Source organism: Sphingobium sp. D43FB (assembly GCF_002312805.1).
Classification (GTDB): domain Bacteria; phylum Pseudomonadota; class Alphaproteobacteria; order Sphingomonadales; family Sphingomonadaceae; genus Sphingobium.
Window position 1 is genome coordinate 55980 of sequence record NZ_NMUA01000016.1, and the last position, 51806, is coordinate 107785.

A 51806-nucleotide genomic window follows, 5' to 3' on the forward strand; every position below is an offset into this window, starting at 1 on the left:
TGGCGACACGCTAACCGTCAGCTTGCTGGGGCGGGAAATCACCGCGCGCATCGCCTCTCTGCGCAAGATCAATTGGGAGACGATGGGCTTCAACTATATCATGGTCTTCTCGCCTGGCACCGTGTCCGCCGCGCCGCATAGCTTGGCCGCGACCATCACCATGGACCCGCGCCAGGACAATCAGGTCACGCGCGCGCTGCTCGCCGCCTTCCCCGGCGTGTCGGTAATCGCGGTCGGCGAAGTGATCGAACAGGTCGGCGCGATCATGACGCAAATGTCATCCGCCATCGTCGCGGCCGCCTCTGTCGCGATCCTCGCCGGGATCGCGGTGCTGGTAGGCGCCATCGCCGCCTCGCGCCAGGCGCGCAGCTATGACAGCGTGATATTGAAGACGCTCGGCGCAACCCGCTGGCAGATATTGGGCGGCCAGGCGCTCGAATATGGCCTGCTCGCCATGATGCTGGCGCTGGTCGCGCTGGCGCTCGGGTCGGGCGCGGCCTGGTTCGTCATCGTCCAGATCTTCGATTTCACCTGGTCGCCCGACTGGCTCGTCGTCCTTGCGACACTGGGCGGCGGCGCGTTGCTGACGCTCGGCATCGGCCTCGCCGGATCGATCCCCTTGCTGTCAGTGCGCCCGGCCACCGCCCTGCGGCAGCTTTGAACGTCGGGTTGCACGCAAACGGCACCAAGCGCGGCTCAGCCCAGCGCGCTTGGTGCAACCTGCCGCGCGCGCCGGGCTAGCTTCGCTAAAATCCGATTTTGTTTGAGGGATAGCCAGCATGACGACCACCCAGAACGCGACCCGCTCCTTCGTCGATCTGCGCGCCTGGGCGGCGGACGCGCGCATCGGGGCAGGGGAGGGCGATGCCTTCCTGTCCGCCCGCGCGCTGCTCCCCCAGCCCGAAGGCCCGGTGACGATCGGCCTGATCGCCCTGACGCAGGGCAGCGGCAAAGTCGATGCCATGCCCGCCGATGAATTCATCATCGTCGAATCCGGCACGGTGCAGATCGACCAGCGCACCTTGAACGAAGGCGACAGCATCGTCCTGTGCGAAGGCGCGACGTTCGGCTGGAGCGTGGCGTCGGGCGCACGCCTGCTGTTCGTGCGCCGCACGGGCGGTTCCTTGGCCGATGGCCAGATCATCCCGATCGATACCCGCGCGCCGCTTGAACCGTCCGGCGCGCCGCTGGCCGAATTGCTGGTCGGGCCGACGCCCTCCTGCCGCAACTTCACCGATTATCGCTCGGCCGATGGGGAGTTTGTCTGCGGCACCTGGGATTCGACCCCCTATCATCGCCGTCCGATGACCTACCGCCATTATGAGCTGATGTATCTGCTCGACGGCAGCGTCACCTTCGTCGACGGCGCGGGTGCGGAAGGCACGTTCGGCAAGGGCGACATCTTCCTGGTCGAACAGGGCGCCTCGTGCAGTTGGGACAGCCAGGTCCACGTCAAGAAAATCTACGCCATCTACCGCCCGGCATAAGAACCACACCCCGTTCGCTTCGAGCGAAGTCGAGAAGCCCGCGCGCGCCTGTCTCGTCTTCGCTCGACACGAACGGCGGTTTTAGCCCATCGGATCAAGCGTTCCCAGCAGGGCCACCAGCGCCATGATCGCAATGGCAGCGCCCGTCTCGACCGCCAGCGACAGCCGCAATGCCCCGATCGCACCGTCGCCCCGCTCCAGCGCCGGCGTCAGCCGCCAGCGATTGAGCGCCGCCAGCCCCAACATCCCTGCAAACAGCAGCAGCTTTCCGCCGAGCAGCCAGCCATAGCGGCGCCCCGCCAAGGCGGGCAGGTCGGCAATCCCCACGATCATCAGGCTGTTGACCACCCCGGTCACGACCAAAGTCGCGACGAACACCGTCCCCAACAGCGCAAACTTCGCCAGCATCACCGCGACCCGATCGACATTCGGCCGCCGCACAGTCACCGCATGGAGCAACGCCGCCAGCGCCCCGATCCACCCGCAAGCCGCCCAGATATGCGCCACATCGGCGGCGCGGTGGATCGTCCCCGCCATAGCCTCGGTCGCGCCCGCATGGCCGGTCCAGGCGATCGTCGCAGCCGCCACCGCCGCCGGGATCAGGACCAGGCGGTTGCGCCCCGCAAGGGTCAGTGCCAGCGCGGCCAGCAACGCCGCCGCCCGCACCGCCAATACTGGTCCGATCGGCGTCATCGTCAGCAATATCTCCGCCGTCGCCCAATCGAGCGGCAACATCGGGGTGCCGGTCATGCTCGCTCCGCTCGCCAGCAGCCATAGCGCCGACAGCGCCATGCCGCCCAACGCCAGCGCCACCAGCACAACCCGGCTCCCCGCCATGCCCATCGCCCACCAGAAGAGGGGCAGGCCCATGAGCAAGGCGAGGTCGGCCATCAGGCCGAACCGGGCAAAGACCAGCATCCCCCCATCCATGACGGCTTACTTGACCTTGAAGCTGTAGCCGCCTTCCATCTTATGCTGGTCGGCCCCCACGATATGCCATTTCAGGTCATAGTCACCGGCGGGCAGGGCGCGGGGCAGGGTGACGACCATGGTCTTGCCATCGGGCGCGAGCGCGGTCTTGAACCCCTTGATCGGCATCGGCGGATGATCGGCCATGCCCGGCATCCCCGTCATCACCAGCTCCACGCCGCTCATCGGCGCCAGGAATTTTTCGGAAAAGGTCAGCGTCAACTTGGTCGGCTTGGCCACGGTCGCATTGGCGGCGGGGCTGGACGATACCAGCTTGCTATGCGCCAGCGCCGCACCCGGCAGGATGGCCAGCGACAAGGCAGCGGCGGCGATCAGGAAACGGGACATGGACTATACTCCTTGGATGAACGGCTCGAATGGGTCGGATCAGGATGAAAACAACGGCGGAGTGTGTTTTCCACCGCGATCGCGACAAGCTCTAGGGAACATTACGCATGGACTTGCCCCACCCCTTGCCCAAGGTGCATGATTTTTTCTCGCCTCTGCATCGTGAGGGATTGGCGCGCGCCGCGCGTATGGTGCGATGAGGATGGAGTATGTGCGATGAATAATCTCGATCAATGGCTGGGCCAAGTGCGCGCCATGCCGACCGACGCTCGGCTTGAGGGCCTGGACGATGCGGTGATGCAGGGCGTTGCCCGCCGCCGGGAGCAGGGCGCGGCACGGCGCAGCCTGATGCTGGCAGGCTTGCTCGCCATCGGCATCGGCTGGGCGGGCAGCATCGTGCCGGGCGCACCGGCACAGGCCGCGCCTGCACCGATCGGCATGTCGGATTATGCGCCCTCGCGCCTGCTCGGCCAATGAGTCTCAAACGCTATCTGCTGGTTGCGCTGGTGGCTTTTGCTGCGGCGCTAGCAGCCGTGCTGGTCGCGCGCACCTGGCTCGCCCCCCAGCCGCGCGTCGAAAGCGAAGTCCACGCCCTGATGCACCAGCGGCTGACGCTCGACGCGGCGCAGGAACAGCGCATCCATGAACTCGAAGCCGCCTTCGCCAAGCGTCGCGAAGCGCTGGAGGCGGAAATGCGCGCCGACAATGAACGGCTCGCCGCCGCAATCGCTGCGGAACAGGGCTATGGGCCAAAGGTCGCCGCGGCCGTGGATCAGACCCACCATGTCATGGGCGCGCTGCAAAAGGAAACGCTCCAGCATATCTTCGCCATGCGCGCCGTCTTGCGTCCTGATCAGGCCGCGCAGTTCGACGCCGCCGTCGTCAAGGCGCTGACCCAGCCCGCCCGGTGATATCGCCGCCCGTCGATCTGGATGACCGGGCACTAGCCGCGCGCGCGCTGGCCGGGCGGCAGGATGCCTATGCCGCGTTGATGCGGCGGCATCGCGATGCCGTCTGGCGGCTGGCGCGCAGCCATGTCGGCGACGCGGACGAAGCGCTCGACATTACGCAGGAGGTGTTCGTCGCTGCCTTCGCCGCGCTCGCCCGCTATGATGGCGCGCGCCCGTTTCGCACCTGGATCGCGCGGATCACGCTCAACAAATGCCGCGACTGGGGCCGTCGCCGCGCGGTGCGGCGCTTCTTCGCCTTTGCCCGCCCCATCGACGAAGCGGGCGAGATCGCCGACGCCGCGCCGGACCCGGAACAGGCGGCCCAGTCGCAGCGCGAACTCGCCCGCATCAACGCCGCCATCGCCGCCTTGCCCGCCTCGCTCAAGGACGTCCTGCTGCTCCGCACGATCGAAGCCATGAGCCAGGCGGACACCGCCGCGCTGCTCGGCCTCAGTGAAAAAGCCGTAGAAACCCGCCTCTACCGCGCCCGCGCAAAATTGTCGGCCGCGCTTGGGGAATAGGAGCGAAAGGAGCGCCCCAAACAATCCTCCCCCTGCGGGGGAGGGGGACCGGCGAAGCCGGTGGAGGGGTGTCACCCTCTCGATGGCGCGACACCCCTCCGTCAGCGCGTCGCGCCGATACCGCCCCTCCCAGGGGTGGATTTTAATGCATTCCAGCGCCAAATTTTTGAGGGATGATGCCGCGCCCCGCGTATGAAGGGGCATGACGCATTTGACCCTCGACCGCCGCACCCTGTTCAAGGGCGCTGCCGCCCTCAGCTTCGCCAACGCCTTCCCCGCCTGGGCGCAAAGCGGCACCCATGGCCTGGCACCAGCGCCGGGCGTGCTGTCGGGCGAGACAATCGCGCTCACCGTGGCCGACAGCCATTTTTCGACCGGCGGCCGCTCGGCCCATGCAATCACCATCAACGACACGCTGCCCGCGCCGCTGATCCGGTTGCGCGAGGGGCAGAATGTCCGCCTCTCCGTCACCAACAAGTTGAAGGAAGACACGTCGATCCACTGGCACGGCCTGATCCTCCCCTTTCAGATGGACGGCGTCCCCGGCGTCAGCTTCCCCGGCATCCGCCCCGGCGAAACCTTCCACTATGAATTTCCGATCCGGCAATCGGGCACCTACTGGTATCACAGCCATTCCGGCATGCAGGAGGCGATGGGCCATTATGGTCCCATCGTCATCGACCCCGCCGGCGTCGATCCAGTGCAGGCTAGCCGAGAACATGTCATCGTCCTGTCCGACTGGTCGCCGGTCCACCCGCATGTCCAGCTCAAGCGGCTCAAGCAGATGGGCGGCTATTATAATATGCAGAAGCAGACGCTGGCCGATCTGCTCAAGGGCAAGAACCAGCCCCTGAAGGAGCGCATCGAATGGGGCGCGATGCGGATGGACCCGACCGATATTTCGGACGTGACCGGCTCCACCTACAGCTACCTCGTCAACGGCCATGGCACGCCGGAAAACTGGACCGGGCTATTCACGCCGGGCGAGCGCGTCCGCCTGCGCATCGTCAACGCCTCGGCCATGACCAATTTCAATGTCCGCCTGCCCGGCCTGCCCATGACCGTGGTGCAGTGCGATGGCCAGCATGTCCAGCCGGTCGAAACCGACGAGTTCCAGATCGGCATCGCCGAAACCTATGACGTGATCGTCCAGCCCACCGACGCAACCGCCTACGCTCTGATCGCCGAAGCCATCGACCGCTCCGGCCTCGTGCGCGCGACGCTCGCGCCACAAATCGGCATGGTCGCCGCCATCCCGCCGCTGCGCACCCGTCCGCTGCTCACGATGAAGGATATGGGGATGGACATGTCCGGCATGGACATGGGGCAGGGGGGCGTCATCGACCTGTCCCAACCCGCCAATGAAAGCATGGCCGGGCACAGCATGAAGATGCTCGACCCCTCGGTCGCGCCGGAGGTGCCGATGGGACCGGGCGTCGCGACCCTGTCCTCCATGCCTGCCGATCGCACCGCCGATCGGCCGACGGGGCTGGAGGATGTCGATCATCGCGTCCTGACCTATGCCGACCTGCGCGCGCTGGAGCCGAATGAGGATGTCCGCGCGCCGACCCGCTCGCTCGACATTCATCTGACCGCGAACATGGAACGCTATATGTGGTCGTTCGACGGGGTGAAGCTGTCCGATGGCGCGGAGCCGATCGCTTTCCGCCATATGGAGCGGGTGCGCGTCACCCTCATCAACGACACGATGATGCCGCACCCCATCCACATTCACGGCCATTTCTTTCAGCTCATCACCGGCGAGGATGCGACCCACAACCCGCGCAAGCATACGGTGAATGTGCTGCCCGGCGGCAAGATCAGCTTTGATCTGACCGCCGATGCGCTGGGCGACTGGGCGTTCCACTGCCATATGCTGATGCACATGCATGCCGGGATGATGCGCGTCGTCACGGTCCGTCACGCGGAGGACGCGGCATGATGCGCCTGATCGTCGCCGCGCTGCTCACCAGCACCACGCCCGCCCTGGCCCAGATGGACCATAGCGCCCATCAGATGCCGTCCGCGCCGGAGGCATCCGCCGACCCGCACGCCGGACATACCATGCCTGCCGCCGACGATACGATCCCTCAGGGCGTCGCCCCGCCAGTCCCAACCGACCACGCCGCCGAAGCCTTTTACGACCCCGCCGTCATGGCCCGCGCCCGCGCCGCCATGATCAAGGAAAGCGGCGGCATGACCTTCTCGCAACTGATGGTTGATCGCCTCGAATATCGCGCCAACAAGGGCGCCAACGGCTATGCCTGGGAAGGCGAAGGCTGGATCGGCGGCGACATCAACCGCTTCGCCTTCAAGACCGAAGGCGAGGGCGAGGTTGGCGGGCCGCTCGAAAGCGCAGAGGTCCAGGCCCTCTACAGCCGCGCGATCGACCCATGGTGGAACATGGTCGCAGGCGTCCGCCATGACATCCGGCCGGAGCCGCAGCGCAGCTATGCCACGGTCGGTATAGAAGGCCTCGCCCCCTATTGGTTCGAGGTCGAGGGCCAGGCCTTCGTCTCGACCAAGGGCGACGTCCATCTGCGCATGGAGGGCAGCTATGACCAGCGCATCACCCAGCGCCTGATCCTGCAACCCGCCGCCGAAGTGAATATCGCGGCGCAGGATGTGCCCGAACTCGGCATCGGGTCGGGCATCTCCAACATCGAACTCGGCCTGCGCCTGCGCTACGAATTTGCCCGCGAATTTGCGCCCTATGTCGGCGTCCATTGGGAACGCAAGCTCGGCGACACCGCCCGCTACGCCCGCGCCGATGGGGAAGGGGCGTCGACCGCCAGCCTCGTCATGGGCATCCGTTTCTGGTTCTGACGATCGCGGCACAAGCTGCTGTGGACTGGCAATAATTTGTCATGCTGCCCGCTATCTCGCGCCGCTCTTCGCGCGATAGCACCGTGACGCCGCCCTACTCTCTCAATGATACCGAAAAACGGATCAGGGTAGATGCGGCATTTCGCCCCTTGGGGCTTCCTTTCCTTTGCGTGCGCGCTGGCTGGCGTTGCGCCTGCCGCTGCGCAGGAGGCTGCGGCGGATGCCGACCCCTGGGTGGTGAGCGGCGGCTTCGACCTCATCGAATTGCGCGCGGGCCAGGGCGACGATGTTTTCTTCTGGGATGCCGCCTTTTCCTGGGGAAACAGCCGCGATCAGGTGATGCTGGTGAGCGAGGGCGGCGGGGCGCTCGGCAACCAGATCGACGAAACCCAGATGCGCCTCTTCTATGGCCGGACGGTCGGCAATACGACCTGGCTGGTGGGCATGCGCAAGGATATCACGCCGCACCCCCGCGACATCTATGCCGCGATCGGCGTGCAGGGCATGGTCGGCACGCGGCTGAGCTGGGAGACCTATGGCTTCCTGTCGGATGACGGGCGACTGACCGGCGAAGCGCAGCTCATCTATGCCTTGCCGATCACCCAAAATCTCTATCTCGAACCGCGCGTTGCGGTCGGCTGGTCCGCCCAGGCGTCGGACAGGGATGCGGTGCGCGCAGGATTTTCCGAAGCGGAAACGACATTGCGCCTGCGCTATCGTCTGAAGCCGAAACTCAATATCTACACGGCCATCGTCCATGAACGGCTGCTGGGCGGCACCCGCGCGCTCGGCCGGTCGCAGGGGGAGGCGCTGCAATCCACCGCCGTCGTGATCGGCTTCGGCTTCAGCCTTTAGCCGTCAGTCTTTGGCGATCAAAGCGCCAGATGCCGCTCGGCCAGAGCGACATGCAGTTTGATGCCCAGCGCCAGCACATCATCATTGAAATCATAATGCGGATTATGCAGCGGCGTGCCGCCATCACCCTTCGCCTGCCCCAGCCAGATATAAGCGCCCTTGCACGCCTGCAGCATGAAGGCGAAATCCTCCGAGGTGAAGGCGGGATCGGGCGCGACCACCGCATTTCCCACCGTCGCGGCCGCATCCAGCGCTTCTTGCGCCGCCTTCGCATCGTTGATCGTCGCGGGATAATAGCGCTGATAATCGACGGTCGCGGTGACGCCATTGGCGATGCCGATGCCCGCCGAAATTTCGCGGATCGATGCTTCGATCCGGTCCTGTACGGCTGGATCGAAGGTCCGCACCGTGCCGCTGACGCGCACCTCGGCCGGAATCACATTATGCGTATGCCCGCCATGGATTTGCGTGATCGACAGCACCGCCGATGCCGTCGCCGCGATCCGGCGCGATATGATGGCGTTCAATTGCTGTACCATCGCGGCCGCCGCCTGGATCGCGTCGGGCGTATCCTGCGGGATAGCGGCATGGCCGCCGCGCCCTTCCAGCACGATCTCGAACTTGTCCGCTGCGCCCATGATCGGGCCGGGCCGGGTTGCGATCGTGCCCGCGGGCAGGTCAGGCCAGTTATGCAGGCCGAACACGCGGTCGCACGGGAAACGTTCGAACAGCCCTTCATTGACCATCTCGCGCGCGCCGCCATGCCCCTCTTCGGCGGGTTGGAAGAAGAAATTGACCGTCCCGTCGAAATGGCGGGTCCGGGTCAGATGCTGCGCCGCCCCCAGCAACATGGCGACATGGCCGTCATGGCCGCAGCCATGGAATGTGCCCGGCGTCGTGCTGGCATAGGGCAGGTTGGTCTGTTCCTGGATCGGCAGCGCATCCATGTCCGCGCGCAATCCGATGCTGCGCCCCGACGTCCCGTTACGCAACACGCCGACCACGCCCGTCCGCCCGATCCCCTCATGCACGTCCAGCCCCAGCGCGCGCAATTGCTCGGCGATCCGCCCGGCCGTGCGATGTTCGGCAAAGCCAAGCTCAGGATGCGCATGAATGTCGCGGCGAAAGGCGATCAGCGGTTCGATCAGGTCGGATATGTCGGTCATGGCAGCACCCTAAACTATAGCAGTAATCGATCCTCCCCTTGTAGGGGAGGTGGCAGGGCGTAGCCCTGACGGAGGGGTGTCGCCCCCTCGATAGGGTGACACCCCTCCACCACTCGCTTCGCGAGCGGTCCCCCTCCCCTTACAGGGGAGGATTGTGGTGTCCGGCTTGTCAAACTACATAATCGCCCGAACCATATCTTCCAGAGACGATCATGTCCCCGCGCAGGCGAGAACGCGTTTCCCCCCAATCCTACCGCTGTTCGCCGAACAGATGCTGGATCGGATAATGATGTTTGATGAAGGGCGATTTGATCACGACGTAGCTGAAATATTTCTCGATGCCATAGTCGCTTTCCAGCATGCCTTCGACGATCGACTGATAATGCGCCACGCCCCGCGTCACGAATTTCAGCAGATAATCATAGCCGCCGCTGACCAGGTGACATTCGACGATCTCGTCCAGCTTGCGGATGCGCGTTTCGAAGCGGGAAAAGTCCCCGGCGCGATGCTCGGTCAGCGTCACTTCGGTAAAGACGGTCAGATATTCGCCCAGCTTGTGCAGGTTGATATGCGCGCCATAGCCGGTGATATAGCCCGCCTTCTCCAGCCGCTTGACGCGGGTGAGGCAAGGGCTTGGCGACAGGCCAACCGCATCGGCCAATTCGACATTGGTGATCCGGCCCGACATCTGAAGCTGCGTCAGGATCTTCAGGTCGATCCTGTCCAGTCTGGGTCCGCCCAACATATGCCTTGCTCCCCTTATCTTATCCCAGCGCCGCGCGAATATCCGCCTGTTCGAGCAGTCCGTCGAGTGTTTTCCGAATGCGCGCGAATATCTCGTCCATCTCCGCGTCCGACGCGCACAGCGCCGGGGCCAGACCGATGATATTATCGGCAAAGGCACGGAAGATGACGCCATTGGCATAGCCATCGGCAAAGAGGCGATCGGCGACCTTGAGCGACGGGTCGAACCGCGCCTTCTTGCCCTTGTTCGCCACCAGTTCGATCGCACCCAGCAACCCGCGCCCGCGCGTGTCGCCGACCAGCGGATGATCGGCAAGCCCCGCCAACCCCGCGTCGAAGCGCGCCGCCACCTTCTGTCCGTTCGCCAATATCCCGCCTTCGGTATAGAGGCGCAGCACTTCCAAACCCACCGCCGCGCTGACCGGATGACCCGAATAGGTTGCGCCATGGCCAATCACGACATCGGCAGCCGCGCCATCGGCAATGCCCTGATAGATGATGTCCGACATCAGCACCGCGCCCATCGGTACATAACCGGCGGTCAGCCCCTTGGCGACGGTCATCAGGTCGGGCGTGACGCCTTCGGCTTCGCAGGCGAACATCGGCCCGGTGCGGCCAAAGGCAGTGATGACTTCGTCGGCCACCAGCAAAATGTCGAGTTCATCGCACGCCTGCCGCATGGCCTTGAGCCAGCCGACTGGCGGGACGATGACGCCGCCCGATCCCTGGATCGGCTCGCAGAAGAAGGCGGCGACATTATCTGCACCCAGTTCCGCGACCTTGTCCTTCAACTGCTGCACCGACCGCGCGATGATCGCCGCGTCATCGCCCTCCAGATCGCTGCGATAGGGGTAGGGCGATGCGATATGATGCTGCCAGCGCAGCGGCAGGTCGAACCCACGATGGAAATTGGCGAGCGCCGTCAGCCCGGCGCCGGTGGTGCTGGAGCCATGGTAGCCGCGCTCCAGTGCGATGCACTGCTTCTTGGTCGGCTTGCCGATCGCGTTGAAATAATGGGTGATGTAGCGGATCGCGCTATCCACCGCGTCCGACCCGCCCAGCGTGAAATAGACATGGTCCAGGCCTTCGGGCGAAAGCTCGACCAGCCGCTGCGCCAGTCGCACCGCCGGTTCGCTACCGAAATGGAAATAGCCCGTCGCATAGGGCAGGCGGCGCATCTGTTCGGCGGCAACCTCGGCGATGCTGTCCTGACCATAGCCGACATTGACGCACCACAGCCCGGCAAAGGCATCGAGCAATTCCTTGCCGTCCATGTCGGTCAGCCACATGCCCTTGCCGCTTTGCAGCAACGTCGCGCCGCGCGCTTCATGGCCCCGGAAGGAGGTGACGGGATGGATCAGGTGATCGCGGTCGATGTCCAGCAGGGATCGGTTGGATTGGTGCATCGTCGGTTTGCTCGCCATGGATGGTTATGGGGTCCAGCCTATCGTCCCGCCGCGGGCGCAAAGCCCGATATGGCACCAATAGCGACCATCGCCGCCCTTAATCATCAACCAACGCAGCATATTATGCCGCTGTCCTACAGGAGGCTCGCCATGCTATGATTGAATGGCTTTAGAACCGGGGCCGATGACGAAAGAAACCGACCCCGGATGCTGCCCGCCCTGCCACCTCCCCTTACAGGGGAGGATTTTGCAAAGACGTAGTGGCCTTTCCGATAGGATCAGGCGAGCGTAACAAAATGTCGCAATTTGCGGGAAATATGCGAAGATAAGCGCTTCCCGTCCATCACGCCAGCGCGTCAGCAATCGCCTTGCCGCACTGCTCGGTATTGGCCGTGCCTTTCAGATCACCAGTGCGCAGGCCGGATTCCGCCAGCACGGTTTCGACCGCGCGCATGATGGCGGCTGCGGCGTCTACCTCGCCCAGATGCTCCAGCATCATCGCTGCCGACCAGATTTGCCCGACCGGGTTGGCGATGCCTTTTCCCGCAATATCGGGCGCGGAGCCATGCACCGGCTCGAACAGGGACGGGTGGGTGCCATCCGGGTTGATATTGCCCGATGGCGCGACGCCGATCGTGCCCGTGCAGGCGGGGCCAAGGTCGGAAAGGATATCGCCGAACAGATTGGACGCCACGACCACATCGAAGCGATCGGGGTTCAGCACGAATTGCGCCGTCAAAATATCGATATGATATTTGTCATGGGTGACGGTCGGATAGTTTGTGGCCATCTCCTCCACCCGTTCGTCCCACCAGGGCATGGTGATCGCAATGCCATTGGACTTGGTGGCGGACGTGACATGCTTGCGCTCCCGCGTTGCAGCCAGATCGAACGCATAGCGCAGCACCCGGTCGGTGCCATGGCGCGTCATCACCGTTTCCTGGATCACGATCTCGCGATCGGTGCCGGGGAACATCTTGCCGCCGACCGAACTATATTCTCCTTCCGTATTTTCGCGCACGACCCAGAAATCAATGTCGCCCGGCTCGCGTCCGACGAGCGGGCAGGGGACGCCGGGCATCAGCCGCACCGGGCGCAGATTGACATATTGGTCATATTCGCGCCGGAACTGGAGCAGCGAGCCCCAGAGCGACACATGATCCGGTACCGTATCGGGCCAGCCGACCGCGCCGAAGAAGATCGCGTCGGGCTTGCCGATCCGCTCCTTCCAGTCGTCCGGCATCATCTGGCCATGCTTGGCATAATAGTCGCAGCAGGCGAAATCCTGCCACGCCTGCGCGATCGAAAAGCCATAAAGGCTCGCCGCCCGCTCCAGCACGCGAATGCCCTCTGGCATCACTTCCTTGCCGATGCCGTCGCCCGGAATGACGGAGATGGAATAGCTGCGATTGTTCGCCATAAAAACTCCCGTTCGGGCTGAGCCTGTCGAAGCCCTGTTCTGTCTTGAAATGAAGTGCGGCCCTTCGACAGGCTCAGGGCGAACGGAATTTTTAGGTATGGTTACAGTTTCAACCCGCCGATATGGAATGCCTTGGTCTCGAGATATTCCTCGATTCCCACACGCCCGCCTTCACGGCCCAGGCCCGACATCTTGACCCCGCCAAAGGGCGCAACCTCCATCGCGATCGACCCGCTGTTGAGCGCGACCATGCCCGCTTCCAGCCGCTCCGCCACGCGAAAGGCACGGTGCAGATTTTCGGTGTAGAAATAGCTCGCCAGGCCATAGCTGGTCGCATTGGCCAATTCGATGCCTTCCTCTTCATGGGTGAAGCGGAAAAGCGGCGCGACCGGGCCGAACGTCTCTTCCTCCGCCAGTCGCATGTCCCGCGTCGCGCCGGTCAGCACCACCGGGCGGGCAAAGCGCTCACCCGTCGCGCCTTCGGGCGCCTGCGCAAACAAGGTCGCGCCCTGCGCCAGTGCATCTTCGACATGCGCCTTCACCTTGGCGGCGGCGGCGGCGTTGATCAACGGCCCGATCGTGCTGCCCGGATGGTCGCCCGGCGCAACGGTCAGCGCGGACACGGCCTTGGCCAGCTTCTCGGCAAACTGGTCATATACCGCGTCCTGCACCAATATCCGGTTGGCGCAGACACAGGTCTGCCCGGCATTACGGAACTTGCTGACCATGGTGCTGGCGACGGCCAGGTCGATGTCGGCATCGTCGAACACGATCAGCGGCGCATTGCCGCCCAGCTCGAAGCTCACCCGCTTGATCGTATCCGCGCATTGCCGCATCAGCAACGCACCCACGCGGGTCGATCCGGTGAAGGATAATTTGCGCACCACGGGACTGGCGGTCAGCGCACCGCCGATCGCCGTCGGCATCCCGGTGACGATGTTGAACACGCCCGCCGGAAAGCCCGCTTCCTCCGCCAGCTTCGCCATGGCCAGCGCGCTATAGGGGGTCAGTTCGGAAGGCTTGACCACCACCGGACACCCCGCCGCCAGCGCAGGCGCGCATTTGCGCGTGATCATCGCGGACGGGAAATTCCACGGCGTGATCGCGGCCGACACCCCGACCGGCTCCTTCATCACCAAGATGCGGCGATTGGCTTCGGGGGCGGGGATCATGCCGCCTTCGACCCGACGCGCTTCCTCTGCAAACCATTTGATGAAGCTCGCCGCATAGCGAATTTCGCCCTCGGCCTCCGCCACTGGCTTACCCTGTTCGGCGGTCATGATCCGGCCAAGATCCGCGACATTCTCCAGCACCAACGCATGCCAGCGCTCCAGCACGGCAGCGCGATCGCCCGCCGTCCGCGCCTTCCACGCCGGGAAAGTCGCTTCTGCTGCGTCGATCGCCGCCTGCGTATCCGCCTCGCCGCAATCCGGCACAGTGCCGATGATCGCGCCGGTCGCGGGATTGTCGACAGGTACGGTAGCGCCGGAGGCAGCCCCGACCCACGCGCCGCCAATATAGGCGCGTTCGACGAAAAGAGCGGGGTTGTTGAGCGAGAGGGTCATCCGAGCGCCTGTGTCGTGAGGGAAAAGACTTGGACGGCTGCGTCCGTCTGCGGCAACGGCCCGCGCACCATGCGCATGACCCGGCCGACGCAGGGCAGGCCCAACTCGTCCAGCCATCCGCCCAGCCCGCTTTCTTCCGGTATGTCGAGCCGACAGAAAGTGCCGCTGTTCGACCCCAGCCAATGCGAGATCAACGCCTTCGCCCCGCCGACATCGGGCGCGATGGTCGGGCCCACCACATAGCCACGCCCGAACCGGCGAAACAGTGCGAAGCCGACCGGCTCGTTGCTGCGCGTCAGCACCACGCCCTGCGCGCCCGGCACCAGTGCGTCGAGCAGCGCATCGCGGTTCATGCCCGTGGCCCGGCGCGCCAGGTCATGCAGCGACGGCATATCCTTTGCGCCCAACGGCCGCACCCGCTCGTCGGGGATCAGTTCAGCAACGGGCACAGAAAAAGCCGCGCCCTGATGCTGAAACACCGGGCCGATGCTCTCAAAACCCAGCTTGCGATAAAGCGGCGCGCCTTCGTCGGTAGCGTTCAGCAATATGGTGCGATCGCCCAGATCGGCCATCACCGCTTCCATCAACCGGCGGCCCAGCCCCATGCCCTGCGCAGCGGGCGAGACGATGACCATGCCCAGCGTCGCGGCATCCAGGCCATAGAGCCACGCCATGGCCGTGCCGATCACGTGGCCGTCGCGCTCCGCGACATAGCCGAGGCCAAGGCTCAGCAGCATCTCCCAATCTTCGATCCGGTGCGGCCATTTCTGTTCGCTGGACAAGGCATGGCCAGCGGCCAGATCATCCACGGTCATGCGCCGCAGGTCCACCATCGCCTCTATGCCTGTCGCCATGCGTCTTGCTCCATTGGCGGGAAAGGGGTGCCCGCCTGTCTTGGTCGGAATCATCGGATTCCCATTGTCGGCGCGACCATAAATGCCGCGTTCAAGCATTGGCTGCTGCCTTCGCCCCGATTTTGGAAGATTATCGCGCAGATTTTCCTGCGCAACTGCAACACATGCCGCGCGCGATCCATATTCTGTTCGCCAGCCCGCCGAGAGGAAAGCCGCGCCATGGACATTTTCAACCCCGACCTAATTGCCTTGCCGCAGGGGAGCAATTTCATCGGCGGGCGGCGTGTCATCGGGCGCGGGCCGGCCATTCCGGTGCGGCGCCCCTCCGACGCGCGGATCTATGCCGATCTCGACAGCGTGGACGAGGCGCAACTGGGCCAGGCGGTCGAGGATGCCCAGCGCGCTTACAAGAGCAGCGGCTGGGCGCAGACCGACCCGCGCGGGCGGATGCGCGTGCTGCGTCGCTGGGCCGACTTGATCGAGGCCGACATGGAGACGCTCGCCCCACTCGAAGCGCTCGGCTCGACCCGGATGATCCACGAAATCCGCGCCTGGGATGTGACCTATACGGCTGAAACGGTGCGCTTCTTTGCCGAATGGGCCGACAAGGTCGGCGGCGAGGTGGCGGGGACCACGCCCGACAAGCTCGGCCTCACCATATACGAACCCTATGGCGTCGTCGCGGCGATCGCGCCGTGGAATCTGCCGCTAGTCATGGCTGCCTGGAAAATCGCGCCTGCCATCGCGGCGGGGAACAGCATCGTCCTCAAACCTTCGGAAATGACACCGTTCAGCATCGTGCGCCTCGCCGAGCTGGCAATCGAAGCGGGCTTGCCTGCGGGCATCTTCAACATCGTGCAGGGTGACGGCCGCTCGGTCGGCGATCCGCTGGTGCGCCGCCCTGAAGTCGCCAAGGTCACCTTCACCGGATCGACCGCGACCGGCGCGGCGATCATGACCGCCTGTGCCCAGACCGGGCCAAAGCCGGTCACGTTGGAGCTGGGCGGCAAAAGCCCGCAGATCATCTTCGCCGACGCCGCGCTCGACAAGGCGGCGGCGATCGTCGCGCGGGCGATCACGCTCAATGCGGGCCAGGTCTGTGTCGCCGGTTCCCGCCTGCTGGTGCAGGCGAGTGTCGCCGATCAAGTCATCGACCGGATCGTCACGGCTTTTGCTGCGCACAAAATGGGGCCGACCTGGGCCAGCGACAGCACGCTTGGTCCCATCATTTCGGAAGGCCAGCTCGACCGGATCGATGGCATCGTCCAGCGCGCCGTGGCCGCGGGCGCGCAAGTCCTGACCGGCGGCGGTCGCGCCGCAGCGCCGCAGGATGGCAGCTATTTCCAACCCACTTTGCTGCAAAATGCTGCGCAGCATAGCGAGGCGGTGCAGGGCGAGATTTTCGGCCCCGTGCTGACCGTCCAGACCTTTGCCGACGATGCTGAGGCCTATGCGCTGGCCAATGACAGCGCCTATGGCCTGGCCGCTGGCGTGCATACCACCGATGTCGCGCGCGCGCTGCGCGCCACCCGTGCGCTGGAAGCCGGAACCATCTGGGTCAACCGCTATGGCCGCAGCAACGACTTCATCCTGCCCACCGGCGGCTATAAGCAATCGGGCATCGGCAAGGATCTGGGGCGAGAGGCCTATCTCGCCAATCTCAAGACCAAGGTGGCGTTGATCGAGTTCTGACGCCGGGGCGTGCCCGAAAGACCATGTCGCGCCAAGGGCTTGGGCGTGGGAAGCGCGCCATATGAACACAGTCCTCCCCCACGATGATCGTGCCGCCGCTGGTGACGCTCGCGTGACGGTGTGGTATGATGGCGCATGTCCCTTATGCCGCCGCGAAATTGACCTGATGCGCCGATTGGACCGGCGCGGCCGGTTGCATTTCATCGATGTGGCCCGTGCCGACGCCACCTGCCCGATCGACCGTGCCGCCCTGCTGGCGCGCTTCCACGCCTGCGAAGATGGCCGCATGCTGGAGGGCGCAGCCGCCTTTGCCGCCATGTGGCGCGCCATTCCGCTGCTCCGTCCCTTCGGCCTGCTCGCGCGCTATCGCCCCGTCCTGGCGCTGCTCGACGGGCTTTACACCTGTTTCCTGCGCTGGCGACCGGCGCTGCAAAGGCGGCTACGATGAGCGATCGCTATCGCAAAGTGCCCTCCGCCCGGCTGTCGCGCTTCGCCGCCTTCGGTCAGATGGCGGGCGGCGTCGCATCGGGCATGGTGGCGGAGGGCGCACGGCGGCTGGCGCGCGGGGAACGGCCGCAAATGCGCGACCTGTTGCTCACGCCCGGCAATGCGCAGCGCGTGACCGAACAATTGTCGCGCCTGCGCGGCGCGGCGATGAAGCTGGGGCAGATGATCTCGCTGGACGCGGGCGACATGCTGCCACCCGAACTGACGGCCATCCTCGCCAAGTTGCGCGACAATGCCCACCATATGCCGCCAGCCCAATTGCAAAAGGTACTGGCCACGCAATGGGGCCAGGACTGGCGGCGGCGTTTTGCCCATTTCGAAGCCAGCCCGATCGCGGCCGCCTCGATCGGCCAGGTCCATCGCGCCCGCCTGCCCGACGGCCGTGTGGTCGCGGTGAAGGTGCAATATCCCGGCATCGCCGACAGTATCGACGCCGATGTCGACAATGTCGCTACCCTGCTGCGCCTGTCCGGTCTGCTGCCCGCGGCACTCGACATCGCGCCGCTGCTGGGTGAGGCGAAGATCCAGCTACATGAAGAGGCCGACTATCTGCGCGAAGCGCGGCAGATGCAGCTCTATGCCGATCGGCTGGCCGACGACCCCCGCTTCCTGGTGCCCCGTCCGCTGGACGATTGGACCACGGACCAGGTGTTGGTGATGGATTATATCGCAGCGGATTCGATCGACACGCTCGCTGACGCATCGCAGGAAGTGCGCGACCGGTCGATGGCTGCGCTGCTTGATCTGGTGCTGCACGAACTCTTCGTCTTCGGCCATATGCAGACCGACCCCAATTTCGCCAATTATCGCTGGCGGCCCGAAAGCGGGGAGATCGTGCTGCTGGATTTCGGGGCCGCGCGCCCGGTGCCGCCCGAAACGAGCAACGCCTATCGCACGCTGTTGCGGGCTGGCCTGACGGGCGACAGGGATGGCCTGCGCGCGGCGCTCATCGATGTGGGATTCGTGTCGTCCGCCCTTGTCATCCGGCATGGCGCGGCGCTCGACGCCATGATCGACACCATCATTGCCCATGTGCTGCGCCCCGGCCTATTCGATTTCGCCGATCGCAGCTTCGTCGCGCGCCTGCGCGAGCAGGCGACGCCCGTCGTGGCGGATACGGCCAGCTGGCACCTGCCGCCGGTCGAAACCATGTTCGTCCAGCGCAAGGTCAGCGGCACCGCGCTGCTCGCCGTCCGCATGCAGGCGCGCCTGCCGCTGGTCGATATGGTCGCTGGCATGGTGGCGAAGGACTAGCGGCCGATTTTGGGACATGGCGGCCCACGGTTCGGCGCAAATTCCGTGACATGAGTTGACACATTCCCGTCATCGCGGCAGCGCCGGACGATGACCATCCGCGAGACTCGCAGCATCGCCCTGACGCCCGAATGGGACGGCTTCATCGGTCAGCAGATCGACAAGGGCGTCTATGCCGATGCGGACGCCATGCTGATCGCCGGGTTGCAGGCATTGCGCGATGGCACGCAGGCGGCCCATCCGGTTCTGCCGGGCTGGCCCTTTGGCGGTGGCGAATGTGGCGCCATCGTCCGCCGCTTCAACTGGTCTTCGACCGCGCTGGGGGCGATTGCCACATGGTCGGTCGAATTGCGCGCGACGGTCGGCAATATCGTCAATTCGCCGGTGGCCAAGGTGCTGATGTGGGGCCCCAACCATGTCATGATCTATAATGACGCCTATGCCCAGATCGCAGGCGCAAACCACCCCGCCGCGCTTGGCGGGACGGTGCGCGGCGTCTGGCCAGAAATCTGGGACTTCAACCAGCGGGTGCTGGAAGCCGGGCTTAAAGGCGAAAACCTATCTTATCTGGAACAACCCTTGGTTCTCAACCGGGGTGGCGTGTCGCAAACCGTCATTTTCGACTTGTTCTACACGCCTGTCTTTAACGGCGACGGCACGGTCGGCGGGGTGATGTGTACCTGTATCGACAATAGCGTCCGCGCCAAGTTCGAAGCCGACCTGTCGCTCAGTAACAGCCGCTTCCGCATGGCGATGCAGGCGGTGCATGGCGTATTATGGAGCAACAGCGCCGATGGGCGGATGGTCGGCGAACAACCCGGCTGGGCCGCACTGACCGGCCAATCCTATGACGAGTATCAGGATTTCGGCTGGGCCAATGCCGTCCATCCCGAAGACCAGGCCGACAGCATCCGCAGCTGGAACGAAGCCGTCGCTGCCAAGCGCATGTATGTCCATGAACACCGCGTGCGCCGCCATGACGGCATGTGGCGCGTCTGCGCCATCCGCGCCCTGCCGATCCTCAGCGACGCGGGCGAGATCATGGAATGGGTCGGCGTCCACACTGACATCACCCACCAGCGCGCAGCCGAAGCCGCCTTGCGCGAACAGGCCGACATGCTGGCGCGGCAGGTGCGCCATCGCGAACGCGCCGAAGACCAGCTGCGCCAACTCAACGAAACGCTCGAAGCGCGCGTGATCGCGGAAATCGATGAACGGCGGCGGACGGAAGCCAAGCTCGCCCAGGCGCAGAAGATGGAGACGATCGGCAAGCTGACCGGTGGCGTCGCCCATGACTTCAACAATCTGCTGCAGATCATATCGGGCAATCTGCAATTGCTGGCCAAGGATGTGGCGGACAATCCGCGCGTCGAAAAGCGGGTCAACAATGCGATGGCCGGCGTCTCGCGCGGCGCCAAACTCGCCAGCCAATTGCTCGCCTTCGGGCGGCGGCAGGCGCTCGAACCGCGCGTCGTCAATGCGACCCGTTTCGTGCGCGGGATGGACGATATGCTGCGCCGGGCGATCGGCGAGGGCGTGGAAATCGAAACCGTCGTGGGCGGCGGCTTGTGGAACACCTTTATCGATCCGGCCCAGTTCGAAAATGCGCTGCTGAACCTCGCCATCAACGCGCGCGACGCGATGGACGGGCAGGGGCGCTTGACCATTGAACTTGGCAATGCCCATCTCGACGCCGACTATGCCCGCGTGCATGATGAAGTGACGCCCGGCCAATATGTCATGCTGGCGGTGTCGGACACCGGCTCCGGCATGGACGCCGACATTCTCGCCAAGGTGTTTGAACCCTTCTTCTCGACCAAGGGCGAAGGCAAGGGGTCGGGCCTTGGCCTCTCCATGGTCTATGGCTTCGTCAAACAGTCGGGCGGCCATGTGAAAATCTATTCCGAAGTCGGCGAAGGCACGACCGTCCGTCTCTATCTGCCCCGCTCGATCGAAAGCGAAGATGCCGAGGTCCAGATGGACAGCGGCCCGATCAGCGGCGGCACCGAAACCGTGCTGGTGGTCGAGGATGACGAGGAAGTCCGCGCGACCGTGGTCGAGGTGCTGACCGACCTTGGCTACAACGTCCTCAAAGCGCCCGACGCGGCGGCTGGCCTCATCGTCATCGAAAGCGGCATGCCGATCGACATATTGTTCACCGATGTCGTGATGCCCGGCCCGCTCAAAAGCCCCGAACTCGCGCGCAAGGCGCGCGAACGGCTGCCCAATCTCGCCGTCCTCTTCACATCGGGCTATACCGAAAATTCCATCGTCCATGGCGGCAAGCTGGACGCCGGGGTCGAACTGCTCTCCAAACCCTATACCCGCGAAGCGCTGGCGCGGCGCTTGCGGCATGTCCTCGATAACCAACGGCAACGCAACGCCATTGCGCAGCAGCCCGGCGACACCCCCGCGGCACGGATCGGCGCGACGGTGCTACTTGTCGATGACGACGCTTTGATCCGGCAACATGCCGCCGAAATCCTCAAAAATGCCGGATGCCTGGTAATCGAGGCGGGCAGCACCGAAGACGCGATGATGGCGCTGCAGACCGCGCCGGTGGACGTGCTGGTGACCGACCTGCACTTGCCCGGCGCGTCCGGCGTGGCGCTCGCCGAAGCGGCCCGCGCTCAACGCGGCACGATCGCCATTCTCTTTGCCACCGGCGATGGGCAACTCGCCGCGCGCGACGCCCTGCCCGGCGACATGGTGCTGAACAAACCCTATGACGCCGTCCAACTGATCGAGGCTGTCCAGGCCGCGATGCGCGCGCATGACCTGCGTCCCGATCCCGAAGCGCTGATCCCGCCCGCGCCCCAACTCACGCGGGAAGTAGAGAAGGACTGACCGCTTAGTAGCCCGCTTCCACCGCCAGGCGGATGGCGTCGGCGCTGGTCGTTACGCCCAGCGCCTTGAGCAGCGCGGCCTTGTGCATCTTGACCGTCCGCTCCGACAGGGTGAGCGCATAGGCGATCTGCTTGTTGAGCTTGCCCGTCGCCATCAGCATCAACACTTCGCGCTGCCGCACGGACAGGCGCGAAATCTGCGCATGGGCCTGGGCGCGGCGGGCGACGATACCGATCGTCGGGTCCATCACCTCGACCTGCGACCCCAGAAAATATTCCAGCACGCCTTCCTCGTCGAAGATCGGCGCGACCAGCACGGCATTGCGAAACGGCGTGCCGTTCTTCTTGTAATTCAATATTTCCACCAGCGCGGGCCGTTGCTGGCGGATCGCCGTGCGCAATGTCTCGGTCAACCAGGGCTCCGTGTCCGCCCCCGACAGAAAGCGGCAATTATGCCCGACTATTTCATCACGGCTGAACCCTGTAAGTTCCATGAATGCCGCATTGCATTCGATGATGGGATTGTCGGGCAGGCGCGGATTGCTGATGACTGTCGCGACCGGACTGTTGGCGATCATTTCTACTAAGGACATGCGTAATCTTAATCCCGTAAACGGCTGATGCACCATGCCCGGTTGGACATGTTGTGGCACTACCCCCCTTAGCGGCATTGTTAACCAGACGCAGCGGCACGAAGGTCGTGGCAATGACGGATCGAGGGGTGCCCGATGAACTTCATGTTGCATGATCATGACGCGTTTGACGAGTCCGACACGCAAATCATCCCCGATACGGTGCTGGAGGCGGTGCGCACCCTGTTACGCTGGTCGGGCGACGACCCGGACCGCGAAGGCCTGGTCGATACCCCCAAGCGGGTCGCCCGCGCCTGGCAGGAATATTGCAGCGGCTATCAGGAAAATCCCGCCCTGCACCTCGACCGCACGTTCGAGGATGTCGGCGGCTATGATGAAATCGTGCTGCTGAAGGATATTCCCTTTCATTCGCATTGCGAACATCATCTGGCCCCCATCACCGGCAAGGCGTCGATCGCCTATCTGCCGCGCAACCGGGTCGTGGGCATATCGAAACTCGCCCGCGTGCTGCATGGCTATGCCCGCCGCCTGCAGGTGCAGGAACGGCTGACCGCCGATGTCGCCCAGTGCATATGGGATCATCTGCAACCCCATGGCGTCGCCGTGGTGATAGAGGCGCAGCATGGCTGCATGACCGGGCGTGGCGTGCGGACGCCGGGCGTCTCCATGGTAACGAGCCGCCTGCTCGGCTGCTTCTTGACCGATGTCGGCAGCCGTAAGGAATTGCTGGCGCTGATGGGATATTGAACTGATGCGGGTCGCAGTAATTGGTGCTGGCATGGCGGGGCTATCCTGCGCCGATGCCTTGCGGGAAGAAGGCCATGAGCCCGCCCTGTTCGACAAGGCGCGCGGGCCGGGCGGGCGCATGTCCACCCGCCGCTGCGACAGCCCGCTCGGCACGATCGCCTTCGACCATGGCGCGTCGCACTTCACCGCGCGCGGCGCGGCGTTCCGCCAATTGGTGAGCGAATGGCAGGCGCAGGGCGTTGTCGCGCCCTGGCCCGTCGCCGGGCGCGATGCCTGGGTCGGCACGCCGGGCATGAATGCGCCGATCAAGGCGATGGCCGAACGGCATCCCGTCACCTGGAATTGCCCGATTGCGGGCGTCACCCATGATGGCCGCCATTGGTGGTGCCGGGGTCAGGACAGATCCTTTGGTCCGTTCGACGCCGTCGTCATCGCCGTGCCAGTCGAACAGGCATTGCCGCTCATATCGCTCCATGATTTTCAGATGGCCCGGCTCGCCATGACGGTCGGCTCGCAACCCTGCTGGGCGGGCATGTTCGCCTTTGCCGAACCGCTCGACATCGGCCCCGACATGATCCGCCATATCGGCCCGATCGGCTGGGCCGTCCGCAACAGCGCAAAGCCGGGCCGGGCCGGCCCGGAAGCCTGGGTGGTGCAGGGATCGGCGGATTGGTCTGCGACGCATCTGGAGGAGGATGCCGACCGGATCGCTACCCTGCTGCTCGACGGTTTGGCCCATGCCACTGGCCTCACCCTGCCGACGCCGGTGGTCCGCATGGCGCATCGCTGGCGCTATGCGACGCCTTCGGGCTGTTTCGCCAACGCGCTTTGGAACCCTGCGCTGCAAATCGGCATGTGCGGCGATTGGCTGGCGCATGGCTTTGTCGAACAGGCCTGGCAGTCGGGCAGGGCGCTGGCCGGGGAAATGCTGGGCCTGGCGCAGGATGATGGCGCAATGGGCGTCGCCCGGCGCGGCTAAAGCACCCCTGCGAACAGTGTCATCCCGCCCAGTCCCAGCGACAAATGCCAGCGCAGTTGCAGCCACCCGCCAAAGCCTTCCCGCCCGCGCACGATCAGGCGATCGACCATAGGCGAGGCGATCAGCGCCACCGCCAGGACCATCAACGACGGTCGCGGCCAATCCCACCCCAGCATCCAGGGCAGATAGGTGGCAAGCGCGATCAGGCTCGGCATCACCGCCGCTACGAATATCCAGCGCGGCGGCTGCGCGATCGCCAGGCCCAACCCCCACCACACGCCGCCCAGAAAGGAAAAGATGAAGGCGGCATAGCCATAGGATACCGCCATCGCTGTCCAGTATAGCTCCGGCCCGCCTGTCAGCATGGTGCCGATGGCGGCAATCTGCGGCAACAGCCCGCTATAACCGAGCAGCCGGGCGGACCCGTCCATCCTATCCTTTGCCTCACGCATTCGCCGTCTTCCTCTCGATCCGTCAGAATGGAATGACCGCCCCATCCCAGCCATAGCAATGGCCCGACGCCTCCGGTCCCAAACCGTCGATCACGGACAGCAAGTGCCGGGCCGATAGCTCCGGCGGAAACAGCTTCTCCGGCGCGACATTGCGCTGAAAAGGTTGCGACAATCCGCTATCCACCGTGCCCGGATGCAGCGTGACGGCAATGGCCTCCGGGTTGATCCGCGCCAGTTCGATCGCGATGTTGCGGACGATCATGTTGAGCGCAGCCTTCGACGCGCGATAGGCGTGCCATCCGCCCAGCCGATTGTCGCTGATCGACCCGACCCGCGCCGACAATGCGGCAAAGACCAGTCGGCCCTGACGCGGCGGCCGCACCAGCATATGTTTGGCGATCAGCGCTGGGCCAGTCGCATTGACCGCGAACAGCCGCGCATAGGCGTCACCGCTCTGGTCACGCAGCGATTTTTCGGGCCGCAGATCGTCCCCATGCAACAGGCCGGTAGCGACGATGATGATCCGGGGCGGGGCATCGTCCATGGCCCGCGCCGCCGCTGCGATCGAGGCTTCATCCTCCAGGTCGAACGTAAAGGGCCGTATCTTCGCGCCCTGCGCCACCGGGCCGCGCCCACCCGCATGGACCAGCGAAATCGCGTCGCTCGCCGCGAGCTGCGCCGCCAACGCCGCGCCGATGCCGCCGCTCGCGCCGAATATGCAGGCTGCAACCGGGGAAGGAAATAGGTCCGTCATCTGTACGCGCCTGCAAGGCGCAGCGCACACAGGCCAGATGGCCGATCGGGCATCATCAGCTCTTGCGCCTTAAGTCGCCCTTGCACCGCTCCGAACAGGTCTTCACCTCGTCCCAATCGCGCGCCCATTTCTTGCGCCAGGCAAAGGGCCGCCCGCACGCCGCACAGATTTTCTCCGGCAGGGTCGATTTGGTATAGCGCTTGTCGGTCATCAGCGGACAATAGCGCAAATCAGCCCTTGGCGAAGCGGCCAATGGTGTAGGGGGCGATCGGAATGTCCGTCGCGCCCTGGGCGATGATCTCCGCCATCGTCTCGCCCACGCCCGGCCCGATCTGGAAGCCCGACCCCGAAAAGCCGAACGCATAATAAAGCCCGCTCGTCGTCGCGCTTGGCCCCATGACCGGCTGACTGTCGGGCAGATACCCCTCGATGCCCGACCACACCCGGATGATGTTGAGCTTGCCCAGCGCCGGGGCCAGCCGCCGGATATGCTTCAACTGGCTGACCGTATTTTGCGGCTCGACATAGGCGCGATATTGGTCGGGAAAAGATGGCCCGCGCGTACTCCCCCCCAGCACGATATTGCCGCGCGCGACCTGCCGGAAATAGACCGTCTCTTCTTCCACCGGCGTCATCACGCCGACGGCGGGCAGGATGGCATAGGGCACGGGTTCGGTAACGCTCATATTGGGGCCGCGCGGCACGATCGGCACCGGCTCGCCAAATTGCGATGACAATGCATTGCCCCAGGCGCCCGCCGTCACCAGCAATATGGGGGCGCGGAAGGTCCGCCCGTCTGCTGCACTGACGACGAAATCCTCGCCGATCTTCTGCGCGTCGACGATCTTGGTATGCTCATGGATGACCGCGCCCAACCGCTCGGCCGCCCGTGCAAAGGCAGGCGCGGCGAGGCGCGGATTGGCATGGCCGTCGGTCGCGGAATAGGAACCGGCCAGCACATCAGCCCCGAAGAAGGGGAATTTGTCGCGCAGCGCATTCCCGCTTAACAATTCGAGGTCCAGCCCCTCGGCGCGCGCCTTGTCGGCATACTCCTCCATCGACCCGACCAGTTCGGGCCGCTCGCGATAACAGACGCGGATATGCCCGGACTGGAGATATTCGACATCCGCGCCCAGCAATTCGCGCGACCGCCGCCATATATCGATGGCGCGGTTGGCCAGTGGCAATTGGTGGATCGGGCGTCCCTGCCGCCGGACATTGCCGAAATTGGTGCCGCTCGCCTGCCGTCCGATCAGGTCGGTTTCCAGCAGCGTGACCGACAGGCCATGGCCGCGCAGGAACAGGGCGGCGGACGACCCCATCAGGCCGCCGCCCACGATGATGACGTCGCTGGCGGCGCTCATGCGTCCGTGTCTCCAATGCTGATATTGAGCGGTTTGACCGGTGCCTGCCCGCGCAGCCGACCAACCTGTTCGACCGGAATGTCCGCCTGCGCCGCGATCAGTTCGGCTGCGGCAAGCCCGCAATAGCGCCCTTGGCAGCGCCCCATGCCGACCCGGCTGAACGCCTTGGCGCGGTTCGCTTCCTTGGCCCCCGTCTCCCGCATCACGGCGCGCAGATCGCCCGCCGTCACGCCCTCGCACCGGCACAATATCGCCTCGTCGGGCAGCGCGCCCGCTTGCTCTGCGGGCCAGGGGAAAGCCGTGGCCAGTCCGCGCGCGAACTTGGCATAGGTGCCGACATCGCCGCGCAGCGAGGCCATCTCGCCCTTGTCCACCGGCAGGCCCAGATCGCCCAAGGCCGCAAGCGCCGTCAGCCGCCCGCTCGCCTCGGCCGATCGCGCGCCCAATATCTTCGCGCCATCGCCCGCCAGATAGACGCCCGCGACGCTCGACCGCCCGTCGCCGTCGCGTTCTGGCAACCATTGGCGGGTCACGGGATCGAAGGCGAAGGCGCAACGCGCCAAATCCGCTAACTGGGTTTCGGGCCGCAGATGATGTCCCATCGCCACGGCATCGCAGGCGATCGTCTGTTCGGCGCCAGCACCAACCCGGAAGCGGATACCGCTGAGGCCATCCTCCACGTTGCCCAATATTTCCAATGGCTTGACGCTATTGCGGACCATCACCCCCGCGCGCTTCAACGCCAAAGTCAGCGCCACGCCATTCCACAATACCGACGGCACCGCCAGCAGGTCGGGCAAGGCCTTGATCCGCGCGCTATAGGGCGCCGTATCCAGCACCGCGACGACATCGGCCCCCGCCTGTACATATTGGCTCGCGACCAGATAAAGCAGCGGCCCCGACCCCATGAATACGACCTTATGGCCGATCGACACCGCCTGGCTCTTGAGCGCCACCTGCGCCCCGCCCAGGCTATAGGCTCCGGCAAACTGCCAGCCCTTGACCGGCATCAACCGATCGGTCGCTCCGGTGCAAAGCAGCAGCGCGTCGAAGGGTAAAGCCGATTCCATTGTCCGGGTCGCTGTCCGCACATGGCCATCGGCGATGTTCCACACCAATGTTTCGGCACGATAATCGATCCTGTCCTTCAACCCGTCGAACGTCTCGTGCAGCGCCTGCGCCCGCGGCGCTTCGGTGCCGTAAAGTTTGGCATAGGGCCGGGTGAAATTGTCGGGCTGGCGGCGATAAATCTGCCCGCCGTCGCGCCGTCCTTCGTCCAGCACGATCGGCCGGATGCCCGCCTGCACACAGGCTTCCGCCGCACGCGTGCCCGCTGGCCCGGCACCGACGATGATTATGCGTGGGTCGGCCATGACGCCTCCGGCTGGCTGGTGAGGATGCGCTGGCCCGGTGCCGCCAGCGTCGAACAGGCGCGCAGGCGATCGCCGCTTTCGGTCCATACCCAGCAATCCTGGCACGCCCCCATCAGGCAGAATCCAGCCCGCCTTTCCGGCCCGAATTCGGACTGGCGCAATGCCGCGCCCTGGCTCAGCAGCGCGACCATCAACGTGTCCCCCTCCAGCGCGGCGATTGGCGCGCCATCGACATGCAGAGTCAGGCTTGGGCGGTCGGTTTCGCCCAGGCGAACGAAACGGCTCATGACGGGATCAAACTTTCATCTCCATGATGGCATAGGATGCGGCTGCCCTTGGCCAGCAGATGGCGGGGCGGCGGGGTCGTGTTGCACAGCCCATCGACCCGCGCGGCGCAGCGCGGCAGGAAACGGCACAGATCAGGATGGTCGCCCGCAGCGCCGATCGGCGGCGGCGCGGCGCCCGCATGGCTTTCCTCCAGCCAACCCGCCCGCATTTCCGGCACGGAGCCGATCAGCAAATCGGTATAGGGATGGAAAGGCGCGGTCCCGAACGCCGCGCGCGGCCCTGTCTCGACCATCGTGCCCGCATAAAGCACCAGAATATCGTCGCAGATCGCCCGTACCGTCGAAATGTCGTGGCTGATGAACATCGTCGCGATGCCGAGTTCCCGGCGCAATTCCGCCATCAGCTCCAAAATCGCCGCACCCACCACCGTATCGAGCGCCGAAGTCACTTCGTCGCACAGGATGAGTTGCGGATCAGCCGCCAGCGCGCGCGCCAGATTGATCCGCTGCTTCTGCCCGCCAGACAGGCCACCGATCGGCCGGTCGATCAGCGTCGCGGGCAGACGGATGAGGTCGAGCAGTTCCAGCACCCGCAGATGCGCGGCATTGCCTTTCAACCCGTGGTAAAAGGCCAGCGGCCGCGCCAATATGCGCCCGACGCTATGCGCCGGATTGAGCGCCGTATCGGCATTCTGGAACACCAATTGCACCCGGCGAAATTGTTCGCGACTGCGGCCTTTCAGGCCCGGCGGCAATGGCTCTCCATCCAGCAACACCTGCCCGCTGGCAGGCGGCAGCAGCCCGGCGATCACGCGGGCGATAGTCGACTTGCCCGACCCGCTCTCGCCGATCACGCCCAATGTCGCGCCGCGTTCGATCGTCAGATTGATGTCGCGCAACACCGGAATGCGCGGCCGACCCTCCTTGTCGATCTTGCCATAGCCCGCGGTCAGTCCTTTGATTTCCAGCAGCGGCGCGGCGGGCAGGTCGGCCTTGACCGGCGCAGGACGAATCGCGGGACGCGCTGCCGCCATCAGCGTTTTGGTATAATCATCCGCAGGCGCGTGGAGGATCTGCGCCGCCGCGCCCGCCTCCTGTATCCGGCCCTGGCTCAGCACGACGATCTGGTCGGCCATCTGCGCCACCACGGCCAAGTCGTGCGACACATAGATGGCGGTCGCACCGCGCTCCAGCACCACCGCCTTGAAGGCACGCAGCACTTCGATCTGGGTCGTGACATCCAGCGCGGTGGTCGGCTCGTCCAATATCACCAGTTCAGGATCGGTGATCAGCGCCATCGCCGCCATCAATCGCTGCAACTGTCCGCCCGATAGTTGATGCGGATAGCGCGACCCGATCAAGTCGGGGAAGGGGAGGGCGAGGCCCCGGAACAGTTCGACCGCCTTGGCCTCGGCCTCGCTGCGCGGCATCAGATCGTGGATCAGCGCAGGCTCGATAACCTGCTCCATGATCGTGCGCGACGGGTTGAACGCCGCCGCCGCCGACTGCGCGATATAGGCGATGCGATTGCCGCGTAGCTGCGCCAATGCGCTGCGATCCAGCGTGGTGAGGTCGACATCGCCGACGCGGATCGACCCGCCCGCAATCCGTGCGCCGGGCCGGGCATGGCCAAGCAAGGTCAGCGCGATCGTCGTCTTGCCCGACCCTGATTCCCCGATCAGCGCCAGCACCTCGCCGCGCTTTAATGCAAAATCGATATCGCTGACGATCGGGAAAATCTCGCCCGCTGTGTTGCGCGCGGTGACGGTCAGGCCGCGCACTTCGACATGGGGAATTTCGCTCATCGGCCTTTCCCCTGTCCCGGCAGCGCATCGATCAGCAGGTTCACGCCGACGGTCAGCGTCGCAATCGCAACAGCCGGTGCCAAAATTGCCAGCGCCCCTTCGCCCAATCCCGAAATATTCTCGCGCACCAGCGACCCCAGGTCCGCATCTGGCGGCTGCACGCCCAGCCCCAGGAACGACAGACCGGACAGCAGCAGCACGATGAAGACGAAGCGCAGACCAAAGTCGGCCAGCAGCGGATGGATCATATTGGGCAATATTTCGGCGATGGCGATATGAAAGCGTCCCTCGCCCCGGACCTTGGCGACCTGCACATAATCCATCTGCGCCAGGTTGACCGCCAGCGCGCGGGCGATGCGGTAATTGCCCGGCACATAGGTGAAGGCCGCGATCAACAGCAACAGCCCCAGCGACGATCCGAACGCCGCGACCAGCACCAGCGAGAAAATCTTCGACGGGATCGAAATCAGCATGTCCATGAAACGCGACAGCGGTTCATCGACCTTCGCTCCGCCTACCGCCGCCGTCAGCGCCAGCGCGGTGCCGGTGCTGCTGGCGAGCAAAGCCGCCGCCGCCGCTAGGCCCACCGTGTAGCGCGCGCCCGACAGCAGGCGGCTCAGCACATCGCGGCCGAGATAGTCGCTCCCCAGCCAGTGATCCGCCGACTGCCCGTCGAACACATCATAGGCGACGAACGCCCCGATCGGATAAGGCGCCAGCATCGGCCCGACCAGCGCGATGAGCAGCCAGAAGATGACCAGCGCCAGGCCGACCTTGCCCGACAGCGGCAGGGCTTTCGCCCGTTTGAGAGCAGAAGCGATCATTGTGCGCGCAGCCTGGGGTTGGCGAGGATCGCGGTGACGTCCGCGATCAGCATCAGGATGAGATAGGCGGTGCAGAAGATCATCGCGCACGCCTGCAACAACGGCATGTCGCGGCTGGTGACGGCGTTGACCATCAGGCTGGCGAGGCCGGGATAGTTGAAGATGGTTTCCACGATCACCGCTCCGCCGAGCAGATAAGAGAGGCTGAGCGCCATGGCGTTGACGATCGGCGCGATGGCATTGGGCATGATATGTTTCAGCACGACCCGCACCGGCGCGACACCTTTCAGCACCGCCATCTCGACATAGGGTCGGTCCATCTGGTCGATCACCGCCGCGCGCGTCATGCGCGCCATCTGCGCGACGACGATGACGCACAGCGTCAGGATCGGCATGGCGACGCCACGTAGATAGTCGCCCCAGTCCATGTCGCTCGATGCCATCGCGATCGACGGCAACCAGCGCAGCTTCACCGAAAAGATGAGGACGGCGATCGTCGCCACCAGAAATTCGGGGACCGCGACCATCGACAGCGTGGCGATATTGAGCGCCCGGTCGATCCGTCCGCCCCGGTTCATGGCGGACCCGATGCCGATCGACAGCGCGACCGGAATGGCAACCAGCGCAGTCAGCGCGGCGAGCAGCAGGCTGTTGGGCAGGCGGGTGGAAATCACCTCCGCCACCGGCATATTGGCGACCATCGACTGGCCCGGATCGCCGCTGACCATGCCGGTCAGCCAGCTCACATAGCGGACATGGGCGGGGCGATCGAGGCCCATTTCATGGCGCAGCGCCGCGACCTGATCCGCCGTGGCGCTCTGCCCCAGCGCCTCCTGCGCCGCGTCGCCGGGCAACAGTTGCGCGATAATGAAGATGGTGACCGACACCATCAGCAGCGTCAGCAACGACGACGCAAAACGTTTGCCGATCAGGATCAGCGCGGCCGTCATGCCGCTTTGGGAGGAAGCGCCCGCCATCAGCCTTCCCACCACACATGTTCGGCGAATTGATAGCCCATCATGCCGCCCATCGCGATCGGGAACATGCCCTTCAACCGGCGGTCGTACCCGTCGATCAGGTTGATGAACACCGGGATGCCGACACCGCAATAATGGTGAACCAGCCCCTGCATTTCACCATAAAGCTGTTTACGCTTTGCCTGGTCGGCCTCGCCGCGCGCTTCCAGCAACAGCCGGTCGAAGCGCGGATTTTTCCATCCGCTCTCATTCCATGCCGCGTCGGATTTGTAGAACAGGCTGAACAGCAGGTCGGCGGTCGGGCGCGGGTTGGTGTTGCCGAAGCCCAGCGGATGCTTCATCCAATGGGTCGACCAATAGCCATCGGCCGGGACGCGATTGACCGCGAGTTTGAGGCCAATGCGCGATCCATATTCCTGCAGGATCGACGCCATATCGACCGACCCGTCCGCCGCGGGCGACGCATAAATAGGGAGCCGCACGCCATCCAGTCCCGACCGCTGCAAATGCCAGCGCGCCTTATCCAGATCGAGCACGCGCTGCGGTAGGTCGGCGCGATAATAGGGGTGGAAAGGCGGGATCGGATGATCATTGCCGATGGTCGCATAGCCGCGATAGAGCGCGCGCTTGATCAGCGGTCGGTCGAACAGATATTTCATCGTCGCGACGAAATGCGGGTTGCCGGTCGGCAAGCGATCCTGCCGCATGATGAGGTTGGTGTGCAGCCCTGATTGCGTCTCCATCAGCGCATGACGGGGCGACGCCATGATGCGCTTGGTGGATCGTGGATTGACCGCCAGGATCAGGTGAACGTCGCCCGACAGCAGCGCATTGACGCGGCTCGTCTCATCGGGAATGCCGATCAGCTCGATCTCGTCGAGATAGGGTTTGCCCGGCTTCCAGAAATTGGGATTGCGCCGCCCAAGCGTGCGGACGCCGGGACGAAATTGCGCGCATAGATAAGGACCAGTGCCGTTGGCGGTGCGGAAATCGCTCGTCCCCGCGCGCAGGATCACAAAATGCGACTGGGCAAGGATGGCGGGTAGGTCGGCATTGGGGCCAGTCAGGCGGATCACCAGATCCTGTTTGCCGGTCGCCCTGATCTGCGCGAACTGCTCGGCGATCTGCGCCATCTTCGACCCCGTCGCTGGGTTCTTGTGCCGCAGCAACGACCAGACGACATCCTGCGCCGTCAGGTTCGCCCCGTCATGGAATGTCACGCCCTTGCGCAGGCGGATATGCCAAGTGATCTGGTCCGCGCTCTCGATCCGCTCGGCGAGGTCAGGGCGCGGGTTGAGCTGGCCGTCGAGCTGGGTCAGCCCGCTGTAAAACATGTAGTGGCGGATATAGTCGGTCGACAAAGCGCCCTTGGCCGGGTCGAGCGTATCGGCGGTCGAACTGGACAGGCTGGCAGCACGGATGCGGCCACCCCGGCGCGGGCGACCAGCCGCCAGCGCGCCATCGGGCAGCAGCAGCCCGGCACCCATGCCAAGCCCCGCGCCGATCAGGCCACGGCGAGAAAGGGGAGACAGAATGTCGGTCAACGGATCACATCCTGCCATTTATACCATAGCCCCACCAGAGGCAGGAACCAGGGCTTGCCGAAATGGCCGGGCACACTGGGCCAGTCCAGCTTAGCCCATGGGTTCGCGTCCGGCTCGCCGCTCATCACGCGCGCCATTTGTTGCCCCATATGCGTCGCCATCTGCACGCCATGGCCGCTATAGCCCATGGCATAATAGAGCCCGTCCTGTTCGCCCGCCCGCGGCACTCGGTCGGCGGTTAGATCGACCATCCCGCCCCAGACATGATCGACGCCCACGCCCTTCAACGCCGGGAATAGTTCGCCCATCGTCTCTTCCAGAATGCGCCCGCTTTTCAGGTCCGACCGGGGATCGCTGATCGCAAAGCGCGCCCGCCCGCCAAAGATCAGGCGATTGTCGGGGGTCAGGCGGAAATAATTGCCGATATTCTTGCTGGTCACATAATTGCGCCGCCCCGGCAGCAGCCGGTCGATCGTCGCATTATCGAGCGGCTCCGTCGCGATCACGAAGCTGCCGACCGATATGATCCGCCGCCGGAAGAAGCCGAAGGGCGCAGCGGCAGGCGCGCCGCCCGTGGCTACCAGCACTTGGTCCGCGCTGACCGTCCCGCGCGACGATGTGACCCGCCATCCTTGCGGCAGGCGATCGAGACCCGTTACCTCGGCTTGCTCATAAATGCGCGCACTAGCCCGCGCTGCCGCTTCCGCCAATCCCACACCGAAACGGGCGGGGTGCAATTGCGCGCTGGTCGTCTGGATCAGCGCGCCGTGAAAAGCGTCCGACCCTACTTCGTCACGGACCTGTTCGGGCGGCACCAGCCGGACATTCTCGTCCACTTCCGCCGCCAGAAGATCATGCGCCCGCACCAGCTTGTCATAATGTTGGGGCTTGGCAGCCAACTTCACCCGGCCGCAGCGATTGAAATCGCATGCGATGCCTTCTTCGCGCGCCAGCCGCTCGACCGTATCGACCGCGTCGCAATGCGCGCGATACCAGGCCTTGGCGACATCCTTGCCGAACTTGGCCGACAAGGTGCCATAATCATGCGCCGTCCCATTATTGCACTGGCCGCCATTGCGCCCGGACGCTTCGCCCACGACCCGGCCCGCCTCCAGCAGCACGACGCGCGCACCGCGCTTTGCCAGCGCCAGCGCGGCCGACAGGCCGGTAAAGCCGCCGCCGATAATCGCGACGTCGACCTTGCCTTCGACCCCACCCTCCGCGCCACCTGTAAAGGGCGGCGCGCTGGCGAGCCAGTAGGAGAGGGGGGAAGCGCGCATCAGCCGATCAAAGACCGACTACGGCGGGCAGGCAACCAATATGCGGGATTTCGACATCGCGATAGAAGGGGTTGGACGGCTCATGGCCGCGCCCCACGAACACGCGGCAGCCGAAATGCAGATCGGTGGCGGTATTCTGGTCGTAGCGGAAGCTGGACGACACATGCATCATGTCTTCCGGGTTAGCACCCAGCTGATCGAACATATATTCGAAGGCCTGCATCCGGGGCTTATAGGCCTGCGCCATCTGCGCGGTATAGACCGCGTGGAAGGGCGCGCCCAGCATCCCGACATTATGATGGATCTGGTCGTTCATCGCGTTGGAGAGGATGACGAGCGGGATCTTGTCACCGATCTTCGACAGGCCACCGGCCACATCGTCATGCGGACCCCAGGTCGGCACCGCGTTGTACACGGCGTCTGCATCCGCCTTGTTATAGGCGACGCCCCATTTCTCGCAGGTCCGGCGCAGCGAATTGCGGATGATCTCTTGATAGGGTTCCCATGCGCCCATCACCTGGTCGAAGCGATAGGCGCCCCAATCCTTGCAGAAAGCAGGCAGTTTTTCCGCGTCGATGCGGTTGGCCATGAAGGCGGTCGCCATTTCCGTCATGCGGAAACGGGTCAGCGTGCCATAACAGTCGAAGCTGATGAATTTGGGCCGGAAATTGGGCATGGGCGGATCGTCCTTTGCATGCTTTTACAGGGGGCCTTGGCAGCCGTGTGACAGGGGCATTACGACATGGCTGCACCGGAACATGAACCCCATTTCGACGCGGCGCGGCGCAGATTATAGGCTTTTATCGCGCACTATTCGGCATAGTTTGCCGTGTCTGCAACGGCGCCGCAATTGGGCGAGGAAAAGTGCGGCCCGCCGACGAAAATGCCTGGCGGACGGCACGGAATGTCGCGTCCTCAATAGCCACGGCCCCGCGCCACTTCGCCCTCCATCGGCTGGCCTGATTCATGGCGGCGGATATTGGCGATCAGCGCGCGCGCCGCGCTGTCCGCGCGGGTCATGCTGGCGATATGGGGCGTCATGATGATGCGTGGATGCGTCCAGAAAGCATGTCCGGCGGGCAGCGGTTCGGGGTCGAAAACGTCCAGCACCGCGCCCGATAGATGACCTTCGTCGAGCAGGGACAGCAGATCCTGCTCCACCAGATGGCCACCCCGCCCGACATTGATCAGGCTGGCCCCGGAAGGCAGCTGCGCCAGCCTATCCCGGCACAAGATGCCGCGTGTCTCCGGCGTCAGCGGCAACAGGCAGATAAGGATATCGCAACTGGACAGGAAAGCAGGCAAGGCCGCGTCCCCGGCATGGCAATTCACCCCGTCAATATCATGGGCCGACCGGCTCCACCCCGAAAGCGCGAAACCGAACGGCGCAAGTCCCTCCAGCACGGCCCGCCCCAAATTACCGAGGCCCATCACGCCCAGCCGGCGCTGCCCGGCAGGCACCAGCTTGATCGGGTTCCAGCGGCCCTCGCGCTGGGCAATGCCATGGTCGATCAGGTTCCGATGCAGCGCCAGCACTGCCATCGTCACATATTCCACCATGCCCTGGCGAATGCCCGGCTCGATCATCCGCACGACCCGCACATGGTGCGGCAGGCGTGTCATGTCGAACTGGTCGATCCCCGCACCGATCGAAAACAAGACTTCCAGCGCGGGCAGGGTGGCGATCAGGTCGGCCGAGGGGTTCCAGGCGGCAAGATAGCGGATCGTCGCCGGATCATGCGGGTCGCTCGGATCGACAAACGCCACGTCCGCCGCTTCCGCTGCGAAAATCGCGCGCCAGATGCGACCGCGTTCGGGATCGGATGTGTAGAGCAGGGGCATGCGGGCCATCCTTGTCCGGGTCATAAAGAAAAACCGTCGGCAACAGCGGGAGGGCGCTGTTGCCGACGGTCGAGCAGGGCGGAAGACCGCCTCGCCCCTGGTTAGAAGGTAAACGTCCCGCGGATCGTGAAGGAGCGGGGGACGCCCGGCTGCACCCACAAGGCCGCATAGGAGCTGGCATAATATTTCTTGTCGAACAGATTATCGACATTGGCCGACAGCTTGAACTGGTCGTTGATCGTCACCGAACCCAGGATTTTCGCGATCGTGTAGCTCGGCAGATAGAAGTCTGCCGCCGTCTGGCCCAGCCGCTTGCCGACATGGTTTACGCCCGCGCCCAGCATCGCCTCATGATCGCCGATCGAGAAATTCTTGAACAACAGGGCATTGGCCTGATGCTTGGGAATATTGAGCAGCGGATCATTCTTGAACACCCCGGCTTTATCATAATCGCCCGCCCAGCCTGCATCGGTATAGGCATAGGTGGCGAACAGTTCGAACCCGGCGGGCAGCTTGGCGTTGATGTCGAACTCCACGCCTTGGCTCTCGGCTTCACCAACGGCTACCGACAGGCCAGTCTCCAGATCGGCGGTCAGGACGTTGCTCTTCTTCATCTTGTAGAGCGACAGCGTGCTGGTGATCCGGCCGTCCGGCGTCACGAACTTCGCACCGACTTCATAGCTTGTGCTGATTTCCGGTGCGAAGGGATTGTTGGCAGCATCAACACCACTGTTAGGCCGGAACCCCTTGCCATAGCTGGCATAGAAGGACAGGCTCTTGGTCGGTTCGAACACCAGGCCCGCCATCGGGCTGAACTTGGTGTAGGATGCGGGGTTGGTGGTCCCCAACCGGTTATCGATATTCTGGCTGAAATCATCATAGCGACCACCAAAGCGCACCTTGAACTGCTCGGTAATCTCGATCTGGTCCTGCGCATAAATGCCCCAGGCCTTCTGCACTTCGGTCGAATTCTGGATCACCGCTGCCGGTATCGGTGCCGCAATATTGTAATTGGGATTGAAGATATCGATCGAATAGGACTGGTCCGCCGCCGTCGGGCGATACCGGGTCTGGAGCAGTTCGATCTCGAACTTGTCCCAGTCCCCGCCAACGCGGATATTGTGGACGATCGACCCGGTTTCCAGCTTACCGCTGATTTCCCCGCGGAACACCATATGGGTGGTGCTATAGTCACGATAGCGGCGCTGGCGTGACAAGGTGCGGCCGTCATTGTCGATCTGCTGACGACCTAGCGCCAGTTCGGGATCGCTGGAGAAGCCCTCGAACGTGGTGTCCTTATAGCCTGCGCCCAGCATCACGACCCAATCGTCGCTCAGGTCATGCTGCAACTGCGCCTGATGGCCGAGCGCCGTGATCTTGATCGGGCCGTCGTTGGGATTGCTGAGGAACCGGCTCTGCGGAATGGCACCCAGCTTATAGGTCGTGCCGGTTGCCGTCACCGTCGGGATCGCCACCACGCCGCGATCGAACGGCACTTCCTGGTTCACATATTCCAGCTCGTAGGTGAAGATCGTCTTGTCCGACAGCTTCGCCAGGATCGAGGGGTTCAGCACATATTTGCGGGTTTCCACGGTGTCGCGGAAACTTTCGGCATCCTCGACGGCACCGGTCAGGCGGATGGCGACGCTGTCGCCGAGCGGCATGTTATAGTCGCCCTCGACGCGATAGGTGTTCCACTTGCCACCCGCGACCGTGAAGCTGCCGCCTTCCTTGAAGGTCGGCTTCTTGCTGACGATGTTGATCGTGCCGCCCGGTTCGCCGCGCCCGAACAGCGCCGAGTTCGGACCCTTGAGCACTTCGATCCGCTCAACATTGGAGGCATCACGCGGCCCGGCATAGCCGCGCCCGCCGTTGAAGCCGTTGACCAGGAAGCCGCTCGGAAAATTCTCGTCGCCGGCAAAGCCGCGAATGGCGAAACTGTCCCACAGGCCGCCAAAATTATTCTGCTTCGACACGCCGCTCGCCAGTTCCAGCGCGGTATCGAGCCGGGTGATATTGAGGTCGTTGAGCAGTTTGCCTTCCAGGAACTGGACCGCCTGCGGGATTTCCTTGACCGGTGTGTCGCCGAAATATTGGCGCTTGAGGCCAGTGACGACGATGTTGCCTTCGGCATTATCAGCCGGAGCCTGGGCGAGGGCGGCGGTGGGCAGGGTGATGGCGGCGGTGCTGGCGATGAGCGCCAGGCGAAGAGCCGATGATGTGCGCATGATGTGATCCCCTATGAAAAATCGCTGTTCCCGAATGTCCTGCGAAACGGGGACCGGCTGGTCTTCTATTTTGGTCCGATGCGGACATTGCGTCCTGTCATCGGCAGCCGGGCCGCGGGGTGTTTCCGTCACCTCTTGTTGAATTGAGGCTAGGTCGAGTTACGGATATATTACGTCAAACATGGCGCATGGGACGGCGCAAAATTGTGAATCGCGTGGTCCTACGGCATGAAAATGCTGCCCGTCGTTACGCCATCGATCCTGGTGAAAACCCCGAAAAATGGCCGCCTTCGATAAGGAAGGCGGCCTGCGACCCGGAGGGTTCATGCCCTCAGAGATATTTGAGCCACCATATATCCTTGCGCCGCTGCTTGAGCTGCGCGAACCAGCGGGTGGGATAGTAAAGTGGCAGGATCAGCAGCGCGACCCAGATCCAGACGGTGGACAGATTGTCGACGCCGAACACCGTGCCCTTGGTCGGCCCATAGAGCGCCAGCGCGACATTGTAGATCAGCTTGAGCACATAGAGATGCAACACATAATAGAACATCGGCGCGCCACCCAGCAGCGCCAGATGCGGCATCACCCGGCTATTCTCGAACTTCTCGAACAAAGCGAGCAGCAGACAGCCGGTGCCGACCGTTGGCATCAAAAACAGCAGCGAAGGCGGATATTTGGTCAGCGCGAGGAAGCTCATCACCGTGCGCGTCGAATTTTCCGCAACGAACCACGGCTTGTCGCCATAGACATTGAGATAGCGGATCAGCACGAAGCCCAGCACCAGCCCAAGGCCGGTCATCGCCAGGCGACGGATGCGCCGCTGCGGATCGCTACCCTTGGCGAACCAAGGCCCGCAGGCGTAGCCCAGCAGGATGACGCCGATCCATGGCAGGATGGGATAGGTGGTCTTGACCGCGATGCCGCCAAATTCGATCAGCGACCGCTGATGCAGGATCGCCCAGGCGACATAGCCCGGCTGGTCGGCCGTCAACCGGATCGGGTCGAGCAGATTGTGCAAGCACACGATGGCCAGGCCCACCGCAAATTGCGCGACGCGCGGCAGGTGCAGCAGGGCTGCGAGCGCGATCATCGAAATCCCGATGGCCCAGATCACCTGCAACCAAATCGCCGTGGGCGGAAAGGCTGGGGCTTGGGTTGGCCAGGCATAGCCGACCACGGTGAACTCCAGGACAATCAGAAACAGGCCGCGTTTCAGCAGAAATTCCGACACCTGCCCCTTGCTGTGCGACTGGCCATAGAGCCAGGCCGACAGGCCGGTGAGCGCGACGAAGGTCGGCGCGCAAAAGGTCGACAGCAGGCGGGTGTAGAACAGCCCCGGATCAGTCGTGTTCGCATCCACCGGGTCGGTGACCTGCATGTAGAGGAAGAATGTCTCGCGCACATGATCGACCAGCATGAACAGCATGACCAGGCCGCGCAGCGCGTCGATCGCGATCAGGCGGGTACGCGCCTGGGCCGTGGCCATCGGCGACGTAGCGCCGGGGCTGAAGGCGGTGGGGGGCGCGTGGCCCGCAATGCTGCTCATGGCGTCTGTCCCTTTTCCCCGTGGTTCGTTGCGGCACCGCCCGAACCAATCATGATACCCTGTATCATCTATGATCTAGCTTCGCCTCCTCCGAGTAGCAAGCTTCATTGCGACAGGAAGAGGTGGGGAACAGAGTCACTGGATGCGCGCCGAAACTCCACAACCAGGGATTGGTCCCAAGGGTTGAGGCTATGATGACTGCACGAACGAAAGTGTCGAATATGTCGAATGACTAGGTGGAATATGTCAAAAAAAGGGGGTGAAGAAGCGTTGCGCTCCTTCACCCCCGCTAATGCCTGTATCTGTCAGCCGTTCAGGCGTCTTCGAGCGCGATGGCGTTGACGATGTGCGCCTGGGTATATTCCAGCAGTCCGGCTTCGCCCAGTTCCGCGCCCAGGCCCGACTGTTTGACGCCGCGGAAGGGAATGTTGGCGTCGATCGCCATATGCTGGTTGACCCAGACCGTGCCGGAATCGATCCGCATCGCGACATCGGTCGCCCGCGCCAGATCCTTGCCCCATACGGTGCCGCCCAGGCCATAGTCGCTGTCATTGGCGCGGGCGATCACATCGTCGATATCGTCATATTTCAGCACGGGCAGCACCGGGCCGAACTGTTCTTCGCGCACCAACGGCGCATCGTCATCCAGGTCGCGAACGATCGTGGGTGGCATGAAATAGCCTGGCCGGTCGAGCGCATCGCCGCCCGCCAGCACCGTGCCGCGCGTCCGCGCGTCGTCGATCAGCGCCTTGACCTTGTCGAACTGCATCTGGTTCTGGATCGGCCCGATGGTTGTGCCCTGCTTCGACCCGTCATCGACGATCGCCGCCTTGGCAAGCTTGGCCAATTCATCGCAAAATTCGTCATACATGGGGGCGGGCACATAGGCGCGCTTGATCGCGATGCAGATCTGCCCCGCATTGGTCATCGCGCCCTGATAGACTTTCTGCGCCATTTGCCGCGCATCGACATCGTCCAGCACGATCGCGGCGTCATTGCCGCCCAGTTCCAGCGTCACGCGCTTCACCGTCCCGGCCGAGGATGCCATCACCTTCTTGCCGGTGGCGGTCGATCCGGTGAAGGCGACCTTGGCAATGTCGGGATGGCCGGTGATGAGCGCGCCCAGCTCATTCTGGTCGCAGACGATGTTGAGGACGCCGGGCGGCAGGATCGCCTGCGCCATTTCGCCGAACAACAAGGTTGTCAGCGGCGTCGTCGGCGCGGGCTTGGCGACCATGCAATTGCCGGTGACCAAAGCTGGCCCCAGCTTGTTCATCAGCAGGATGACCGGGAAGTTCCAGGGCGTGATCGACGCGACGACGCCCAGCGGCGTGCGATGTTCGACGACGCGGTTGCCGCCTTCGTCCTTCAGCACCTTGGGCTCGACCCGCATCGCGGCGAAGGCGCGCAGGGTGAAGACGCTGCCCATGATCTCATAGCCGGCCTGGTCGAGCGGCTTGCCCTGTTCGCTGGTCAGCAGGCTGGCAAATTCGCCGATTCGCGCTTCCAGCGCATCGGCGAGCTGGTTGACGAGCGCGGCACGCTCTTCGATCGGGGTAGCCGCCCAGCCGGGCTGGGCACGCTTGGCGGCGGCGACGGCGCGGTTCAGCATCGCCTCGTCCGCTTTGGGACATTGGGCGAAGGCAGCGCCTGTCGCGGGGTTAACGACGTCGAACTGGCTGACACCGGGCGTCAATTCGCCATCGATCAGCATGCGGAAATCATGGTCCATCGCTCTTCTCTCCTGCATTATCCGGTCACGCGCCTTGCGTCTTGGCTATCGCTTTCCGCGCTGGCGCGTTGTAGCATATATTTGTGCGCTAAGGATACAATATTGGCAAGGGATGATTGGAGCGGATGAACCAAGGGACCGATCTGCGCGGATTGATAGGCTATCAGATCCAGCGCGCGCACCTCGTCATGGGGGCGGACGCCCGCGCCGCGCTGGCGCCGTTCGACCTGTCGCCGGCCAAGTTCACCGCGCTGCTGCTGATCCGCGATAATCCGGGCTGCGACCAGACGGCGCTTGGCCGAGCGCTCAGCGTCAACCGGTCCAGTGCGATGAAGCTGGTCAACATATTGGAGGAGCGCGGGCTGGTCGAACGGCGGGCCGGACGGGATCTTCGCACCAATGCGCTGTTTCTCCTGCCCGAAGGGGAAGTTCAGATTGGCGCGATGATCGAAGCGGTGCATCAGTCCGATGCCCGGATGACCCAGGGTTTGAGCGGCGAAGAGGCTGAACAACTGCTGGCGCTGCTGCGCAAGATCAGCGGGGAAGAGCCTATATCGGACAGCGAAGCGGACACTGGTATCGCCTAAACGGGTTGCGTAAATTGTATCCCTGGCGCACAATGTTGCCAACATTGGGCGGCTGATTCGAAGCCTTGCCGCCTGTAGGGGAGGATCGCGCGTGACCGACATGATGAACCTGGACCGGCTGCTGCGGCCGCGATCAGTGGCGATTATCGGCGCATCGGACAAGCCGGGCGCGCTCGGCGCATCGGTGCTGGCCAATTTGGAGCGGCAGGGCTTTGCCGGGGCCATTCACCTCGTAAACCCAAAGCGTACAGAGATAGGTGGGCGGCCCTGCGTCGCGTCCGTGGATGACCTGCCCGAAGGCGTCGATGCCGCGATCCTGGCGATCCCGCGCGTCGGCGTGCTGGACGCGATGCGCGGCTTGGCCCGGCGCGGAGCGGGCGCAGCGGTGATCTTTTCGGCTGGTTTTGCCGAAGATGGCCCGCAGGGCCTGGCCGACCAGGAGGAAATCGCCCGGATCGCCCGCGGCGCGGGGATGGTGGTGGAAGGCCCCAATTGCCTCGGCCTCGTCAATTTCCGCGACAATGTCTCGCTGACCTTCATCGACATGCCGCCAGCGCGCGCGCAGGGTGACCGGCGCGTGGGCATCGTGTCGCAATCCGGCGCGATGGCCGCCGTGTTGGCGACGACGATGATCCATCGCGACGTGCCGCTCAACTGCTATATCTCCACCGGTAATGAAGCGGCCAGCGGGATCGAGGATTATCTCGCCTATCTGGTCGATCAGCCCGACACCGCCGTCATCGGCATGATCGCCGAACATATTCGCGACCCCGCCCGTTTCCTTGCCGCCGCGCGCGCGGCGCGGGCAGCGGGCAAGCAAGTCGTGCTGCTGCATCCGGGCCGCAGCGCCGCGGGCGCGGCGAGCGCCGCCACCCATACCGGGGCGATGGCGGGCGATTATGCCGTCATGGCGGTGCATGTCGAACGCGCTGGCGTGATCCTGGTCGATTCGCTCGAAGAATTGGGCGACGTGGTCGAGATTTTGGCGCGCAACGCGGTGATCGGCACGGGCGGCACTGGCGTCATCGCGGAATCGGGCGCGTTCAAGGCGATGATGCTCGACCTGTCGGAAGCGGTCGAGCTGGACCTGCCTGCCTTGAGCGATGCCGACAGCCCGGCGTTGCGTGCGGCCCTGCCCGATTTCGTGCCGGTCACCAACCCGCTGGACGTCACCGCGCAGGGGCTGGTCGATCCGGGCCTCTATGGCCGCACCTTGTCCGCTTTGGTGAACGATGACCGTATCGGTACGATTTTGGTGACGCTGATCCAGACCGCGCCTGCGACATCGCACATCAAATTTGCCGCCGTGCTGGATGCCCTCGCGACGCTGCGTCCGACCAAGCCGATCATCATCGGCGGCGTCGATGAAGGCGGCGGCGTGCTGGACGCGGACATTGCGGCGCTACGCGAAGCGGGCGCGACCTATCTCCCCACCGCCGAGCGCGCCGTCCGCGCGCTGGCGCGGATCAGCGGCGCGGCGGCGCGCGATTTCGCGGCTGAACCACTCAATGCCGAACCTGTCGCTGATCTGGCACAGCTAGGCAGCACGATCCCCGAATATCGCTCGAAAGAGATTATGGGCGCGCGCGGCATTGCCTTCCCCGCCTTCGCATTGGCGCAGACGCTGGAAGAGGCGGTGCTGGCAGCGGATCGCCTCGGCTATCCGGTCGTGCTCAAGGCGCAATCGCCTGAGTTGCCGCACAAGAGCGATGCCGGCGGCGTGATCGTCGGCCTCAAGAATCGCGAGGAGCTGGCCGATGGCTGGGCGCGGCTCGCCGCCAATCTGGCCGCGTCGCGTCCCGACCTGATGCTCGACGGCGTGCTGGTCGAGGGGATGGCGGACAAGGGCGTCGAACTGATCGTCGGCGCGCGCAACGACCCGCATTGGGGCGCGACCATCCTGGTCGGCTTTGGCGGTGTCGCGGCCGAATTGCTGCACGATGTCTGCCTGCTCCCGCCCGACCTGCCGCGCGCCGCGATCATCGCCCGCATTCGCAAACTACGCATGGCCCCGTTGCTCGATGGCTTCCGTGGCGCGCCGGTCATGGACATCGAAGCGGTCGCCGATGTGGTGCAGCGGCTCGGCCAGATGGTCGCGGCGACCCCGGCGATCCGCGAGGTCGATCTCAACCCGGTGATCGTCTATCCCCAGGGGAAGGGCGCGCTAGCGCTCGACGCGCTGATCTCGCTCTGACACGGACGAGGCACCGGCGATTTGACTTGGCAAATTGTTTCGCCAGCATACAATGGCGCGACGAACGCCGGAGAGAATGTCCCCCATGTCGAGCATAACCCTGCCTGCGGATGATCCGCGCAGCATCCTGGCAGACCGGCCGATGCGCCTGCCGCAGGTGGTGGCGATCTTCATCTGCTTCCTGCTCAATGCGCTCGACGGGTTTGACGTGCTGGCGGTGACTTTTGCCGCGCCGGGCATCGCGAAGGATTGGGGCGTCGACCCAAGTATGATCGGCATCATCGTATCGACCGGCCTGGTCGGCATGGTGATCGGGTCGCTGACGCTCGGCCAATTGGCCGATCGCATCGGGCGGCGGCGGCAGATTTTACTGTGCTTGGTCATCATGACCTTCGGCATGCTCGCCTCCGCCTTCGCGACAGGGGTGGTGATGCTCAGCATCTTGCGCATCCTGACGGGCCTGGGGCTGGGCGCGATGCTGGCGGCGATCAATGCCATGTCGGCCGAGTTCGCCAATCGCCGCCGCCGCGACCTGGCCGTCAGCATCATGGCGGCGGGCTATCCCGTCGGTGGGATCATCGGCGGCTGGGGCGCAGCGCAATTGCTGCGCACCGACGGCTGGGAAGCGATCTTCCTGTTCGGGGCGGGCGCGACGGCACTGATGATTCCACTCGTCCTGATCTTCCTGCCTGAATCCATCGGCTGGCTGGCGACGCGCGGCGCGCCCGATGCGCTGGCGAAGATCAACGTTATCCTGCGTCGCCTGGGCCAACCGCAAGCGGCGCAACTGGTCGCGCTGAACCTGCCCAAGGCGTCGATGCGCGCGCTGTTCCTTGATCGCTACCGGGTCATCACGATCGCGCTGATCATCGTCTACGGCCTGCATATGATGACCTTCTACTACGCGCTGGGCTGGGCACCCTCGCTGGTGGTCGATCTGGGGTTCGACCCTTCGCGCGCCAGCATCGTGTCGGTCTTCATGAATATGGGCGGGGCGATCGGCGGGCTGACGCTCGGCTTCCTGTCGCCCTGGCTCGGCCTGCGGCGGTTGTTGCTGCTGGCCATGGCGGGCGCGGGCATCGCGGTGGCCGTGTTCGGCGTGGTGCCGGGCGACTTCCTGTGGTTGCAGATTGCCGCCTTCGTACTGGGCTTCCTCGCCAATGGGTCGGTCGTGGGCCTCTACGCGCTGATCGCCAATGTCTTCCCGACCACCTTGCGCGCGACGGGCACGGGCGCGGTGATCGGCTTCGGGCGCTTCGGCGCAGCGCTTGGCCCGTTCCTCGCGGGGCAATTGCTGGCCGCCGGGGCCGGGCGCGGGTTGACCTCGCTGCTGCTGGGCTTGGGATCGCTGGGGGCTGCCGCCGTGCTGCTGGCGGTGCAGATGCGCAACGCCGATGAAAATGGCTAGGGCAGAGCCGCGTTAGATAGCGCAGCATCCGTTCGTGCTGAGTAGCGACAGAGCTTGTCGAAGGCGCGTATCGAAGCATCAAGCGATGCGCTTAATCCTTCGATACGCCATTTCGACTTCGCTCAATGGCTACTCAGGACGAACGGGGTGAGTAACGTCACATATTTTGAGTAGGACTGCGCGCTTAGCCCCGGCGGACAGTCACTTCGGCCCCGGCCATGCCGCGGGTCAGGGCGAAGGGTTTGTCGACGCTGACCCGCGCTTCGACGACGCCGTTCATCGCCAGGCAGCAAGCACCCAGCCTTTGTGCGAACATCTCGATCAACGGGATATGCACCAGCGCCAGATCTTCGGCGGCCTGCGCCACTTTGCGATAATCGACCGTCTCGCCGATCGCCTCGACCTGACCAACCGCCAGCGTCAGTTCGACCGAAATGACCAGCGGTTGCCGCCGTCCGATCTCGTCCGGGTTGATGCCGATATCGGCCAGCAGGGGCAGGTCGCGCACCCGGACCTTGGTCGTGCAGATATTGTCCGTCATGCCCTCGCCCTTTCCGCCGCCAACACCGTATTGTGCAACAGGCAGGCGATGGTCATCGGACCCACGCCGCCCGGCACTGGCGTCACCGCCTTGGCATGATCCAGTTCTTGCGTCGCGCAATCGCCGACGATCTGCGATGATCCGTCCGCCTGTGCGATGCGAGTGATGCCGACGTCGATCACGATCGCGCCGAGCTTCACCCAATAGCCGCGCACCAGATGCGGCGCGCCCGCCGCCGCCACGATGATGTCCGCCTTGCGCGCAATGTCGGGCAGGTGCAGCGTTTCGATATGAGTGACGGTCACCGTCGCCTCCCGCTCCAGCAGCAGCATGGCGACCGGCTTGCCGACGATATTGGATTTGCCGATGACCACGGCATTGAGGCCGCGATAATCATCGATCACGCTGTCGAGCAGGCGCATGATGCCAAGCGGCGTGCAGGGCACCAGTCCGCCCGTGCCGGTGGACAGCCGCCCGACATTGACCGGGTGGAACCCGTCGACATCCTTGGCGGGATCGATGCGGTCCAATACCAGCGCCGCGTCGATATGGGGGGGGAGGGGTAACTGGATCAAAATGCCATGAATGGCCGGATCGCCGTTCAACTGGTCGATCAAAGTCAGCAGGGCGTCCTGCGGATGATCGACCGGCAGCCGATGTTCGACCGACCGGATGCCGACGCGCGCGCATTCGCTGATCTTGCGGCGGACATAGACTTGGCTGGCCGGATCGTCACCGACCAGCACCACCGCCAGCGCGGGCGGCTGGCCGCTATCCGCGACCATCGCCGCGACGCGCGCCGCCGTTTCGTCCGACAGGGCGCGCGCCATGGCGCGCCCGTCGATGATCTGCGCCATGGGCCTCAGGCCTTGAAGACGACGGTGCGTGCGCCGTTGCGGAACACCCGGCCCTGCAGATGATGCTGCACGGCGGTCGCCAACACGCGCCGCTCGATATCGCGGCCCTTGCGCACCAGATCATCGGGCGTGTCGGCATGGTTGATGGCTTCGACATCCTGATGGATGATCGGCCCTTCATCGAGGTCGGCGGTGACATAATGAGCGGTCGCGCCGATCATCTTGACCCCGCGCGCATGGGCCTGATGATAGGGCTTGGCGCCCTTGAAGCCGGGCAGGAAGCTGTGATGAATGTTGATGCAGCGGCCCGACAGGAAGCCCGCCAGATCGTCGCTCAATATTTGCATATAGCGCGCCAGCACGATGAGGTCGGCGCCGGTTTCCTCGACGATCGCCTTGATCTGCGCTTCCTGCTGCGGCTTGGTGTCCTTGGTGATCGGCAGATGGTGGAACGGCACGTCGCCGATCAGCGATATGGTCAGCGCCTCGCGCGGATGATTGCACACGATGCCGACGACGTCCATGTTCAATTCACCGATGCGCCAGCGATAGAGCAGGTCGCCCAGGCAATGGTCGAACTTGCTGACCATCAGCAGCACCTTCTGCCGCTCGTTGCGACGGCGCAGGTTCCATTCCATGCCGCGCTCGTCCGCCAGTCCAGCAAACGCCCCCCGCAGCGTTTCCACGGCGTCGGGCGCGATTTCAAATTCCACCCGCATGAAGAAGCGATCGGTCAGCTTGTCGTTGAATTGCTGCGCGTCGGTGATGTTGCCGCCCTGTTGGGTCAACAGGGTGGCGACATCGGCGACCAGCCCCGGCCGGTCGTCGCATTGCAGGGTCAGGGTGCAGATTTCACTCACATCGCTTCTCCGGTAATCATGCGCGCTCAGTGGCGGGCCGTATAATCATTGATCCATTCGACGGTCTTGGTCAGGCCGCCAAAGGGGTAGAAGTGCAGGCGCACCTTGCCATGCTGGTCGCCAAGGCCGCTGGCAAGCGCATCGACCAGCTTGTCGGGACCGGCAGTGCCGATCAGCTTGGTGATCGAAATGCCATATTTGGTCAGCACCGATGCCGATGCCCCCACGCCGCAGCGGGCGGCAAAGCGCATCAGCGTCTTGATGCCCGCTGGCCCTGGAATGCCGATCCGCACCGGCGCGTCGATGCCGCGCTGCCGCAGGTCCGCCAGCCAGCTTAGTACCGGGGCGGCATCGAAGCTGAACTGGGTTACGATCAGCGGGGCCATGCCGCGCTGTTCGATTTCCGCGCATTTTTCTGTGAGCACGGCAAAGCACTGGTCGGGCGTCATATTGGGGTGCCCCTCCGGGTGGCCGCCAACGCCGATCGCCTTGATCCCGGCGCGCTCGAACGCGCCGGTGCGAATGAGCGCCATGCTGTCCGAATAGGGTCCGGCCGCTTCCGGCGGATCGCCCGCGATCACGAAGCAGCGCTGGACGCCCGCTTCGCGCACGACCGCGGCCAGATAGGTTTCGAAATCATCGCCCGATTCCAATCGCCGCGCGGAAAAATGCGGCATCGGTTCGAACCCCAGCGACCGCACTAGCTTTGCCGCAGCAATGCGCGCTTCCAGCGACTCGCCGGGCAGGAAGGTGACGGCCACCGGCGTTTCGGCGGCCATGGTCGGCGCGGCCTCGCGCAGCGCATCGATGTCCTTCGCGGTGATCTCCAGCGAATAGCCATCGGTCATGCCCTTGGGCGGCAGATCCCAGTTCGGATGGATCGACGGCAGGGTCATCATTCTCTCCCATGATGGTGTTCGGGCTGGGCCACGCGGCTTTCCTCGATGCATTTTCCTCTAGCGCAGTTGCTTACATTCGTATAGATGAAATTTTCATGAGTGCGAAATCATCTGATCAGGACGGCACTGGCAGCCCTCTCATCATCCTTCCGGGGCTGATGTGCGATTCGCGCATGTTCGGCGCGACGCTCAGCGCGTTCCCAGACAGCCGCGCGATCGACGGCTATTATGGCGGTGCGGACCGGATCGAGGCGATGGCCGACTATGCGTTGGCGCATATGCCCGCGCGCGTGGCGCTGCTCGGCCATTCGATGGGCGCGCGGATAGCGCTGGAAGTGGTGCGCAAGGCCCCCGAACGGATCGAGCGGCTGGCGTTGGTCGATACCGGCGTTCACACGCCCAAGTCCGGCGAGCGCGAAGGCCGCTATGCGCTTCGCGACCTTGGCCGGACGCAGGGCATGACCGCGCTGGTGGCGCAATGGCTACCGCCGATGCTCGGCTTTGCGGGACTGCGCAACGAAGCGCTGATGGACAGCCTCTATGCCATGACCGTGTCGGCGGGCTTGCCCGTGTTCGAAGCGCAGATCGAAGCCTTGCTTAACCGCCCGTCGGTCGATGCCCTGCTGCCGACCATCGCCTGCCCGACCTTCGCCATGGTCGGGCGACAGGATCAATGGTCGCCGGTCGCCCAGCATGAAGCGATCGTCGCCGCCATTCCCGGCGCGCAACTGCGCGTCGTCGAAGGGGCGGGCCATATGATGCCCGCCGAAGCGCCCGAAGCCTTCAACCAGATATTGCGGGAATGGCTGTCATGGCCGCCTGCATGAGTGACGATTTCAGTATGTTTTCCGTGTCTAAGGAGAGAATGGAATGAGTGGTAAATCCCTGCAGCAACTGCTCGACGAAAAGGGCGACATCGTCGAATTCCTGCGCAACCAGCAGGTCGGTCCGAACGCCTATCCGGGCGTGCCTGGCGAATATAGCAACTGGCGCGACGAACAGCGCAGCTGGGCGGAAAGCTCGGTCCTGTTCAACCAGAGCTTCCACATGGTCGACCTGCTCGTCACCGGCCCCGGCGCGTTCGACATGCTGTCCTACCTCGCCCCCAACAGCTTCAAGGGCTTCGTGCCGAACCGCGCCAAGCAGTTCGCCCCCGTCACGCCCGAAGGCTATGTGATCGGCGACGTCATCCTATTCTATCTGGAAGAAGAAAAGTTCGAACTGGTCGGCCGCGCACCGTCGATCGAATGGGTCGAATATTGGGCCTCGACCGGCAAGTGGGACGTCAAGGTGGAACGCGACGAGCGCACCATCGCCCGTCCGCTCGACCAGCAGGGCTATCGCCGCAATTATCGCTTCCAGCTGCAAGGCCCCAACGCCATGCCGGTGCTGGAAAAGGCGATGGGCGAAACCCCGCCGGACCTCAAATTCTTCCACATGGCACCGATCATGATCGCCGGCGTCGAAGTGCGCGCGCTGCGTCACGGCATGGCCGGCCAGCCGGGTTATGAGCTGTTTGGTCCCTGGAAGGATTATGACACCGTTCGCAATGCGCTGATCGAAGCGGGCAAGGATTATGGCCTGACGCTGTGCGGTGGCCGTACCTATTCGTCCAACACGCTGGAATCCGGCTGGATCCCCTCGCCGCTGCCCGCCACCTACACCGGCGAAGGCTCCAAGGCGTTCCGCGAATGGGCGAGCGAGAACAGCTATGAAGGCAAATGTTCGCTCGGCGGCAGCTTCGTCTCCGACAATATCGAGGATTATTACCTCAACCCGTGGGAGCTGGGCTATGGCATCATGGTCAAGTTCGACCATGACTTCATCGGCCGCGAAGCGCTGGAAAAGATCAAGGATCAGCCCCACCGCCGCAAGGTGACGCTGGCACTCGACAATGAGGATATCGTCCGCGTCATGAGCTCGATGCTCCAGACCGGCGACAAGGCCAAGTTCCTGGAATTCCCCAGCGCCGTCTATTGCATGCATCCCTATGATGCGGTGCTCAAGGACGGCAAGACGGTCGGCTTGTCCACCTGGATCGGCTACACCATCAACGCCGGTCGCTTCCTGGCGCTGGCGATGGTCGATGCCGAGGTCGCCGAGCCCGGCACTGAAGTCACCCTGCTCTGGGGCGAACCCGATGGCGGCACGTCCAAGCCCACCGTCGAACGCCACGTCCAGACCGAAATCAAGGCGATCGTCTCCTCGGTCCCCTATTCGGAAGCCGCGCGCGACAATTATGCCGACGGCTGGCGCACCAAGAACGCCTGATCGCTTTTCCTGAGCGGGAAGCAACGGGGGATGCCGCAAGGCGTCCCCCGTTTTCGTTTGGGGTGGCGAAACCCTGGACCACCGCGATGGCTGACCCTAACCGAGCATAGTTGCTGCAGCTGCCAGGTGAAGTAGCCCCCAAAATCGCCTGACAGACCCTCACACTTATGGAAGTGTGATGCATATGCCTGACCGTATGACTGGAACATATGACCACGTAGAGGTCATTACCTCGGTGCAGCGCCGTCGGCGCTGGACGCCCGAGGAGAAGATTCGCATCGTTGAGGAGACCTATTTGCCGGGGAACTCGGTGTCGCTGGTCGCCCGCCGCCATGGCATCGCGGGCAACCAGCTATTCACCTGGCGACGGCTGATGACTCAGGGCGCACTCACAGCCGCTGCGGCCGGCGAGGAAGTTGTGGCCGCATCCGACTACCGCGCGCTTGAGGCGC

General features: G+C 64.2%; 49 protein-coding genes (1 of these 49 only partly in view). 20 read left to right on the top strand and 29 right to left on the bottom strand.

Going from position 1 to position 51806, the window contains the following annotated elements; genetic code table 11:
• Window positions 1-661: the 3' end of an FtsX-like permease family protein gene (locus SxD43FB_RS14500; RefSeq protein ID WP_096062806.1), read on the top strand. It extends 1853 nt beyond the left edge of the window; the window shows 661 of its 2514 coding nt (coding positions 1854-2514); its start codon lies beyond the left edge, outside the window; its stop codon occupies window positions 659-661.
• 118 nt (window positions 662-779) lie between these two features.
• Window positions 780-1487, top strand: a complete 708-nt coding sequence (locus tag SxD43FB_RS14505) for a cupin domain-containing protein (RefSeq protein ID WP_096062807.1) — start codon at window positions 780-782, stop codon at window positions 1485-1487.
• A gap of 81 nt (window positions 1488-1568) precedes the next feature.
• Here the strand turns inward: SxD43FB_RS14505 and copD are convergent, their stop codons facing one another.
• Together copD and copC are read right to left on the bottom strand one after the other, a co-directional pair.
• Window positions 1569-2405, bottom strand: a complete 837-nt coding sequence (gene copD / locus SxD43FB_RS14510; RefSeq protein WP_096062848.1) for a copper homeostasis membrane protein CopD — start codon at window positions 2403-2405, stop codon at window positions 1569-1571.
• 18 nt (window positions 2406-2423) lie between these two features.
• Window positions 2424-2804, bottom strand: coding sequence for a copper homeostasis periplasmic binding protein CopC (gene copC / locus SxD43FB_RS14515; protein WP_096062808.1), 381 nt, complete (start codon window positions 2802-2804; stop codon window positions 2424-2426).
• 216 nt (window positions 2805-3020) lie between these two features.
• On the opposite strand from copC, the gene SxD43FB_RS14520 reads away from it, so the two are divergent.
• The 6 genes from SxD43FB_RS14520 (at window position 3021) to SxD43FB_RS14545 (ending at window position 7956) form a co-directional block, all read left to right on the top strand.
• Window positions 3021-3281, top strand: coding sequence for a hypothetical protein (locus SxD43FB_RS14520; RefSeq protein WP_096062809.1), 261 nt, complete (start codon window positions 3021-3023; stop codon window positions 3279-3281).
• A complete protein-coding gene (locus SxD43FB_RS14525) occupies window positions 3278-3715 on the top strand; it encodes a periplasmic heavy metal sensor (RefSeq protein ID WP_096062810.1) in 438 nt (145 codons plus the stop codon). The genes SxD43FB_RS14520 and SxD43FB_RS14525 overlap by 4 nt, the downstream gene beginning before the upstream one ends.
• The gene (locus SxD43FB_RS14530) at window positions 3712-4275 is read left to right on the top strand and encodes a sigma-70 family RNA polymerase sigma factor (protein ID WP_096062811.1); all 564 of its coding nucleotides are present in this window, start codon (window positions 3712-3714) and stop codon (window positions 4273-4275) included. Before SxD43FB_RS14525 ends, SxD43FB_RS14530 begins: the two co-directional genes overlap by 4 nt.
• Before the next feature lie 202 nt (window positions 4276-4477).
• Window positions 4478-6217, top strand: coding sequence for a copper resistance system multicopper oxidase (locus SxD43FB_RS14535; RefSeq protein ID WP_096062812.1), 1740 nt, complete (start codon window positions 4478-4480; stop codon window positions 6215-6217).
• Window positions 6214-7101: a copper resistance protein B gene (locus SxD43FB_RS14540; RefSeq protein WP_096062813.1), complete on the top strand. Its 888-nt coding sequence runs from the start codon at window positions 6214-6216 to the stop codon at window positions 7099-7101. The genes SxD43FB_RS14535 and SxD43FB_RS14540 overlap by 4 nt, the downstream gene beginning before the upstream one ends.
• Before the next feature lie 132 nt (window positions 7102-7233).
• Window positions 7234-7956 (top strand): copper resistance protein B, encoded by a 723-nt coding sequence (locus SxD43FB_RS14545; protein WP_096062814.1) that lies wholly within the window; start codon window positions 7234-7236, stop codon window positions 7954-7956.
• A gap of 17 nt (window positions 7957-7973) precedes the next feature.
• Here the strand turns inward: SxD43FB_RS14545 and SxD43FB_RS14550 are convergent, their stop codons facing one another.
• From SxD43FB_RS14550 to SxD43FB_RS14575, 6 genes are all read right to left on the bottom strand, one after another.
• The gene (locus SxD43FB_RS14550) at window positions 7974-9122 is read right to left on the bottom strand and encodes a M20 aminoacylase family protein (protein WP_096062815.1); all 1149 of its coding nucleotides are present in this window, start codon (window positions 9120-9122) and stop codon (window positions 7974-7976) included.
• Window positions 9123-9372: 250 nt separating this feature from the next.
• Window positions 9373-9867, bottom strand: coding sequence for a winged helix-turn-helix transcriptional regulator (locus tag SxD43FB_RS14555; RefSeq protein ID WP_043149307.1), 495 nt, complete (start codon window positions 9865-9867; stop codon window positions 9373-9375).
• 19 nt (window positions 9868-9886) lie between these two features.
• Entirely contained in the window at window positions 9887-11272 is a 1386-nt protein-coding gene (locus SxD43FB_RS14560; RefSeq protein ID WP_096062849.1) for an aspartate aminotransferase family protein, read from the bottom strand.
• Window positions 11273-11615: 343 nt separating this feature from the next.
• Entirely contained in the window at window positions 11616-12692 is a 1077-nt protein-coding gene (locus SxD43FB_RS14565; protein ID WP_096062816.1) for a tartrate dehydrogenase, read from the bottom strand.
• A gap of 101 nt (window positions 12693-12793) precedes the next feature.
• Entirely contained in the window at window positions 12794-14257 is a 1464-nt protein-coding gene (locus SxD43FB_RS14570; protein ID WP_096062817.1) for an NAD-dependent succinate-semialdehyde dehydrogenase, read from the bottom strand.
• Window positions 14254-15111 (bottom strand): GNAT family N-acetyltransferase, encoded by an 858-nt coding sequence (locus SxD43FB_RS14575; protein WP_096062818.1) that lies wholly within the window; start codon window positions 15109-15111, stop codon window positions 14254-14256. Before SxD43FB_RS14575 ends, SxD43FB_RS14570 begins: the two co-directional genes overlap by 4 nt.
• Before the next feature lie 219 nt (window positions 15112-15330).
• Between SxD43FB_RS14575 and SxD43FB_RS14580 the strand changes: the two genes are divergently transcribed.
• From SxD43FB_RS14580 to SxD43FB_RS14595, 4 genes are all read left to right on the top strand, one after another.
• Window positions 15331-16803: an aldehyde dehydrogenase family protein gene (locus tag SxD43FB_RS14580; protein ID WP_096062850.1), complete on the top strand. Its 1473-nt coding sequence runs from the start codon at window positions 15331-15333 to the stop codon at window positions 16801-16803.
• A gap of 61 nt (window positions 16804-16864) precedes the next feature.
• Entirely contained in the window at window positions 16865-17251 is a 387-nt protein-coding gene (locus SxD43FB_RS14585) for a DUF393 domain-containing protein (RefSeq protein ID WP_096062819.1), read from the top strand.
• Entirely contained in the window at window positions 17248-18564 is a 1317-nt protein-coding gene (locus tag SxD43FB_RS14590) for an AarF/ABC1/UbiB kinase family protein (protein ID WP_096062820.1), read from the top strand. The genes SxD43FB_RS14585 and SxD43FB_RS14590 overlap by 4 nt, the downstream gene beginning before the upstream one ends.
• 90 nt (window positions 18565-18654) lie before the next feature.
• Window positions 18655-21411: a response regulator gene (locus SxD43FB_RS14595; RefSeq protein WP_096062821.1), complete on the top strand. Its 2757-nt coding sequence runs from the start codon at window positions 18655-18657 to the stop codon at window positions 21409-21411.
• A 4-nt stretch (window positions 21412-21415) separates the two neighbouring features.
• Here SxD43FB_RS14595 and SxD43FB_RS14600 read toward each other — a convergent pair whose 3' ends face one another.
• Entirely contained in the window at window positions 21416-22003 is a 588-nt protein-coding gene (locus tag SxD43FB_RS14600; protein WP_202807671.1) for a PAS domain-containing protein, read from the bottom strand.
• Between the two features lie 135 nt (window positions 22004-22138).
• On the opposite strand from SxD43FB_RS14600, the gene folE reads away from it, so the two are divergent.
• Both folE and SxD43FB_RS14610 read left to right on the top strand, forming a co-directional pair.
• On the top strand, window positions 22139-22750 hold the full coding sequence (folE, locus tag SxD43FB_RS14605; protein WP_037476828.1) for a GTP cyclohydrolase I FolE: 612 nt from the start codon (window positions 22139-22141) through the stop codon (window positions 22748-22750).
• 4 nt (window positions 22751-22754) lie between these two features.
• On the top strand, window positions 22755-23729 hold the full coding sequence (locus SxD43FB_RS14610) for an FAD-dependent oxidoreductase (protein ID WP_096062822.1): 975 nt from the start codon (window positions 22755-22757) through the stop codon (window positions 23727-23729).
• Here SxD43FB_RS14610 and SxD43FB_RS14615 read toward each other — a convergent pair.
• The 16 genes from SxD43FB_RS14615 to SxD43FB_RS14690 all read right to left on the bottom strand — a co-directional run bounded on the left by SxD43FB_RS14615 (window position 23726) and on the right by SxD43FB_RS14690 (window position 41737).
• A complete protein-coding gene (locus SxD43FB_RS14615; RefSeq protein ID WP_255245743.1) occupies window positions 23726-24160 on the bottom strand; it encodes a DUF3429 domain-containing protein in 435 nt (144 codons plus the stop codon). The two genes, SxD43FB_RS14610 and SxD43FB_RS14615, sit on opposite strands and share 4 nt — an antisense overlap.
• Window positions 24161-24203: 43 nt before the next feature.
• A complete protein-coding gene (locus tag SxD43FB_RS14620; RefSeq protein WP_096062824.1) occupies window positions 24204-24935 on the bottom strand; it encodes an SDR family NAD(P)-dependent oxidoreductase in 732 nt (243 codons plus the stop codon).
• Between the two features lie 55 nt (window positions 24936-24990).
• On the bottom strand, window positions 24991-25146 hold the full coding sequence (locus tag SxD43FB_RS14625; RefSeq protein WP_096062851.1) for a DUF2256 domain-containing protein: 156 nt from the start codon (window positions 25144-25146) through the stop codon (window positions 24991-24993).
• Between the two features lie 19 nt (window positions 25147-25165).
• Window positions 25166-26299 carry an FAD-binding oxidoreductase gene (locus SxD43FB_RS14630; protein WP_096062825.1) on the bottom strand — a complete coding sequence of 378 codons (1134 nt, stop codon included), beginning with the start codon at window positions 26297-26299 and terminating at the stop codon, window positions 25166-25168.
• On the bottom strand, window positions 26296-27672 hold the full coding sequence (locus tag SxD43FB_RS14635) for an FAD/NAD(P)-binding oxidoreductase (RefSeq protein ID WP_096062826.1): 1377 nt from the start codon (window positions 27670-27672) through the stop codon (window positions 26296-26298). Before SxD43FB_RS14635 ends, SxD43FB_RS14630 begins: the two co-directional genes overlap by 4 nt.
• Window positions 27654-27959 (bottom strand): (2Fe-2S)-binding protein, encoded by a 306-nt coding sequence (locus SxD43FB_RS14640; RefSeq protein ID WP_096062827.1) that lies wholly within the window; start codon window positions 27957-27959, stop codon window positions 27654-27656. Before SxD43FB_RS14640 ends, SxD43FB_RS14635 begins: the two co-directional genes overlap by 19 nt.
• Complete coding sequence (locus tag SxD43FB_RS14645) at window positions 27956-29764, bottom strand: ABC transporter ATP-binding protein (RefSeq protein ID WP_096062828.1); 1809 nt, start codon at window positions 29762-29764, stop codon at window positions 27956-27958. Before SxD43FB_RS14645 ends, SxD43FB_RS14640 begins: the two co-directional genes overlap by 4 nt.
• Entirely contained in the window at window positions 29761-30588 is an 828-nt protein-coding gene (locus SxD43FB_RS14650) for an ABC transporter permease (protein ID WP_096062829.1), read from the bottom strand. Before SxD43FB_RS14650 ends, SxD43FB_RS14645 begins: the two co-directional genes overlap by 4 nt.
• A complete protein-coding gene (locus tag SxD43FB_RS14655) occupies window positions 30585-31565 on the bottom strand; it encodes an ABC transporter permease (RefSeq protein ID WP_217988800.1) in 981 nt (326 codons plus the stop codon). Before SxD43FB_RS14655 ends, SxD43FB_RS14650 begins: the two co-directional genes overlap by 4 nt.
• Window positions 31565-33109 (bottom strand): ABC transporter substrate-binding protein, encoded by a 1545-nt coding sequence (locus SxD43FB_RS14660; protein ID WP_096062830.1) that lies wholly within the window; start codon window positions 33107-33109, stop codon window positions 31565-31567. Before SxD43FB_RS14660 ends, SxD43FB_RS14655 begins: the two co-directional genes overlap by 1 nt.
• On the bottom strand, window positions 33106-34389 hold the full coding sequence (locus SxD43FB_RS14665; RefSeq protein WP_096062831.1) for an FAD-binding oxidoreductase: 1284 nt from the start codon (window positions 34387-34389) through the stop codon (window positions 33106-33108). Before SxD43FB_RS14665 ends, SxD43FB_RS14660 begins: the two co-directional genes overlap by 4 nt.
• A 7-nt stretch (window positions 34390-34396) precedes the next feature.
• A complete protein-coding gene (locus SxD43FB_RS14670; protein ID WP_096062832.1) occupies window positions 34397-35065 on the bottom strand; it encodes a haloacid dehalogenase type II in 669 nt (222 codons plus the stop codon).
• 239 nt (window positions 35066-35304) lie between these two features.
• Window positions 35305-36231 carry a glyoxylate/hydroxypyruvate reductase A gene (locus tag SxD43FB_RS14675; RefSeq protein WP_096062853.1) on the bottom strand — a complete coding sequence of 309 codons (927 nt, stop codon included), beginning with the start codon at window positions 36229-36231 and terminating at the stop codon, window positions 35305-35307.
• Window positions 36232-36332: 101 nt separating this feature from the next.
• Window positions 36333-38459 carry a TonB-dependent siderophore receptor gene (locus SxD43FB_RS14680; protein WP_096062833.1) on the bottom strand — a complete coding sequence of 709 codons (2127 nt, stop codon included), beginning with the start codon at window positions 38457-38459 and terminating at the stop codon, window positions 36333-36335.
• Window positions 38460-38790: 331 nt separating this feature from the next.
• Window positions 38791-40005 (bottom strand): heparan-alpha-glucosaminide N-acetyltransferase domain-containing protein, encoded by a 1215-nt coding sequence (locus SxD43FB_RS14685; protein WP_176482792.1) that lies wholly within the window; start codon window positions 40003-40005, stop codon window positions 38791-38793.
• 313 nt (window positions 40006-40318) lie between these two features.
• Window positions 40319-41737 (bottom strand): aldehyde dehydrogenase family protein, encoded by a 1419-nt coding sequence (locus tag SxD43FB_RS14690; protein WP_096062835.1) that lies wholly within the window; start codon window positions 41735-41737, stop codon window positions 40319-40321.
• 125 nt (window positions 41738-41862) lie between these two features.
• Here SxD43FB_RS14690 and SxD43FB_RS14695 point away from each other — a divergent pair, with 125 nt between their 5' ends.
• The 3 genes from SxD43FB_RS14695 to SxD43FB_RS14705 all read left to right on the top strand — a co-directional run bounded on the left by SxD43FB_RS14695 (window position 41863) and on the right by SxD43FB_RS14705 (window position 45926).
• On the top strand, window positions 41863-42324 hold the full coding sequence (locus tag SxD43FB_RS14695; protein WP_096062836.1) for a MarR family transcriptional regulator: 462 nt from the start codon (window positions 41863-41865) through the stop codon (window positions 42322-42324).
• Window positions 42325-42424: 100 nt separating this feature from the next.
• On the top strand, window positions 42425-44518 hold the full coding sequence (locus tag SxD43FB_RS14700) for an acetate--CoA ligase family protein (protein ID WP_096062854.1): 2094 nt from the start codon (window positions 42425-42427) through the stop codon (window positions 44516-44518).
• 85 nt (window positions 44519-44603) lie between these two features.
• A complete protein-coding gene (locus SxD43FB_RS14705; RefSeq protein WP_096062837.1) occupies window positions 44604-45926 on the top strand; it encodes an MFS transporter in 1323 nt (440 codons plus the stop codon).
• Between the two features lie 184 nt (window positions 45927-46110).
• Here the strand turns inward: SxD43FB_RS14705 and SxD43FB_RS14710 are convergent, their stop codons facing one another.
• From SxD43FB_RS14710 to SxD43FB_RS14725, 4 genes are read right to left on the bottom strand one after another with little or no spacing between them, the layout of a single operon-like run.
• Entirely contained in the window at window positions 46111-46467 is a 357-nt protein-coding gene (locus SxD43FB_RS14710; RefSeq protein WP_096062838.1) for a dihydroneopterin aldolase, read from the bottom strand.
• Window positions 46464-47324 carry a tetrahydrofolate dehydrogenase/cyclohydrolase catalytic domain-containing protein gene (locus SxD43FB_RS14715; RefSeq protein WP_096062839.1) on the bottom strand — a complete coding sequence of 287 codons (861 nt, stop codon included), beginning with the start codon at window positions 47322-47324 and terminating at the stop codon, window positions 46464-46466. The genes SxD43FB_RS14710 and SxD43FB_RS14715 overlap by 4 nt, the downstream gene beginning before the upstream one ends.
• A 5-nt stretch (window positions 47325-47329) precedes the next feature.
• Entirely contained in the window at window positions 47330-48184 is an 855-nt protein-coding gene (gene purU / locus SxD43FB_RS14720) for a formyltetrahydrofolate deformylase (RefSeq protein WP_096062840.1), read from the bottom strand.
• A 26-nt stretch (window positions 48185-48210) separates the two neighbouring features.
• On the bottom strand, window positions 48211-49080 hold the full coding sequence (locus SxD43FB_RS14725; RefSeq protein WP_096062855.1) for a methylenetetrahydrofolate reductase: 870 nt from the start codon (window positions 49078-49080) through the stop codon (window positions 48211-48213).
• A 98-nt stretch (window positions 49081-49178) separates the two neighbouring features.
• Between SxD43FB_RS14725 and SxD43FB_RS14730 the strand changes: the two genes are divergently transcribed.
• The 3 genes from SxD43FB_RS14730 to SxD43FB_RS14740 form a co-directional block, all read left to right on the top strand.
• Entirely contained in the window at window positions 49179-49910 is a 732-nt protein-coding gene (locus tag SxD43FB_RS14730; protein WP_096062856.1) for an alpha/beta fold hydrolase, read from the top strand.
• Between the two features lie 43 nt (window positions 49911-49953).
• Window positions 49954-51354, top strand: a complete 1401-nt coding sequence (locus SxD43FB_RS14735; protein ID WP_096062841.1) for an aminomethyltransferase family protein — start codon at window positions 49954-49956, stop codon at window positions 51352-51354.
• Window positions 51355-51550: 196 nt separating this feature from the next.
• Window positions 51551-51806: transposase (locus tag SxD43FB_RS14740; protein ID WP_255245744.1), on the top strand; the 256-nt coding region annotated here is incomplete at its 3' end.

Bases quoted from the DNA above. Each gene is read 5' to 3' on its own strand.
- SxD43FB_RS14505 (WP_096062807.1), top strand. From the start codon at position 780: ATGACGACCACCCAGAACGCGACCCGCTCCTTCGTCGATCTGCGCGCC.
- copD (WP_096062848.1), bottom strand. From the start codon at position 2,405: ATGCTGGTCTTTGCCCGGTTCGGCCTGATGGCCGACCTCGCCTTGCTC.
- copC (WP_096062808.1), bottom strand. From the start codon at position 2,804: ATGTCCCGTTTCCTGATCGCCGCCGCTGCCTTGTCGCTGGCCATCCTG.
- SxD43FB_RS14520 (WP_096062809.1), top strand. From the start codon at position 3,021: ATGAATAATCTCGATCAATGGCTGGGCCAAGTGCGCGCCATGCCGACC.
- SxD43FB_RS14525 (WP_096062810.1), top strand. From the start codon at position 3,278: ATGAGTCTCAAACGCTATCTGCTGGTTGCGCTGGTGGCTTTTGCTGCG.
- SxD43FB_RS14535 (WP_096062812.1), top strand. From the start codon at position 4,478: ATGACGCATTTGACCCTCGACCGCCGCACCCTGTTCAAGGGCGCTGCC.
- SxD43FB_RS14540 (WP_096062813.1), top strand. From the start codon at position 6,214: ATGATGCGCCTGATCGTCGCCGCGCTGCTCACCAGCACCACGCCCGCC.
- SxD43FB_RS14545 (WP_096062814.1), top strand. From the start codon at position 7,234: ATGCGGCATTTCGCCCCTTGGGGCTTCCTTTCCTTTGCGTGCGCGCTG.
- SxD43FB_RS14550 (WP_096062815.1), bottom strand. From the start codon at position 9,122: ATGACCGACATATCCGACCTGATCGAACCGCTGATCGCCTTTCGCCGC.
- SxD43FB_RS14555 (WP_043149307.1), bottom strand. From the start codon at position 9,867: ATGTTGGGCGGACCCAGACTGGACAGGATCGACCTGAAGATCCTGACG.
- SxD43FB_RS14560 (WP_096062849.1), bottom strand. From the start codon at position 11,272: ATGCACCAATCCAACCGATCCCTGCTGGACATCGACCGCGATCACCTG.
- SxD43FB_RS14565 (WP_096062816.1), bottom strand. From the start codon at position 12,692: ATGGCGAACAATCGCAGCTATTCCATCTCCGTCATTCCGGGCGACGGC.
- SxD43FB_RS14570 (WP_096062817.1), bottom strand. From the start codon at position 14,257: ATGACCCTCTCGCTCAACAACCCCGCTCTTTTCGTCGAACGCGCCTAT.
- SxD43FB_RS14575 (WP_096062818.1), bottom strand. From the start codon at position 15,111: ATGGCGACAGGCATAGAGGCGATGGTGGACCTGCGGCGCATGACCGTG.
- SxD43FB_RS14580 (WP_096062850.1), top strand. From the start codon at position 15,331: ATGGACATTTTCAACCCCGACCTAATTGCCTTGCCGCAGGGGAGCAAT.
- SxD43FB_RS14585 (WP_096062819.1), top strand. From the start codon at position 16,865: ATGAACACAGTCCTCCCCCACGATGATCGTGCCGCCGCTGGTGACGCT.
- SxD43FB_RS14590 (WP_096062820.1), top strand. From the start codon at position 17,248: ATGAGCGATCGCTATCGCAAAGTGCCCTCCGCCCGGCTGTCGCGCTTC.
- SxD43FB_RS14595 (WP_096062821.1), top strand. From the start codon at position 18,655: ATGACCATCCGCGAGACTCGCAGCATCGCCCTGACGCCCGAATGGGAC.
- SxD43FB_RS14600 (WP_202807671.1), bottom strand. From the start codon at position 22,003: ATGTCCTTAGTAGAAATGATCGCCAACAGTCCGGTCGCGACAGTCATC.
- folE (WP_037476828.1), top strand. From the start codon at position 22,139: ATGAACTTCATGTTGCATGATCATGACGCGTTTGACGAGTCCGACACG.
- SxD43FB_RS14610 (WP_096062822.1), top strand. From the start codon at position 22,755: ATGCGGGTCGCAGTAATTGGTGCTGGCATGGCGGGGCTATCCTGCGCC.
- SxD43FB_RS14615 (WP_255245743.1), bottom strand. From the start codon at position 24,160: ATGGACGGGTCCGCCCGGCTGCTCGGTTATAGCGGGCTGTTGCCGCAG.
- SxD43FB_RS14620 (WP_096062824.1), bottom strand. From the start codon at position 24,935: ATGACGGACCTATTTCCTTCCCCGGTTGCAGCCTGCATATTCGGCGCG.
- SxD43FB_RS14625 (WP_096062851.1), bottom strand. From the start codon at position 25,146: ATGACCGACAAGCGCTATACCAAATCGACCCTGCCGGAGAAAATCTGT.
- SxD43FB_RS14630 (WP_096062825.1), bottom strand. From the start codon at position 26,299: ATGAGCGCCGCCAGCGACGTCATCATCGTGGGCGGCGGCCTGATGGGG.
- SxD43FB_RS14635 (WP_096062826.1), bottom strand. From the start codon at position 27,672: ATGGCCGACCCACGCATAATCATCGTCGGTGCCGGGCCAGCGGGCACG.
- SxD43FB_RS14640 (WP_096062827.1), bottom strand. From the start codon at position 27,959: ATGAGCCGTTTCGTTCGCCTGGGCGAAACCGACCGCCCAAGCCTGACT.
- SxD43FB_RS14645 (WP_096062828.1), bottom strand. From the start codon at position 29,764: ATGAGCGAAATTCCCCATGTCGAAGTGCGCGGCCTGACCGTCACCGCG.
- SxD43FB_RS14650 (WP_096062829.1), bottom strand. From the start codon at position 30,588: ATGATCGCTTCTGCTCTCAAACGGGCGAAAGCCCTGCCGCTGTCGGGC.
- SxD43FB_RS14655 (WP_217988800.1), bottom strand. From the start codon at position 31,565: ATGGCGGGCGCTTCCTCCCAAAGCGGCATGACGGCCGCGCTGATCCTG.
- SxD43FB_RS14665 (WP_096062831.1), bottom strand. From the start codon at position 34,389: ATGCGCGCTTCCCCCCTCTCCTACTGGCTCGCCAGCGCGCCGCCCTTT.
- SxD43FB_RS14670 (WP_096062832.1), bottom strand. From the start codon at position 35,065: ATGCCCAATTTCCGGCCCAAATTCATCAGCTTCGACTGTTATGGCACG.
- SxD43FB_RS14675 (WP_096062853.1), bottom strand. From the start codon at position 36,231: ATGCCCCTGCTCTACACATCCGATCCCGAACGCGGTCGCATCTGGCGC.
- SxD43FB_RS14680 (WP_096062833.1), bottom strand. From the start codon at position 38,459: ATGCGCACATCATCGGCTCTTCGCCTGGCGCTCATCGCCAGCACCGCC.
- SxD43FB_RS14685 (WP_176482792.1), bottom strand. From the start codon at position 40,005: ATGAGCAGCATTGCGGGCCACGCGCCCCCCACCGCCTTCAGCCCCGGC.
- SxD43FB_RS14690 (WP_096062835.1), bottom strand. From the start codon at position 41,737: ATGGACCATGATTTCCGCATGCTGATCGATGGCGAATTGACGCCCGGT.
- SxD43FB_RS14695 (WP_096062836.1), top strand. From the start codon at position 41,863: ATGAACCAAGGGACCGATCTGCGCGGATTGATAGGCTATCAGATCCAG.
- SxD43FB_RS14700 (WP_096062854.1), top strand. From the start codon at position 42,425: ATGATGAACCTGGACCGGCTGCTGCGGCCGCGATCAGTGGCGATTATC.
- SxD43FB_RS14705 (WP_096062837.1), top strand. From the start codon at position 44,604: ATGTCGAGCATAACCCTGCCTGCGGATGATCCGCGCAGCATCCTGGCA.
- SxD43FB_RS14710 (WP_096062838.1), bottom strand. From the start codon at position 46,467: ATGACGGACAATATCTGCACGACCAAGGTCCGGGTGCGCGACCTGCCC.
- SxD43FB_RS14715 (WP_096062839.1), bottom strand. From the start codon at position 47,324: ATGGCGCAGATCATCGACGGGCGCGCCATGGCGCGCGCCCTGTCGGAC.
- SxD43FB_RS14725 (WP_096062855.1), bottom strand. From the start codon at position 49,080: ATGACCCTGCCGTCGATCCATCCGAACTGGGATCTGCCGCCCAAGGGC.
- SxD43FB_RS14730 (WP_096062856.1), top strand. From the start codon at position 49,179: ATGAGTGCGAAATCATCTGATCAGGACGGCACTGGCAGCCCTCTCATC.
- SxD43FB_RS14735 (WP_096062841.1), top strand. From the start codon at position 49,954: ATGAGTGGTAAATCCCTGCAGCAACTGCTCGACGAAAAGGGCGACATC.